The following is a 57,671-nucleotide window of genomic DNA, read 5'->3' on the forward strand; positions in this document are numbered from 1 at the left end:
GGTCTGTCCGGTGATGGTGGAGGTGAGGTTCCGGTGGGAGGACAGGATGCCTTTGGGGCGTCCCGTCGACCCCGAAGTGAACATCACACAGGCGGAGTCGTCCCCCGTCAGCACCGAGTCCGGGCGGTGGCCCGGCCGGGCCGCGATCGCCGTGGCCTCGGAGTCGATCCGTACGGTCGGCCGGGGCCCCGGCACCCGGTGCGCGTAGCCGTCCGTCGTCAGCAGGGCGGCGATCCCCGCGTCGGCGGCGATTGCGGTGAGCCGCAGATCGGGATAGTCGGGGTCGAGGAGGGTGTAGGCGGCGCCGGTTTTGAGTACGGCGAGGATGGCGGTGGCGAGGGGGAGTGAGCGGTCGACGAGGATGCCCGCGAGGTCGCCGCGGTCCAGTCCGGTGGTTTCGCGCAGATGGTGGGCCAGTTGGTTGGCCTCGGTGTCCAGGCGGCCGTAGGTGAGGTGGTCGTCGCCGAAGACCACGGCGACGGCGTCCGGGCGGATCCGGGCCTGTTCCTCGAACCGTTCGGTCAGCGGCCGGTCGTCCACCGGCACCCGTACCCCCGTCCACTCGTACAGCACCCGCCGCCTCTCGCCCTCGTCCATCAGCTCCAGCGCCGACAGCGGCTCGCCGGGCGCGGCGAGCGCGGTGCCCACGAAGCGGACGAAACGGTCCTGGTGTCCGGCGACGGCGGTCGTATCGCAGGACTCCGGCGCGGCGTCGAAGTCGATCCGCAGCCCGTCCTCGGGCCCCAGGTCGTAGACCGCGACCGCCAGCCCGTCCACCGGCCCGTTCCCCAGGTTGTGCTGGGTGGTCGGCACACCGAAGAACCGCATACCGGGCGCGAAGGCCATGATGTTCACCTGAAGCGAGACCGGCGGCCGTCCGGGCGCACCCTCCGGGCCCATCTCCTCGAACCGGGTCCGCTGCCGCCGCAGCCCCTGCCGGGCCTCCCGCACCACCGACCCCAGCAGCCCCGCCAGTGTGCCGTCGGCGGGCACCGGCAGCCGCAGCGGAATGATGTTCGACAGCATCGCCGGGGTGCTGCGGGCCGTCTCACCGGCCCGTGCCGTCACCGGCAGGGCCAGTGCCAGCTCGTCGGCGTCCGTCCCCGAGGCCCGGTGGACGTACGCCGCGACCAGCGCGATCACCGCCATCGTCCAGGGTGCCCGGTGCGCCCTGGCGGTCTCCCGCAACTGCTCCGCGTACGGCGCGGGAAGCGTCACCGTACGCCGTACGAACGGCAGTGAACCGGGCGGTACGGGTGCCGAGCGCCCCCCGCCGATCCGTGCGACCGGCGGCGGGTCGGCCGTCTTCGCCACCCAGTACGCCCGGTCCTCGGCCGCCTGCGGCGAATCCCGGTACGCGGCCTCGTCCGCGAGCAGCTCCGCCAGCGACCCGAACGGCGACGGCCGCCACGGCCCCCCGGCCGCCGCGTCCTCGTACAGCTCCACCAGCCGGGCGTCCAGCAGGGACAGCCCCGCGCCGTCGATGACCAGATGGTGGAAGCCGTGGAAGTAGAACCACAGTTCCTCGCCGGCCTTCACCAGGGCGTGCCGGGTCAGCCAGTCCGCCGCCAGATCGAAGGGGCGGGCGATCTCGGCCGCCATCCAGTCGCGGGCCGCGGCGGCCGGGTCCTCGGCGCCGCTGAGGTCGACCAGCGCCAGTTCCTGATCGCCCGGGTCGGTGTGCAGCGTCTGCCAGGGGCCGTCGCCGTCGGCGCCGATACCGCGGATCCGCATGGCGTCGGTCTCCACCGCGAGCTGCCGGAACGCGGCCCGGACCAGTTCCGGATCGACCCGGCCGCGCAGCTCCCGGTACTCGCCGACGTTGTAGCGGCGGCCGGACGGATCCAGCGTGTGGGCCAGCCAGATATCGCGCTGGGCCGCCGACAGCGGCAGCCTGACGGACGCCTTGGGGGACATACGGTCGCTCCTCGGGGACGGGTCGGCGCGACGGACACGGCGCGACGGGCTCGGCTCGGCGGATGCGGACCGGCTCCGCGTACGGACGGAGCGGTCCGGCGGTTCGGCGTGCGGATACGGTGCGACTGCGAGAACCCCGTCGGCTGCTCCTGCCCGCCGCCGGGAACGCGCTGGGCCCATCCAATCCGCGCCGTCCGCCCCCGGGCGGCAGTTCTCCCGGCACTCCGGGAGCAGTTCAGACGGCGGCAGTTGCCTGCGGCGCGCCCACCGGGGCCCCGCTCAGCAGGGCCCGTACCAGCGCGGGTACCCGGAAGCGGGCCGGGCCCTCCTCATGGGCCGCCCGGACCAGACCCGAAAGCAGCAGCTCCCGCAGCAGCCGGCCGCATGCAGGCAGACTGCCGCCGGTCAGCTCGGTGAGCGCGGGCAGCCCGAAGCCGTCGGCGGCGGAGTCCGGCCCCGGTGCGGCGCACAGCGCGTCGAGTACGGCCCGCGGACCGGCGGGCAGGCGGCCGATCCGGCCGTACAGGGAATCCCGGAGCCGGTCGTCCCGGCCGCCGAGATGGTCGAGGAATGCCGCCGGATCCACCGCCAGCGTGTCGCAGAGCGCCGCCAGATCGGAGACCACCAGCCAGGAGGCGGCGGCCGACAGGGCCCCCGGATGCCCGTCGAGGAGCCGGCAGATCCGCACCGCCCGCTCCCGGTCGGCGGCCGTCACCACGGGAGCCGCCAGCACCCGCCGCACCTGGTCGAGGAACATCCGTACCGCGGGCTCGTGTTCGTCCCCGGCCCCCTGCGGGCCGTCCGCCCCTTCCCGCGCACCGCCGGCGGACGGCACGGGCAGCGGGCAGAGCAGGAAGAGCCGCTCACCGGGCGCCTGCCACGGTTCGTCGGAGGTGACCAGCAGCCGCAGCCCCGGCACCTCGTGCAGCAGCCGGGTCAGCCGGTCCGCGCCCGGGGCCCGTGCCGGGGCGCCGTCCAGGACCAGCAGCACCGGCCCCTCGCCCAGCAGCGCGCTCGCCGACTCCCCGCCCGCGGCCTCCCGGTGCGGTAACCCGGACGCGTACAACCCCGCCACCAGACGCTCCGTCAGCTCCCGCCACGGCCCGCCGGCCGCCGGTACGTACTCGCGGTCCGCGCTCTCGAAGGCGTGCCACAGCACCGGTATCCCCGAACCGTGCAGGGCCGCCGCCGCGGCCAGCGCCACCCGGCTCTTGCCGACCCCGGGCAGACCCACCACATGCACCAGGCGCTCCCCACCGTCCGGCGCCAGCTCTCGCACCAGCGTGACGATCTCCGTATCTCTTCCCACCAGCGGCTTCGGGGCGTCCGGCGGGGCCGGAGGCCCCGCCGGGGCTCTGCCGGCCCGGCCCGGCCGTGCGGCCTCCTCCAGCGCGGCTCTGGCCCGGGGCCCCAGCCGCAGGGCGTCCGCCATCAGCCGCACCGTGTCGGTCCGGGGGCGGGTGGCCCGGCCGTGCTCCAGATCACGGATCGCCCGCACACTGATCGTGGACAGGTCGGCCAGCTCGCGCTGGGTCAGTCCGATACGCAGCCGATGGGCCCGGATCAGGGCTCCGACGGGTGAATCCGTGACGGTCTCTGCGAACTGTGCGGGGTTCATGGGCGCTCCCTGTACGAGGTGGGGAGGGACACGTCCCATCCTCGGCACCCCGCTATCGCGCCACCATCCCGTCGCCGTCCAGCGCGCCAGGGACCGCGGGAGAAGGACCACCGGTCCGCTATCACCGCCGGAGAAAGAGCCCCGGTCCGCTATCACCGCGGCGGGCCGCCCGGCCGGAGCCGTACCCCGGCCCGGCCGAAGGCCCGCACTCCTGGTGACGGTGGGGCGCACGGTCCGGCCGGTGCACAGGGGACCGGGACGGATCCTGCCCCGGGCGCGGGCGGCGACAGCCCCCGTCTCCCGTGATAGCCGGGCGATAGGAGTACGGCCGGTCCCGCGATTCCCCTGCTTCCTAACGTGGTGTCCACGAAGCAGGAAGCGCCCCGCCACCAGCGGGAACGCCCCGACAGAAGGGAACGGGCCATGACTCTCACCCACGCTCTGCGCACCGCGGCCGTCACCGCCGCCCTCGCCGCAGCCGCCCTCCTCGGCACCCAGGCGGCCCTGGCCGGTGAAGGGGCTCAGGCGGGCGCCGTATCCGCCTCGGTACCGGCAGCCGGACCGGTCCCGGCGCCCACGCCGACCCCCACGCCCTCCCACATCAACAACCCCTGGGACTGATGGCCGTGAACGACCCCTGGGACTGAACGCCCGCCACGGACACCACCGCAGGACCACCGCCCCGCACGCCGACGACCTCGGGAAGGGACCGCCGTGAACGACCCCTGGGACTGACGACTACCGGAGCAGCTCCGCCTCAGCCACCCGCCAGCAGCTTCTGCGCCTCCGCGAGTTCCGGCTCCATCCTGCGGTCCCTGAACGACCGCACCGCGCTCCGCAGCAACTCCCGCGAACGGTCCAGGTCACCCGGCCCGCCGTCCGAAGCGAGCAGCTTCGCCAGGTCCAGCCGTACGAGCGCCGCCCCACCGTGATCCATGATCCGCTCCCGGATGCCCAGCGCCAGGTCCAGACAGTCCCGCGCCACCGCGCGCTGACCCATCCTGGCGTGCGCCAGCCCCAGATCCCGCAGGAGATGGCCCTCCCCGATCACGTCCCCGCTGTCCCGGCACAGCTCCAGGACTTCGCTGAACGTCGCCACCGCAGGCCCCAGTTCACCCTGCTGCTGCCGGAGCTGACCGGCCCGCCGCAACGCCCGCGCCTGACCTCCCGTGTAGCCCACCAGCCGGTAGATGCCCAGCGCCTCGTCGAGCCTGCTCTGCGCGGTCGCGCTCTGCCCCCGCAGCATCCAGATCTGCGCGCTCTGCGTCAGTACGATGGCCCGCCCCACCACATCGCCCGACGCGTCGAAATCGCGCAGCGCCCGGTCGTACAGCTCCAGGGCCTCGTACTCATGTCCGAGGAATCGTTCCACCAGGGCCAGATCGCGGTGGCAGAGACCGAGCCCCTGCCGGTCCTCCATCTCGGTGAACAACCCGAGTGCCGTCGTCAGCGCGGTCCGTGACTCGTCGTACTGGCTGCGGCTGAGATAGAGCGAACCGAGCGACGCCAGTACGGCCGCACTGCCCCGCTGGTTGCCCGCCGACCGCGCGGTCCGCAGCGCCAGCTGGTGCGTACGCTCCCAGTGGTCCAGATAGCCGCGGGTCTCGAAGAGCGTGACCAGGGTCGTCGTCAGATCCCAGCACACCTCGTCGAGCTGCTCGGCCGCCGCGTGCTCCACCGCCTGCACCAGATTGGCGTGCTCGCTGTCCAGCCACTCCATCGGGTCGGCGAGCAGCTCGTCCACATGCGCGGCGGGCGGCAGCCAGCGCGGCGCCGATCCGTGCAGCACGGTGAAGTCACCGCCGTAGACCCGGCGGTGGGCCTCCTCGGCCAGCGCCATCCAGCAGCCGAGCATCCGGTCCAGCGCCGCCGACCGGGTCGCCGGATCGTCGTGCGCGGCGAGCTGCTCCCGGGCGAACACCCGGATGATCTCGTGGAAGCGGTAGCGGAATCCGCCCGTCGACTCCATCCCGACCACATCCAGCATCTGCACGTCGACGAGCGGTTCCAGCAGATCCGAAGGGTAGGGGCGGCGGTCGTCGAGCAGCGCCCCGGCGAGCCACCCGGGCAGGCTCGGCCCCTGGGCCAGGCTCAGCAGCCGCAGCAGCTGCCGGTCCCCGGACCCCAGCCCGTCGTGCGTCAGCGACAGGCTCGCCCGCATCGTCATCTCGCCGTGCGTCAGTTCGTCCAGCTTGTGCCGCTCGTTCGCGAGCCGGTGCACCATCGACGCCAGCGTCCAGTGCGGGCGGGCCGCGAGCCGGGCGGCCACGATCCGCAGCGCCAGCGGCAGCCCGCCGACGGTCCGGATCAGCGCCTGCGCCGCGACCGCCTCGTCCGCCACCCGCTCCGCGCCGATCACCCGGACCAGCAGCTCCAGCGCCTCGGCGGTCTCCAGCACATCCAGTTCCACCCGGTGCGCCCCCGGCAGCCCCGTCATCCGCACCCGGCTGGTGACCAGCACCGCACAGCTGCCGGCGCCCGGCAGCAGCGCCCTGACCTGGCCCTCGGACGCGGCATCGTCCAGCACCACCAGGATTCGCCGGGATCCGAGCAGCGTCCGGTACATCTCGGCGCGTTCGTCGGGGGATTCGGGGATGACGGGACCGGGAATGCCCAGGGCGCGCAGGAACCGGCCCAGCACCTCCCCGGCGGTCGCCGGGGCGCCGCTCGTACCGCGCAGATCGCAGTAGAGCTGTCCGTCCGCGAAATGCGTCTCGCCCACCCGGTGCGCGATATGGGTGGCCAGCGTCGACTTTCCCGTACCCGGTTTGCCGACGATCACGACGAGGCCCACGGCCCGCCGCTCCCGAGGGCCGAGCAGGGTCCGTTCGATATCCGCGATCCGGGCGCCGTGACCGGTGAAGTCCGCGGTGTCGGAGGGAAGCTGGCGCGGTACCTCGGCCGCGGGTCCCGGGGCCCCGGCGGGTTCGGCCCCGGGCGGGCGGGGCTCTGCCTCCTCCGGCCGGGGACCGCCGTCCGCCTCCGCCGGCCTCCGGGCGGCCGGGCGGTCCGCCGTCCCCGGCGGGAGCTGCGGGGATCCCGCGCCGTCCGCTGCTTCCGCCGTCCCGGGACCAGCGGCCCCCGGCTGCCGGTCCTGCCCGTCCGACCGGGGGCCGGCCAGCCGTGGCGGCGGCACCTCCCCGGCGAGGATCGCCGAGTTCAGGCTCCGCAGTTCACCGCCGGGCTCCAGACCCAGCTCCTCCACCAGCAGTTCCCGGCCGAGCCGGTAGACGTCCAGCGCCTCGGCCTGCCGCCCCGACCGGTACAGCGCCAGCATCAGCTTCCCGCGCAGCTGCTCCCGCAGCGGATGCTCGTGCACCAGCAGCTGGATCTCTCCCACCAGCTGGTGGTGCCGTCCCAGCTCCAGCTCCAGGTCGATCCGGTGCTCGGCCGCCGTCAGCCGCTCCTCGTCCAGCTGTCTGGCCTTGCTGCGCAGCTTCTCGCCGGCCATACCGCTCAGACAGCTTCCCTGCCACAGCCCGCCCGCCGCCCGCAGCAGCTCCACCGCTTCGGCCGCGCCCCCGGTCTGCTTTCCGACCAGCCGGGCATCGCCGATCCACCGGGCGAACAGCGCCGCGTCGACCGAGCCCTCCTCCGTCGACAGGACATAGCCGGGCGGGCGGGTCGTGATGGCCGCGGCCACCGACCGCCCCGCGAACAGCTTCCGCAGCCGTGACACACAGATCTGCACCTGGGTCCTGGCCGTGTCCGGCGGCTCGTCCTCCCAGATCAGATCCACCAGATAGTCGGTGCTGACGACACGGTTCGCCTCCAGCAGCAGCGCGGCGAGGATCACCTCCTGGCGACCGGGCGGAATCCGCACCTGCCCGTCCGGGCCCTGCACATGGAGCGGTCCCAGGATGCGGAAGACCACGCTGTCAGGGGTCCGGCGAGCCTCGCCGGGCGATAAGTCCACAGTCTCTCCCAGCAAGGAACACGCCCGACCAACAGATTCCGTGCCGAAAAGACGCGCAAGACGTGTGCGGACAGTTTTCCCGATCATCTCCACTGTTGTAAACGGTGTCCAGATCCCATGGTGGCGATAGGGGCGCGATAGGCGGGGGTTGTACCGCCGGGGCACGGTGGTTGCAGCTTCCGCCCGTCCGCGGGGCGGTCGTAGGAAAGGACGTGCCATGAACAGTCGCCATCCGAGGAAGCTGCTGCCGAGCCGCCTCATCACCGACTCCGGGGTCGACCATGTGCGGCTGGCCTACCACTATCTCGACAGCGGCGACGTCGACGGCTACCTCTCCCTGCTCGACGAGGACGCCCGCCCGGAGGCACCGGCGCTGGGCTGCCGCCACGACATCGACCGCATCGTGGCCTCCGGCGACTGCGTGGTCGCGATCGGCCGGGTCAGCCCCCAGCAGGTCGACTTCGTCGATGTGTTCACCCTCTCCGACGAGGGCATGCTCCGCAGCCGCCGCCGGTACGCCGCCCCCGGGGCCGCCGCACGCTGACCTGCCGCCGAGGGCCCGGGGACGGCCGCCCCTGCAAGGGTTCTCAGGAGGCGTTCAGGGCGACCGCGGGGTGCAGCCTCGACGCCCGTACCGCCGGATAGAGACCCGCCAGAACACCGATGAACAGCGTCGCCGCGAAGCCCGCCGCCACCGACCACACCGGCACCACGGCGGTCCAGTTCTGCACGGACGCGAAACCGAACGTGGCCGCCGTGCCGAGGGCCGCGCCCGCCGCACCGCCGAACGCCGACAGCAGCAGGGACTCGGTGAGGAACTGCAACCGGATCGCGTTCCTGGTGGCGCCGATCGCCCGGCGCAGCCCGATCTCCCGCCGACGCTCCAGGACCGAGACGACCATGGTGTTGGCCACACCGACCCCGCCGACCAGCAGCGCCACCGCGCCCAGACCGAGCATCAGCGTGGTCAGACCCCGGTCGGTGGCGGCCTTCGCCGCAAGGGCGTCCGAGGGTCGGGAGACCTTGACGGCCCCCGGGTCACCGGGGCTGACCGTTCGGGCCAGCACCGCCCGCACCTCGTCCACCGTCGCATCGGGGGAGCGTTCGAAGACCGTGGTGGGCCGCCCGTCGAAGCGGAAGTACTTCTCGGCAGCAGGGAAACCCACCAGCGCCACCCGGTCCAGGGTCGGCACCAGCTCCACCGGCCGGAGGATGCCGACCACGACGACGTCCACGTCGTCCATCACGATCCGCTCGCCCGGCGCGGTCACCCCGAGCCGGTCGGCGGCGACCGAACCGAGCACGGTCACGGGCAGCCGCTCGCCCGCCCGGTCCAGCCAGACCCCCTCGCCGATCCGGGCGTTGAGGGCGGTCAGCAGGTCCGTCCGGGCCGCCTGGGCGGTGACCCCGGGCGTCCGCTCCTCCGGTACGACGTCGCTGCGCCGGACCCGGACGTCGAGATCGCCCGTCGCCGTCGCATGCTGTACGGGGCCGATCCGCTCGACCATCGCCACCGCCGACTTCGGGAGCCGCGCGGGTGTGCCCCGGACGTCCTCGCCCGCTTCCACGGTCAGCAGATTGGTGCCCAGCCGGTCCAGCCGGGCCATCAGATCCGCCTTGCTGGAGTGGGAGAGCCCGACCACCGCGACCATGGTGGCGATCCCGATCGCGATCCCCAGGGCCGACAGCACCACCCGGGCGCGGCGGGCCCGCAGCCCGACGGCCCCCAGGCCGAGGACGTCACGGAGCGGCAGCCGGGAGGGCCGGAGCCGGGGCCGCCCGCGGTCCGGAACGCTCATCGCGGGACCGCCTTCCGGGTGCGGACGTGTTCCCCGGTACGGACGTTTTCCCCGGTGCGGACGTTTTCCCCGGTGCGGACGTCGGACACGACGGCACCGTCCCGGAACCGGACCCGGCGCGGCAGCGAGTCCGCGATCTCCTGGTCGTGCGTGATCACACAGATCGTGGTGCCCGCCGCGTTCAGCTCGTGCAGCAGCTCCATGACGATCTGCCCGGAGGCGGAGTCCAGGGCACCGGTGGGCTCGTCCGCGAGCAGCAGCTGCGGCCCGCCGACCAGCGCCCGGGCGATGGCGACGCGCTGCTTCTCCCCGCCGGACAGCTCCGGGGGCCGGTGCCCCAGGCGGTGGCCGAGGCCGACCCGTTCCAGGGTCTCCCGGGCCCGGTCGCGCCGCCGGGCCCGCGGGATGCCCGCGTACAGCAGGCCGTCCGCGACGTTGTCGACGGCATCGCGGCCCGCCGCCAGCTGGAAATGCTGGAACACGAAGCCGATATGGCGGGCGCGCAGAGCGGACAGCTGGGCGTCGGACAGGGCGCCCACGTCGTATCCGGCGACCCTGACCGTGCCCGCCGTGGGCGCGTCGAGGGTGCCGACGATGTTCAGCACCGTCGACTTGCCGGAGCCCGAAGGCCCGACGATCGCGACGAGTTCGCCCTCATGCACGGTGAGATCCACGCCGCGCAGGGCCTGCACCCCGCCCGCGTACTCCTTGACGACGCCCCGCAGCTCCACCACGGGTGCCGCGGCCACGGGCTGCGGGCCCGACGGAACGGCGCTCATTCCGCGGCCACCCCGACCTTCAGCCCTTCCTCGATATGCGGGCCGCCGACCTCGATCCGGCCGTCCGCCGTCATTCCGGTTTCCACCCGCACCATCCGGGTCGTCCCGCCCTCCACGAGCTGGAGGCCGTAGCCGCCGTCCGTACCGCGCAGGGCGACGATCGCCTCCACGGGAACGGTCAGGACGTTCTCCCGGCTCTCGCTGACGAACTTCACACTCGCGCTCCGTGTCGCGTCCTCGCGGGAGAGCCCGGAGGCGCCGCCGTCCAGGGTGATCTCCACCGTGGTGCCGTTCTCCGGTGTGCCGTCACCGGTCTCCTCCGGGCGGACCGTCCCCGCCACCTTGCCCCGCCGGACGGTACCGCCGGGCAGGGTGACCTCCACCCTGGTGCCCGCAGCGGCCAGCGTTGCATCGGCGGGTTCGAGCTGCGCCCGGACCACGGGCCTGGTGGAGGCCACCGTGAGAACGGGCGTATCCGGTCCCACCTGGTCGGCGAGGGCCGCGTCGGCCCGGACGACGGTCACCTCGCCGGGCTGGAAGACGAGATCCCCCTTGCCGACCCGGCCGGTCGGCGTCCGGTTGAGCGATTTCTGCCACTCCCTGACCGCCGCCGCCGTCGCCTCGTCGTACCGGGGGTCGACCGAGATCCCGCCGCCGCGGCCGAGCGCGACCAGATTCCGTTCCAGCTGGAGGACGTCGCTGCCCCGGTCGCCCGGCTTCATCTCCCGGAACGCCGGGACCGGGCCGTACAGCAGACTGACCGGTTTGTCGTCCAGCTCGTACAGGGCCTCGCCGCGGGTGACCCGGGCGCCCTCCCGAGCCGCGACCGTCACCGTGCCCGGCACCGCGGACTTCACCGGACGGCGCTGGGCGAAGTCGATCTTTCCGTCGACGGTCGTGGACAGGGTGAGATCGGCCCGGGTGATCACGGTCGTGGCCGGCGGCTTCCTCCCCCCGCCGCGGTCGGCGCCGGGATCGCCGCCGTACACCAGGAAGCCCGCTCCCAGCGCCGCGGCCGCCACTGCACCGGCGGTGAGGACTGCGGTACGACGCCTCATCTACTGCATCCCGTCCAGGCCTTCGAGCAGCTTGCCCTTGCACGCCTCACGGGCCCGCTCGTAGGCCGGCGACTCGACGTCGAGCTGCGGGTTCACCGGGTCGGGGTCACCGCCGGGCATCACCCCGCCGCCGGACATGACCGGATTGGTGAACTTGCTGACGCCGTTGTCGCGCATACAGACGGCGTGCGCCAGCATCGACTCGTAGTCCTTCTGCTTGTCGCGCTTCGGCTCCAGATTCATGGCGGCCAGCAGCTCGGGGCCGCAGACACCGTTCCGGCCGCCCTTGGTGTCCGAGCCGTCCCCCTGCGGATCCCTGACCTTGTTGATCTTCGACCAGTCGAGATAGCCGCTCAGCTTCGGATCGGGGAAGTCCGGGGAACCGCCCTTGGTCCGCATACAGCGGACGTACACCATCTGAGCGTCGTAGAAGGCGCCCTTGCCCTCGGCGGCGGGCGGCGCGCTGCTCGGCTTCCCGGCGGGTGCCGCGTCCGGAGCCGGCGCTTCGGGTACGGAAGCGACCTGGTCGGAACCGTGGTCGCGGACTCCTTCGCCGCCGCCGCAGGCGGCCACGAGGGCGAGCAGGGGAGCGGCGGCGAGCGCGGCGAACCGGAGCCGGGCGGTTCCGCTTGAGGTGGTACGGATCGTCATACGGGCCACCGTCGGCCGCCCGTATGGTGGCCGGTCCATCGCCGCATGATGAACACGTAACAATGCGCGCGAACCCCTGCCGGACCCTCTCCGCCGGGCCTGAACAGGGAAAACCGTCGCGCATAATCGGCTCCATGCCCCATGTACTGCTGATCGAGGACGACGTTTCCGTACGCGACGGCATGGAGCTGGTGCTCCGCCGCCACGGCTACGACGTCTGCACGGCCGCCACCGGGGAGGCCGCCCTCGCCCTGCTGGCCGACCCGGCGGGCCCGGCCGCCGAACTCGCCGTACTGGACCTGATGCTGCCCGGAATGGACGGTTTCGAGGTGTGCCGCCGGCTGCGGGCCGGCGGCTCCACCCTGCCGGTGATCATGCTCACGGCGCGTGGCGACGACAGCGACATCGTGCACGGTCTGGAGGCGGGCGCCGACGACTACGTGGTCAAACCGGTGACCGCCGCCGTCCTGGAGGCCAGGATCCGCGCCGCGCTGCGCCGGGCCGAACCGTCCCGGTCGGCCCAGGGCGAGGACCATGCCGGTCTCACCATCGACCGGGCCGGGCTGACCATCGGCAAACGCGGGACCGCCATCGCCCTGCCGCCCACCGAACTGCGGCTCCTCCTCGAACTCTCCGCGTCCCCGGGCCGGGTCTTCAGCCGCGAACAGCTGCTGGAATCCGTCTGGGACCACGACTTCCTCGGCGACTCACGGCTGGTGGACGCCGCGGTCGGCAGACTCCGCGCCAAAATCGAGGACCTCCCCGCCCGGCCGCGCTACATCCAGACGGTACGCGGCTTCGGCTACCGCTTCGGGCCGGTGTGACCGTGCTCCGTCCCACCCTGCGGGCCCTGCGCGGCCTCGGCGGACTCCGTACTCGTCTTGTCGTGGCCTTCGTCCTGATCGCCCTGGTCAGCGGGGTCACCGCCACCGCGCTCGCGTACCGCGAATCCCGCAGCGCCGTGCTGGAGCGGAAACAGGACGCGGTCCAGACGGAGTTCAGGAACCGTGTCGAGCAGGCCGTCGCGGACTTCGACGTCCCCGCCGACGAGGTCTCCCTCAGCGCGTTCGCGGGGCGGATCGCCGACGGGCTCGGCGACGACACCCTGGTCGTGGCCCGGTACCGGACCCTGACGGCCGCGTCCGACCGGTCCGCCGACCGCACCCGGATCACCCCCGACCTGCTCAAGCGGGTGCAGAACCACAACGGCATGAGCCTCCAGCGCGTGGAGTGGCGCGGCAGCCCCTATCTTGCCGTCGGCACCCCCGTCACCCTCGACGCCACCGACCCCGGCACCCCGGAGGCGCCGTCCGGTCTCGAGGTCTTCGCCGTCACCTCCCTTCAGGCGGAGCTGGACGCCACGACGGGCGTCGCCGACGCGGTACGCGACGGGATCCTGCCCGTCGTCCTGCTCGCCGCCGTCCTCGGCCTGCTGGCCGCCGGAACCGTGCTCCGTCCGGTACGCGAACTCGGCCGGGCCACCCGGCGGCACGCGGCCGGCGACTACACCTCCCGGGTCCGGGTGCGCGGCCGGGACGAGCTGGCCGATCTGGCGAGGGACTTCAACAAGGCCGCGAGCGCCCTGGAAGCGTCCATCGACGAACTCCGGGCCCAGGACGAACGGGCGAAACGATTCGTCGCCGATGTGTCGCACGAACTGCGCACCCCGCTCGCCGCGATGACGATGGTCGCCACCGTCCTCGACGAGGACGCGTCCTCCCTGCCGCCGGACACCGCCCACGCCGCCCGTACGGTCAGTGCCGAGACCGGCAGGCTCGCCCGGCTCGTCGACGATCTGATGGAGATGTCCCGCTTCGACTCCGGCGCGGCACGGCTCAACCTCGCCGGGACCGATCTCGCGGACGCCGTCCGTGCCACGCTCTCCCTGCGGAACTGGACCGACCGGGTGGAGACCGTGCTGCCGTCCGGGATCACGGCCCGGATCGACCGGCGGCGCGTCGATGTGATCGTCGCCAATCTCGTCGGCAACGCGCTCCGGCACGGAGCCCCGCCCGTGACCGTCACCCTGAGCGCCGGTCCCGCGGGCGGCACGGTCACCGTCGAAGTCGCCGACCGCGGCCCCGGCCTGCCGGCCGAAGCCCTCGGCCACGTCTTCGACCGCTTCTACAAGGCGGACGCGGCACGCACCCGCTCCGAGGGCAGCGGACTGGGCACCGCCATCGCCCTGGAGAACGCCCGGCTGCACGGCGGCACCGTCGAAGCGGCCAACCGGCCCGGGGGCGGAGCGGTGTTCACCCTGCGGCTGCCCCGCCACCCCGCCCCCGAGGAGAACCCGTGAAACCGCCGCGCCGGACCCTGGCGCTGACGGCGGCGGCCCTGACGGCGGCCCTGCTCACGGGCTGCGGAGTCCGCCCGACCGGCGTTCTCGACGGCGGGGAGTCCGTCGGCGGGCTCACCACCGGCCACCGCCTCTACTTCGTCAACCAGAAGGGGCGGCTGGTGGCGGTCCCGCGCCCCGCGACCAGGAACGAAAGCGTCGAAGACCCCAACGGTGTCATCAAGGGCCTGCTGGTGGGACCGAACAACGTGGAAGCCGAGGCCGGGCTCACCACGCAGGTGGGGGCCGACGACTACACCCTCCGCATCGGGGCCAAGCTCAGCAACGGCCAGGTGTACGTGAACGTCCCCCAGGACGCGCTGTCACCCAACTCCTCGGTCGAAGACCGGAACCTGCTGGGACAGCTGGTGTGCAGCATCGCCCGCTCGCGCGCCGTCCTCAGCGGCGGGAAGGTGCGCACCGACGCCGTCCGGGTCACCGTGCAGACGGGCGACGGCCGGTCGAAGAAGTACGGCTGCGCGGAGCTGATGGGCTGAGGACCGGCGCCGTCCGCCCTCCTGTACGGCCCGGAGCGCGGAAACACGGGAGCCGCCGGCCCGTCCGGACCGGCGGCTCCCGCGCTCCGTCTGCCTACTGGGCGCCGAAACGCTCCCGCCAGGCCTCCAGGTCGTCATCGGTGATCTTGGCGAAGAGCACCGGGGGAACGGTGAACGCGGTCCCCGCGGGCACCGCGGACAGCGCCCGCGCCTCCTCGGCGCTCACCCACGTCGCATCGTCCCCGGCCAGCTCGAACGCCTCGCGCATGGCCCGCGCGGACGACGGGATGAAGGGCTCGGACACCACCGCGTACAGATGGATCAGGTTCATCGCGGTCCGCAGCGTCAGCGCCGCGGCCTCCGGATCGGCCTTGATCTCCAGCCAGGGGGCCTTCTCCTCCAGATAGGAGTTGCCCGCGCTCCACAGCGCCCGCAGCGCCTGCGTCGCCTTGCGGAACTGGCGCGCCTCCAGCTGCCCCTCGTACTCGGCGAGCAGCCGGGCGATCTCCGCGCCCAGCGCCTGCTCGGCCGCGCCCGCCGCCTTCCCCTCGGGGACGGCGTCGCCGAAACGCTTGCGGGAGAACGACAGCACCCGGTTGACGAAGTTGCCGAGGGTGTCCGCCAGATCCTTGTTGACCGAGGAGGCGAACAGCTCCCAGGTGAACGAGGTGTCGTCCGATTCGGGGGCGTGCGCCAGCAGGAAGTAGCGCCAGTAGTCGGCGGGCAGCAGCTCCAGCGCGGCGTCGGTGAACACACCCCGCCGCTGCGACGTGGAGAACTTGCCGCCGTAGTAGTTCAGCCAGTTGAAGGCCTTGACGTGGTCGACCCGCTTCCACGGCTCGCGGGTGCCGATCTGGCTGGCCGGGAACATCACCGTGTGGAACGGGACGTTGTCCTTGGCCATGAACTGCGTGTACTGGACGTCGGAAGCCTCGTACCACCACGACTTCCAGTCGCGGGTCTCCGGCTCCAGATCCGCCCACTCCTTCGTCGCCCCGATGTACTCGATGGGGGCGTCGAACCAGACGTAGAAGACCTTGCCCTCGGCGGCCAGCTCGGGCCAGGTGTCCGCGGGGACCGGAACACCCCAGTCCAGATCGCGGGTGATCGACCGGTCGTGCAGGCCCTCGGTCAGCCATTTGCGGGCGATGGAGGAGGCCAGATGCGGCCAGTCGCCGCTGCACTCGTCGATCCAGGCTTCGACCTCGCCGTCCAGCTTCGACTGGAGGAGGAAGAGGTGCTTGGTCTCCCGGACCTCCAGCTCGCCGCTGCCGCTGATCGCGGAGCGGGGCTCGATGAGGTCGGTCGGGTCGAGGACCCGGGTGCAGTTCTCGCACTGGTCGCCGCGGGCCTTGTCGTAACCGCAGTACGGGCAGGTGCCGACGATGTAGCGGTCCGGGAGGAACCGGTCGTCGGCGATGGAGAAGACCTGCCGGATCGCGCGCTCCTCGATGAAGCCGTTCTCGTGGAGCCTGCGGGCAAAGTGCTGGGTGATCTCGCGGTTCTGCTCGGAGGAGCTGCGGCCGAAGTAGTCGAACCGGAGCCCGAAGCCGTCGTAGATCGCCTTCTGCGCGTCGTGCTGCTGCGCACAGAACTCGGCCACCGGCAGCCCGGCATCCTTGGCGGCCAGCTCGGCCGGGGTGCCGTGCTCGTCCGTGGCGCAGATATAGAGCGCCTCGTGCCCCCGCTGCCGCAGATAACGGGCGTATACATCCGCCGGGAGCATGGACCCGACCATGTTCCCCAGGTGCTTGATCCCGTTGATATAGGGAAGCGCGCTGGTGATCAAGTGCCGAGTCATCGTTGGATGCTCCCAGTGTCTACCGCCGCGGGCCCGGTGGCCGCACGGGCAATGGAGTCGATTTCGAGGCCCGTCACCGCACACCGGTCGCACACGGAGCGTGACGGTATGGTCCTGCAGGCCGATTGCATCCTATCCAATGCGTACCCCCTGGCCCGACCGTGTTTTCGCGCCTCGGCCGGGGCGCCCCGAGCCTGGTCGCCGGGCCGGTGACCGCTCTCTCAGCCCGCACCCGGCTCCGGCGCCGCGGGCGCGTCGCCCAGGTCCGCGAGCTTCCGCTCCAGTACGGTCCGTTCCCGCCCGTTCCCGCAGAGTGCCACCGCCCGCTCCAGCTCCCCCCGCGCCTCCGCGAGCCGCCCCAGCCGGGTCAGCAACTCGCCCCGGACCGCGGGCAGCAGCCGGGAATGTGCCAGCGCGCCTCCCGCCACCAGCCCGTCCACGACGGCCAGCGCCTCGGCGGGGCCCCGTGCCATGGAGAGGGCGACCGCCCGGTTGAGGTCCACCACCGGTGAGGGCGCCAGACTGCCCAGGGCCTCGTACAGCAGGACGATCCGCTCCCAGTCGGTCGCCTCGACCGACGGGGCCACTGCATGGCATTCGGCGATCGCCGCCTGGAGCCCGTAGAAGCCCAGGCCCCGGCCCGACCGGGCGGCCCGGGCCAGTGCCGCGCGGCCGCGGCGGACGGCGGAGCGGTCCCAGCGGCCCCGGTCCTGCCGTTCGAGCAGCACCGGATCGCCGTCCGGTCCCACCCGGGCCGGGAAGCGTGCCGCGGTCAGTTCCAGCAGCGCGAGCAGCCCGTGGACCTCCGGCTCGTCCGGCACCAGCCGGCTCAGCACCCGGGCGAGCCGCTGCGCCTCACTCGCCAGGTCGAGCCGGAGCACCGCGTCGCCCGCACCGGCCGACGACCCCTCGGTGAAGATCAGATAGAGGACGTTCAGCACCGGGCCGAGCCGTTCCCGGCGCTCCCCGGCCGGCGGCACCGCGAACGGCACCCCCGAGGCCCGGAGCGTTTTCTTCGCCCGGGTGATCCGGGCCTGCACGGTGGCCGTCGGCACCAGGAAGACCCGGGCGATCTCGTCGCTGGTCAGCCCGCCCACCACCCGCAGTGTGAGGGCGACCCCCGCCTCCCGTGACAGCACGGGATGGCAGGAGACGAACATCAGCGCGAGCACATCGTCGTCGACCCGGTCCGGGTCCCAGAGCACGCCGTCGCCGTCCGGCAGCGGACCGGGCGGGCCGGCGCCGGTGACCGTGCCGCCCTCACCGAGCTCGTGCGCGAGGGCGGCGTACCGTTCGTCGAGCGCCCGCCGGCGGCGGAAGGCGTCGATCGCCCGCCGCCGCCCCACGGTCAGCAGCCACCCCGCCGGATGCCGCGGCACTCCGTCCCGCGGCCAGGTCACCAGCGCCTCGGCCAGTGCCTCCTGCGCGAGGTCCTCGGCCAGTGCGAAATCACCGGTCCAGCGCGCGAGCGCGCCGACGATTCGCGCCGATTCGATCCGCCAGACCGCGGCGACGGCGTCCCGGCCGGTGGGGTCGGCCATGGTGGTGCGCTCCGTTCAGCGGTGGGTCCTCAGAGCTGTCCGGTGGCCTCGCGCCACGTCCGCTCCTTGCGGATCCACTCGTTGTCCTGCGGGAACTCGTCGATGGAGGTGATCCGGCGGATCTCGGTCCTGAATCCCGCGCCGGTCACCGGTGAGCGCTTGGCCCACTCGACCGCCTCCTCCTTCGACGCCACATTGAGGATGTAGAAGCCGCCGAACAGCTCCTTCGTCTCCCCGTAGGGGCCGTCGGTGACCAGGGGAGGTTCGGTGGAGTAGTCGACCACGACGCCGTCCTCCGCGGAGTCGAGCCCCTCGGCGGCCACCAGCACCCCGGCGCGGATCATCTCGTCGTTGTACCGGCCGACGGTCGCCATGACCTCGTCGAAGTCGGCGTTCACCATCGTCGCCAAGGCCTCGTCGTCGGCCCGCATGATCAGCATGTACTTCATGGTCCCGCTCCCTGCGTCGTCGGGTCCGTGGTCCGGACCCGCTCATCCGTAGGTCGAACGGGGGCCGCCCCGGATCGACACGAGCGCCGCTCCACTTTTCCGGCCGACTGTAACCCCGGTACGGCACCCGGCCGGGCGCCGCGCCGGAGGGCGCCGCACCCGGCCGGGCCGGAACACGGCCCGCGGCCGCGGTACGGATCAGGGGGTGTGGAAAACGACCTCCGGGTTGGCGGCGGTCGGTCCGTTCAGCACCGGACGGGGCGCTCCCTTGAGGTGCCGGTCGAAGAAGGCCGCCGCGTAGGTGCGGTTGATCCGGGACATCCGGTCACCCGGCAGCGTGCCCGGCGCGCGGGGCGCCCCCAGCGCGTCGGTGAGGACCGGCAGATCGCTGAAGTCGCCGTGTTCGCTGCCCCGTACGGTCAGCCAGCGCTTCCAGCCGGACAGCTGCCGCCAGCCCTCGTCCCAGGATGTGTCACCGCTGCCGGGTGCGCTGTATCCGGCGCCCAGCAGCATGAACGGCCGCCCGTCCAGCCCGCCGGCCGGAATCGGGACGAAGAAGCTGCCGTCCATATTGATGCCCGCGTCCACGCGGGCGTCGGTCGCCATGGTGTGCGCGGCCGACGCGCCGCCGATGGAGTGACCCGCCATTCCGATCTTCCGGGCGTCGATCGTCCCGGAGTGCTTCCACACGGAACGCGGCCCGGTGAGCCGGTCGAGGAGGTACGAGACGTCCTTCGCCCGCTCCCTGGTGACATCCGCGTACGTGATCTCCCCGGTCTCGGATTTGACGCATGCCACGCACGGAAGCACGCCCCGGCCGGGGAACGCGCTGGCCGCGGACTCGTAGGCGTGGTCCACGGACGCCACCACATAGCCGCGGGAGGCCAGGTCCTCCGCGAGATGCGTCTGTGACGACCGGGGCGCTCCGAAGCCGGGCGAGAGCACGACCAGCGGGAACTTCCCGTGCACCGGCCGGGCCTCCTGCCGCGCCCAGGACCGGGCGGCCGCCAGTGCCCCCTCGCTGCCGGGCGGAATCGCCTCCGGCCCCAGGTGCCCGGCCAGGGCCCGCGCCTCGTCGGGCGTCACATACGGCCGGGCGCCGCCGCCCGTCCCGGCGGCGGCCGGATAGTGCAGGGTCGCCAGGGTCTGCCGGGCCCCCGCCTCCGGCAGCCACGGGTCGGGCCGCCCGGACTCCGTCAGATGCAGCGTCGACACGCCGACGGCGTGCGGACCGGCCGGCCGGGGCAGTTCCACCCTCCGGTCGGCCGCCTCTCGCGCCACCGGGGCGGATGCGGTCACGGGCGCCGCCGCGGCGGTCTGTACGAGGGGGAGTGTCACGGCCAGGGCGAGCAGTGCGGCCACGGGGCCGCGTCGGTTCGAGATCATGCTTGGGACGGTAGGCCGGTGACCCCCTCTTGATCATCGTCTCCGGGGCCGGACCCCGTACCCCGCGGGTCCCATTCCCGCCGCGCATCCCATCCGACCTGCGAGCGACCGGATTCGGCCGCCCGGATGACAACGCGAACCACCGGGAACCCGTCTGCGGCCGTCCGGCGACCCCCGCTGGGGCTCCGAATGCGACAACTCGCGCGAATCGTGCAGGCATTGACGTCGCATCACCTCCTCCCGGGGCACGGACCGCGGGCAGGGAGGCAACCCGGAGCGGACCCCACCCGGTTCCCCCTCTGCGGGAGCAGCCCTTCCGTACGAGATCCGACGAGCGCCCGGGCACGCGAGCGCCCGGACCGTCCTGTCCCCACCCCGGAAAGCAGCAAGAGCCGCCATGAACCCGACACCCGATTCCCCGCGTAGCCGCCGCGCCGCCTTCTTCCTCGGCGCCGCGGCCCTGCTCTCCGCCTGCTCGGCGGAGGAGAAGAGCCGCTCCGGCGACCGGAATCCGCCCGGCCCCGGAGCTGCGGCACCGGACGCCCCGCCGTCGCCCGCGGTTGCGGCCGTGGACCGGCGCCCGGCGGAGATACCCGGCCTCGGCCCCCGTACCGGAGCGACCATCGGCGCCCGTACCCGCCAGGCCCTCGTGGTCATCGGCGAATCCGCCGATTCGAACGTCTGCCGCGCCGTCCTCTACGAACGCCACCCCACCCTCGGCTGGCGCCCCGCCTCCGCCGTCTGGCCCGCCCGCAACGGCCACCGCGGCTGGAGCGGCCACCATGTGCAGGGCGATCTGCGCAGCCCCATCGGCACGTTCACGCTCACCGACGCAGGGGGGCGGCTGGCCGACCCCGGCACCGAACTCCCGTACCACCGCGACCCGATCTACACCCTCGGCGGGCGGAACTTCGAGGGCGAGCCCAAGGCCGGTGCCTTCGACTACGTCGTCGCCGTCGACTACAACCGCTACCCGGGCCGCACCCCCTCGGACTGGGGACGCCCCCTCGGCACCCGCCGGGGCGGCGGCATCTGGGTCCACATCGGCCACGGCGGCGGCACCGAGGGCTGCGTCGGTCTGCCGCGCGACCGGATGAAGGAGCTGCTGCGCGCCCTGCGCCGCGCCGCCCGGCCGGTGATCGTGATGGGCCCCGCCGACGCCCTGGCCCGCTGAGCCGCGGGCCTGCGCCCGGCCGGGGTCCGCCGAACGCCGCACCCGCGCCGTCAGCGCCGGACCAGCAGATGCCTCGGACCGCGCAGCACGGGGCTCCGCCGGTACGGCGGTGGGTCGACGACCGGGTGGGCGTCCTCCCCGAGGCGGGCCAGCAGCGCGGTCAGCGCGATCCTGGCCTCCACCCGGGCCAGTGGCGCCCCGAAGCAGCTGTGGACACCGCTGCCGAAGCCCAGGTGCTGATTGTCCCGGCGGGCCGGGTCGAACCGGTCGGGCTCGGCGAACCGCAGCGGATCGCGGTTGGCCGCGGCCAGGACCAGGATCAGCGGCGCTCCCCGGGGCACGGTCACCCCCGCCACCTCGATATCGGTCAGCGGACTGCGCTGGGGGAGGAGTTGCACCGGCGGCTCGTACCGCAGCAGTTCCTCCACCGCCGACGGCATCAGCCCGGGGTCGTTCCGCAACCGGGCCGCCGCCTCGGGATGCCGCATCAGCGTCAGCGCCCCGTTGGTGATGAGATTGACGGTCGTTTCGTGCCCGGCGATCAGCAGCAGTACGGCGGTGGACTTCAGCTCCTCGTGGCTGAACGCCCCCTCCGGACCGGGATCGCCGACCAGCGCGGACAGCAGATCGTCCGACGGGTGGTCGCGCCGGGACGCGGCGAGATCGCCCAGGTAGCCCGCCATCTCGCGGGAGGCTTCCCGGCCGCGGCGCCGTTTGGCCGCGGGATCCTCGTCCGGGGCGAAGTCCAGGCTCGCGATCATGATGTCGGTCCACTGCCGGAGCTGCCCCATGTCCCCGGACGGGATGCCCAGCAGCCGCCCGATCACCGTGACGGGCAGCGGATAGGCGAAGTCGTCGACGAGATCGACCTCTTCCCGGCCGTCGAAGCCGTCGATCAGCTCCTGGGCGATCCGGGCGATATCGCCCTGGAGCGCGTCGATCCGGCCGGGCGAGTGGGGCGGCCCGAACGGACGCATCGCGATCCCGCGGAGCCGTTCGTGCTCGGGGTCGTCGAGTCCGATGAAAGCGGGAACCATACCGGCCGCTTCCTCCCTCAGCAGCTCCTCGTCCGCGTCGGCGCGGCTGAGCGCATTGGAGCTGATCCGCGGATCGTGGAGCAGCTGCACGACTTCGTCGTAGGTGCCCACGAGGTACGAGCCGTCCTCCTGGCGCGCCGTACCGTGCTCACGGAGTTCGGTGTAGAGCGGATAGGGGTCCGCGCGCGCGGAGTAGTCGGTGATACGCCGGAACAGGGTTTCGCTCGACATGGCAGGCTCCTCGTTCAGTCCGCCCGGACCACGGTGATATGCCGGTCCGGATGGTGCCCGGTGAGGGCGACCGTCGGGCCGTGGGACAGCAGACGCGGATCGGGTACGTCGGAGGGCACGGGCACCGGTTCCCCGCGCCGGTCGGCGGCGTCCGGCGGAGGCGGAAAGGGCGCCGCGGTCTCGATCATGCGCAGATAGTGCTCCAGCCATTTGGCCCGGTTGACGGCGACCGCCGCCGTGACCCGTCCCCGGTATCCGTAGACCGCGACCATCCGGCCCTCCTCGGGCGACCCCTGGGCGATCACGACCCGGTCGGAGTACGTCGGCACCCCGACCGATTTGATGTTCAGACCGAACTGGGCCGACCAGAAAGCGGGCACCGTCAGATGGGGCCGGCGCCGCGGCCCCGGGCTGACCATGTTGTGCGCCGCCACCTCCGCCTGGGCGACGGCGTTGCCCCAGTGCTCCAGCGACAGCATCTGGTATCCGAACAGCGGATGCGGGAACCGTGCCACATCACCGGCGACGAACACGTCGTCCGTGACGATGCCGTACATATCGAAGGCCCGGCAGCCCGCGTCGCAGGCCACACCCCTCGGGCCGGCCGCCAGACCGGAGCCGTCGAGCCACTCGGTGTTCCGTACCGCGCCCAGACAGACCACGGCGACGTCCGCCGTGATCCGGGAGCCGTCGGACAGCCGGGCACCGCTGAGCCTGCCGCGGTCTCCCTCCAGCGCGGTGACGGTCACCCCGCAGCGGAGGTCGACGCCGTGGGCCCGCTGCACCTCGGCGGCGAAGGTCCCCAGCACCCCGCCCAGGGCGCCGACCAAGGGGGCGGGACCCCGCTCCACGACGGTGACGGCGAGACCGCGCTCCCGGCAGGCGGAGGCGATCTCGGATCCGGTGAACCCGGCCCCGATCACCAGCACCCGGCGGGGCCCGGCGTCCAGCCGCGCCACGAGCCCCGCGGCGTCCTGCGCGGTCCGCAGGGTCAGCACCCCGTCGAGCGCCGCCTCCTCGGGGACCGGCCAGGGGCGGGCGCGGGTCCCGGTCGCGATCAGCAGCCGGTCGTAGGGCAGCCGGGCGCCGTCGGCGAGCAGCACCTGCCGGTGCAGGGGATCCACTCCTGCGGCCCGGACCCCGAGCCGCCACTCCGCGTCGACCGGCCGGCGTGCGGGCAGCCCCGCGTCATGGGCCGCGGCCTCACCGAGGAGCACCTGTTTGGAGAGCGGAGGACGGTCGTACGGGAACTCCGCCTCCTCCCCGACGAGCGTGAGCTGCCCGTCGAAACCGGTGTCCCGCAGCGCCTCGGCGGCCCGCAGTCCGGCGAGGGAGGCGCCGACGACGACCACGCGCCGTACGGAGCCGTCGATCCGGGGCAGCGGGCGCTCAGTCGACATCCGCACCCGCCGCGGGCCCGGCGGCGATCGCCTGCACCGGACAGGCTGCGACCGCCCGCCCGACCCGTTCCCGCTGGTCGTCGGGGACCCGGGGGCGGTAGCCGAGCGCCTCGTCACCGCGGAGGAAGAAGACCTCCGGGGCGAGGAAGGCGCACTGGGCGTACCCCTGGCACCGGTTCAGATCCACCACGATCCGCATTCCGCCTCCGACCCGCCGCTCGCACCGCACCGTCTTCCGTCCTACGCGCTGCCGGGGCGGCCCGCAGCCGGAGCGGGACGTGCGGGTGACACCGGGACGGAACCGGGGCCGGGACGGATTCCCCGCCCCGGCCCCCGACGGCTCAGCCCAGCAGCTTCGCCAGCTGGGCGTTCACCACCTCCTCCGGCACTTCAACCGTGCCCTTGCCGGGCTTTGTGCCCGTCGTCGGCGCGGCCGTGAACCAGCCAACCCGGCTGCCCTTGCGGACCACCACCACCTGCACCGGAGCCGTCGCCCCGGCGGTACCGGCCATCGCGGTGAACGCCATGGCCTGGTCGGTGCCCGGCGGTGCCAGTGCCCTGGTCACCGCGGCGACCTCCCGTGTCGTCCCCTTCACCGTGAAGGTGAACCCGGCCGCGCAGGCCTCTGCGGCCGCGCTCACCTCCTCCAGGGCCGCGACGGCGCCGCCGTCGCCGTCGTAGGAGGCGACCGTCAGCAGCGTCGTGATGCCTTTCCCGGCGGCTCGCCGGGACTCGGTCGCCCGGGGCTTCCCGGCTGCGGTGCCCGCGACGGCGTACGCCAGGGCCGCGCACTTCCGCGGCTCCGGTCGCACGTCCGCGGGCGCGATCCGCTCGGCCGACGCCGGTTCGCCGACGGTGTACCCGGCGACCTTCACGTCGCCGATGGCGAGTGCGGACGGCGCACCGGCTGCCTCGGGACTGGGCTGAGCGGCCACCCTGAAATCACCGTCCCCGCCGCCTCCGCTGCCCGTACAGCCGGTCAGGAGTGCGACGGCCAGCAGGACACCTGCCCCGGCCCGTATCCCCGGCCGCATCAGCCGATGGCCTTCGTCAGGGTCCAGCCGCTGCCGATCACCGTCTTGGGCGGGCCGGAACCGGTCGCGGTGGTCGAGTAGAAACGGACTACGCCGGTGGAGTCGACCGCCCACATATCGGGCGTTCCGTTGCCGCTGGCGTCGGGGGTGCCCATCAGCAGCCGGATGTTCGCGCCGGTCCAGCCCGTGCCGTACTCGGCGTCCATCCCGGTCTGGGAGGCAGTGGCACTGCCCAGTGAGGCCAGGTCCGTACCGGTCGCGCCGCCGGTGGCGGCCTTGCCGCGGCGCAGTTGCAGCTTGCCGCTGTCGAAGGACCGGTACACCAGATCCGCCGGACCGTCGCCGTTGACGTCGCCGACGTTCACCAGATCGCGGTTGGTCCAGCCCGTGGCGCTGAGCTGGGTGGCCTTCTCGAACCGGGCGCCCGAGTAACCGGTGAACACCCACAGCGCGTCGCCTGCCGTGACGAACAACTCCGGCTGCTTGTCGCCGGAGATGCTGCCGACCGCCAGGATCTGGCTGAACGTCGACGGGGCGGGGGCGTTCGACGGCAGCTGGAGGGGTATGCGCTCGTTGATGTCGACGCTGCCGTAGCCGTCACCGGGATACAGGTACAGCTTTCCGTCGGGCATCCGGGCGACCAGGTCCGTCACCCCGTCGGCGGGTGCGAAGTCGCCGTTGTGAGTGATGAGAGCGGGCTCTCCGGTGCTGCTCATCCAGTACGTGGCGTACTCGGGCGTCCTCTCCAGTGGGGTGCCGGCGTCATGGGCGGCGGCCAGTGACGAGTGCAGCTCGCCCTCCCGGTTGTGCACGCCCGGCCGGTCGGACGGGTAGAGCCGCAGGTCGCCGTCCCCGTCGATGGCGTAGAGGTCCGGCTGGACATCGCCGGTGACATCGCCTGGTGCGTCGGACTTGTCCCTGGGCGTGACGTAGAAGAGGTACTTCGCAGGGGTGACCGAGACGTTGTTCGCCTGGTCGACCGCCTTGACGTACAGGACGTTGGGGCCTGCCGTGGGAGGCAGCCGGGCCGGTTCGAAGCCGACCTCGACTCCGGTGACCGGGTCCCTGCCGAGGGCATCGCCTACGTCGACCCTCAGATCGTAGGTCTCGCTGTTGAAGGAGTACCGGTACTCCTTGACTTTGTCATCGGTCGCCGCCGGCCGGAAGCGGAACTTGCCCGGGGTGCCGTAGGGGTTTCTGCTCCAGACCGTGCCCGCGTCATCCGCCGGAAAGTCACCGGTCGGGGAGTCCACCTTGGGCGAACCGGGTGCCCGGGAGTCGAAGACGAAGGTGCACGGCGCCGTACCGGGCGGCCCGTAGGTCGAGTAGGAACCCATATCGTCCTTGGCCCGTACGGCCCAGTGGTAGGTCCTGCCGTTGACGAGATGGGAGTTGTTCGCCAGGACCGTGACGCTCTGACTCCCGTCGGCGTGGACCGGGACCTCGGTGTCCACGAATTTGGTGCTGCTGCCGCTCTGCCAGATCTCGAAGTCGAGATGAGACAGGTTCTTGTCGGCATCGGAACTCTTCGCGGAGAACACCAGGTCGCTCTTGCCGACATGAGGGTGGGGTTCCTTGACCGAGCAGCCGCCGCCCGGGCTCATCCGCAGGTTCACCGGCTCGGTCGGCTTCCGGTTGTAGATCATGTGCAGGGTCGGGGAGGAGGTTCCCTCGGCGTTGAACTTCTTCCAGTGGTAGGAACCGTCGGTGGTCCTCGCCTCGCTGGCCGCCCGCAACTCGATGGTCAGCGACTTCTTGCCGTCGTCGACCACGTTCTGAGCCGTCGGCTCGGCGTTGAACTCCACGTCCTTGTCGGGGCAGGAGGAGCTCCGCCAGCCGTGGGCGAACGTCTTGGAACCGATACGAGGGCCCTCGCTCGGCTTGTTCCGCCAGGTGGTGTCCGCGGAGATCTCGCCCGCCTGGAAGACATGCATCTCCTTCGCCTGGCAGGACCAGGAGTAGGTGTTGCGCAGCCTGAGACGGGCCTCCTTGACGTCCGCGCCCTGGAGGTTGCTCTCCCAGCCCAGCCGGAAGAAGGACCGGGACGCGCCCATCGTGTCGGACTCCCAGCCCACCCGCGCCTCCGTCGTGCCGGAGTTGAAGTTCCGGCCGTCCCAGAAGCTCGAATCGGGAAAGGTGGAGTAGTTCGTGGTCCAGGCCTTGTTCTTCCCGTTCGCGGACGGGTCGACGAAGACGGGCCATACGGTGTCCTTCGCGGTGAGCATCGCCCGGTCGGGCACCATGCGCAGCACACCGCTGGAGGTACCGGCGCCCTGGAAGGAACCGGTCAGAACCGCTGTCTTGCCACCGGACTGCGGCCCCGCCAGACCCTGCAGCGCGAAGGCGCCCCGGGCGTCTTCCGGCGGTGCAGCGGGAGACCCGGCCTCGACGGTGCTCCGGCCGCCCGAGTCCCACATGAAAGGCGTCGGGGAGACCGCGATGTCCTCCCCGGCCCTGTTCTTCCCCACCACCACCTGGGTACGGGGATGATGGTGGAACGTCAGATCCGGTGAGCTGTAGCGATACGAGAGGGCCGCCAGTCCCGGATGCGCCGCGGCCTTCGCACTGTGCACGACCAGGACGTGGGAGTATCCCGAGTCCCGGGCGGTGAGCATCAGGTCCACTCCGTCGAAGACCCCGCGGTAGAGCGCCGTTGCCCCGCTCACCTCCGGTTCGGGGAGCTTCCCGGGCCAGCCGACGGTCATCCGGTGGCCCCCCGAGGTGAGGGTGACCAGGTCGGTGTACCCGTCCTTCGGCGTGGGGGAACCGGTGTGGAAGACCACCGAGTCGGCCGCCGCCTTGGGCCGCCAGCCGCCCTTCGTACGCTCCAGCGCGGTGTCGACGGGTTTCCACACTCCGTCCACCCGGGCCCGGACCGGCGCCGCGTGGGAGGTCAGTTCGAAGGTGCGGTCCGGCCGCGCATAGGTCGTGGAGTTGGTGGTGCGCAGGGTGGCGACCTCGACCTTGCGGCCGGTCCTCACAGCCTCGCGCTGCGCGAGGTTCTCATCGAGGGGCGCGGCAGCCCGCGCCGGTACCGGTGGTCTCTTCTGCGGTTCGGACGAGTCCCCGTCGGGGACGAGCAGAACGGCGCCCAGGGCCGCGGCTACCAGGGCCGCGACCCCCGCCGTGGTGCGCCGGGGCAGGGCCCGGATGAAACGACGACGATCCACGGTGCTTGGATTCCCCTCCCTGGGCGTGACCGGAACCGGCCCGGTGCGGGGTGCGACGGGCGGTCCGGGTCGCGCGGGTCCGTATGTCTGTGTGAAGCCGTGTCACCGAGGGACCGTCCGGCACACAGCGCGCCGGAGGTGCCGCAGTGGCTCCCGGGCTCCGTTTCCGGTGAGACCCGAGCCGATTTCCGCCTGTATTGAATCCATGGTTCGCGGTCTCCGGCGACGTGGGTACGGCGATTCCTTTCGGCGCACCGGAGTTCCTTGACTGGCGAATGCAATACGGGACGGTCATGGCCGGTTCGGGAGCGGCAGCAGCATGGCCTATCACTCGGTGATCGGCCACATCGCCGGTGTCGGGTCTCGTAATTATGAAGAAATCCCGAAGCGATAGGGGAGTGCGGGGCGCATACATGCGACGGACCGCGGTCCGGTCGACTCGGTCCGGTCCATGACGACGGGGCCGCGAATATCGCGAACGGTGGCCTGCAACCTGGCGTTTCGGTGACCGTTTCACCCCTCTTGGGTGGTTGTTTCATCACTCGTAGTGATTGCAGGCTTCATATCGTGAATCACATTGAATTCTGCTGGTGTTGTCTGTGGCTCCGGATGCCCTCCTTCCGGTGTGACACATGTCGCATCGCGTTTGGTGATGCCGTTTGACGGTCCGTGAATTCGTCGCCGACGATTCCGCTCGACCAATTTCCCCTGGGCTCGGGTAGTTTCGCGGACCGTGCTTGTCCGCGGCGCGCCCCGGCTCTCGAACAACCATCTGGAGGGCTGCGGCCGTCGTGTGGAGATCCCTTTCATGGAGCGGTCGGGGGAGTCTCCCCGACTCGAAAGTGCAAAGACGCCGGCGCCTGAAACGGCGCGTCGGTGTCATCGGAATCCTGTCGGTGGCTCTGACCGTGGGCATGCTGCCGGGGGCGAACGCCGTTCCCCCGCCCACCCCGCGGTCGGGCGTCGACCTGCCCGAGGTGCCCGACCAGGTGCCCGTACCCGGTGAGGACGGCGGTGCCTTCGCCGATCTGACCACCGGTGCGGTCCCGATCGTCGACGACTACGAGGCGGAGAAGACCGCCGCCCCGCCGGCGGCTGCGGCGAGTCAGCCGGTCGCCGCGCTCGCCCCGGGGCAGACCGTCCCCGTGGGCACTACTCCGCTGGAGGTCGGCGCACCTCCGGCGGCGACTCCGGCCGAGGCGGCCGCCCTCCAGGGCAACTGGCAGGTGTCGATCGCCGACCAGACCACCCTGGCCGACCGGAACATCGAAGGCGTCGTCTTCACGGTCACCCCACCCGCCACGGCCACCGGGAAAGCGGTCGTGGGACTCGACTACACCCGATTCGCCGAACTGTACGGCGCCAACTGGGCCGACCGGCTCCAGTTGACCCTGTTTCCGTCCTGCTTCCTCACCACCCCCGACATCGAACCCTGTTCGGAACCGGTGGAGGTCGAGACCGAGAACACCGTCACCCCGGCGGCGACCGATGCCCCCGGGGACGGCAAGCTCGACGGCACCCGCCGGATCAAAACCACCCTGGACGTCGCGAGCCTGACCGATCCGGCGACTCCGCCCGCAGCGGCGAGGTCCGCTGCCGAGGCCGACCGGGCATCGTCGCGGAGAGCTTCCGGCGGCGCTGTGCACGCCGTCTACAGGGCCCCCGCCGAGGCACAGGGTGAGGCGCCCTTCGCCCGGCCCGCGTCCACCCGCTCGGCCTTCGCTCAGCAGGCCGCGGCCGCAGGCGCCGGTGTCCTCCTCGCCACCGCCGAGGGCGGCGGCGAGAAGGGCGACTTCTCCGCCACCCCGCTGCCCGGCGCCGGGGAGTGGACGGCCGGCACCAGCTCCGGAGGCTTCTCCTACAACTACAAGCTCCACGCCCCTTCCGTACCCGGCGGCCCTTCCCCGAACCTGGCCTTCGGCTACAGCTCCCAGGCCGTGGACGGCTCCACCTCGGTCACCAACAACCAGCCTTCGTGGATCGGCGACGGCTGGGACTACAACCCCGGTTCCATCACCCGCACCTACCGGTCCTGCCGCGAGGACACGGACGGCGGCAACAACACCCGTCGGAAGACCACCGACCTGTGCTGGGGCTCGTACAACGCGATCCTCACCCTCGGCGGCACCACCACCGAGCTCGTCCTCGACGATGCCGACAAGCTCAATCCGCACACCGCCGAGTGGGAAACTGCCAACGGCGACGGATCCCGGGTGCAACTGCTGAAGGACCCGGAGATCGCCAAGGACGGCGTCGCGCCCAGTGGTGACGACGACGGCGAGTACTGGAAGGTCACCACCCGGGACGGCACCCAGTACTTCTTCGGCCGTCACAAGCTGCCCGGCTGGACGGCGGGCAAGGAGACCACCGGCGCCGCCTTCGTCACCCCGGTCGCCGGCAATCAGCCCGATGAACCCTGCTACAACGCGACCTTCGCCAATTCCTTCTGCAGCCAGGCGTGGCGCTGGAACCTCGACTACGTCGTGGACACCAAGGGCAACGCCATGTCCCTCTGGTGGAACCAGGAGAACAACTACTACGCCAGAAACCTCAAGTTCAAACAGCCCGTGAAGTACGACCGCGGCGGCTGGCTGAAGCGGATCGACTACGGGCAGCACAAGGACCGCGTCTTCACCCAGGGCCCGATCGCCCGGGTGACCTTCGACGAGGCCGAACGCTGCTTCCGCGAGGAGGAGCTGACCTGCGATCCGGCGAACTTCACCTCCGGTGACTTCGACAAGAGCCGGATCTGGTACGACACCCCGGCCGACCTCTACTGCTCGGGTGCCGCCGGCAAGGAGTGCTTTGTCCCGCTGCCGACATTCTGGTCCCGCAAGCGGCTCGACTCGGTGACCACCTGGGCCCAGCGCACACCTGGTTCCACCGCGCTGTCCAAAGTCGACACCTGGGACCTCGACCAATCCCTGCCGGCCGAGAAGACCGACGAAGGCACCGCCCTCTGGCTGGACAAGATCACCCGCTACGGGCACGGCACGGACGGGAAGACCGCAAAGACCAACCCGGTCGAGTTCGTCGCCAACACCTCCCCGATGCCCAACCGGGTCAAGGGGGACAACGACTCCAGCCCGATGTACGACCGGCTGCGAGTCTCCAAGATCATCAATGAGTACGGCGGCGAGACTCATATCGCCTACCGGCAGCCGACCGGTGTCTGTCAGACCGGTGAGCGGCCGGGCGTGAACTTCCCCGCGCCCGAGGCGAATACCGGCCTCTGCTATCCGGTGTTCTGGGACCCCGATCCCCTGAACAACATGAAGAAGAAGGCCTGGTTCAACAAGTACGTCGTCGACCGGGTCACGGAGCTGTCGGGCATCCTCGGCACGCCCCCGGTTGCGACGGACTACCAGTACCTGGGCGGCGGCGCCTGGGCCCTCAACCAGGCCGAATTCTCCAAGAAGAAGGCCCGCACCTACGACCAGTGGCGCGGCTTCGAAACCGTCCGCACCATCAGCGGCGCCGACTCCCCGGACGCCTACCAGGGCAGTGAACGCTCCCAGACGGAGGCGCGCTTCTTCCGCGGCATGGACGGCGAGAAGCTGCCGAACGGGCAGACGCGCTCCGTCGTCATGAAGGACAGCAAGGGCCAGGACATCGCCCGCGACTCCTTCCCCTATCAGGGCCGGATCGCCGAAGCCCTCACCTACACCGAGGCGGGCGGCACGGTCGTGACCCGGGAGGTGGACACACCCCGGCACAAGGTGCTTGCCACCCGGGTGCGCGGTACCGGCCTCCCCGACCTCCACGCGTATCGCGTCCTGGAGGAGTCCAGTACGACGATCACCGCCTCGTCCGGGACCCGTACGGACACCAGTCCGCACACCGACGAAGATCCCCGCACCGAGCGGATCACCCGCACCACCACGGAGTACGAGAACACCTACGACCTCCCCGTCCAGGTGGAGTTCCACGGTGACACCGGCCGCCCCGGTGACGAGACCTGCTCCAGGCTGAGCTACGTCCACAGCACCGGGGCCCATCTCATCGGTCTCAGCAAGGAGGCGAAGACCACCACCGGGCTCTGCTCGGCGACGGGAGCCTCGGTGAAGACCGTGTCCGGCTCCCGGGTGACCTATGACGGCGTCGCCTTCGGCGGCGTCCCCGTCGACGGACTGGTCACCTCCGCCTGGCAGCCGACCCCGGACGGCGGTGGCTGGGAGACCACCCCCAGTTCCAAACTGACCTACGACTCCTACGGGCGGACCACGGCCACCACGGACGCCACGGGCAGCACCGAGACCACTACGTACACTCCTTCGGACGGCCAAGTACACATCGTCACAACGGAGAACGCGCTCGGCCACAAGTCGATCAGCGAAGTGGACCCCGGACGCGGTTCGGCCCTCAAGGAGACCGATACCAACACCCGTACCACCCGCTTCGAATACGACGCCCTGGGCCGGACGGTCAAGGCATACGCCCCCTCCCAGACCGGTAGCGAGGCGTCCGCGCTCTTCGAATACCACACCCCGCCGGGCAAGCCGCCCTTCGTGGTGTCCCGTGCCCTGACCGAGGAGGGCGGCTACGCGGAATCCGTCGTCTTCTACGACGGACTGGGCCGCGAACGGCAGAAGCAGGAACCCGCGGTCGGCAAGGGCCGTCTGGTCACCGACATCCTGTACAGCGCCAACGGCAGCATCCGCCGGACCAACAACGGCTACTACGCCACGGGCGAACCCCAGCGGCAGATGTACGAACCGGAGGACGCCTCCGACACCAAGATCCCGAACGCCACCCTGTACAAGTACGACGGACTGGGCCGGATCCTGGCGGAGACGCCGCACGAGGCGGGCGTGACCAGGCCGGAGAAGGCGAACCGGAACGAGTTCGGGCTCGACTACTCCATCTCCATCCCGCCCGCGGGCGCCGCCGCCCAGCGGGAGTGGAGCGACGCTCTCGGCCGCACCGTCCGGATGGACACCTTCACCGACCATGCCCGCACCGCCTGGCGCTCCACGGCGTACACCTTCGACAGCCGCGGAGACATGACCGCGGCCAAGGACCCCAAGGGCAACACCTGGTCCTGGAAGTTCGACGCTCTGGGCCGTCAGACCGAGGCCACCGACCCGGACGCCGGGACCAGCCTCACCGAGTACGACGTCGCGGGCCGGCCGATCCGGGCCCGGGACGGCCGGCAGAACTGGGTGCAGACGAAGTACGACGCCCTGTCGCGTCCGACGGAGGTCCTGCTCGAAAACGGCACCGGGCCCGCCACGCCGGTCCAGAAGACCGAGTACGACCAGATCCCCGGAGCCGTCGGACTGCCCTCCCGCTCCACCCGGTACACCGACAACAAGCCCTACACCGAGGAGGTCACCGGATACACCTCCGACTACCAGCCCACCGGCACGAAGCTGACCCTGCCGGCGGACATCGCGAGCAGACACGGTCTCCAGCAGACCTACAGCTACGGCTACGAGTACTCCGACCGCACGGGCCGGATGGACGCCGTCAGCCTGCCCGGCGTGGGCGCCCTGACCCCGGAGAAAGTCGTCACCCGGTACAACGAGGACGGGCTGCCGATCTCCACCTCCGGCAAGGAGTGGTACACCTCCGGAACGGTGTACAGCCCCTACGGCCAGGTGATGCGGACCGTCAGCGGTGAGAACCCGCACCGGGTGTGGAACACCAACTTCTACAACGAGAGCACCGGCGCGCTCGAACGGAGCGTCGTCGACCGGCAGTCCATCAGCGACACGACGACCGTCACGGGTCACCGGGTCAACGACCGGCAGTACGGCTACGACCTGTCGGGCAACATCACCTCCGTCCGGGACGCGTTCGGCAACGGCACCACCGAACAACAGTGCTTCAGCTACGACATCCTCGGCCAGCTCACCGAAGCCTGGACCGCGCCGGGCACCTGCACGGCGCCCGGCAAACAGAGCGCCGCGCCGGAGTACCCCGACGGCACCAAGAACGTGTCGGCGGCGAACGACGGCTACTGGCAGTCGTACCGCTACGACGAACTCGGCCAGCGCGACTCCCTGGTCAAGCACGACCCGGGACTCGACGGGACGAAGGATGTCACCACCCGCTACACCTACGGAAAGCCGGGCGGGGGCCAGCCCCACACCCTGACGAAGCTCCAGACGACGTCCAGGACCGCGGGCGGGGCGGAGATCACCAAGGAGGCCACCAGGACCTACGACGCGGGCGGCAACACCCTCACCCGTGCGGACGGAGCGGGATCGGAACAGGCCATCGCCTGGACCTGGGACGGCAAGGCGGAGAAGGTCACCGGCTTCGGCGAGAACGGCTCCGGCGCCTGGACCAGCACCGCGGGCCGCTGCCTGGACCTGGCGGGCGGCCGCACCGCGCCGAACACCGCGCTCCAGACGTACTCCTGCAACGAGACCAAGGCGCAGCGCTTCCGGATCGACCCGGCGTCGAAGACGACCCCGGACACCGGCACGCTGAAGGTCCTCGGCAAATGCGCGGTCCCGCAGAACAACGGAATCGCCGACGGCACCCCTGTCGTCATCGCGGACTGCACCGGCACCGCCGGACAGCAGTGGAAGACCGTGGCCGCCGGGAAGAAGCTCCAGCACGTCGATTCCGGAAAGTGCCTGACCGTACCGGGCACCGGAGCCCCGATCGGCACGGATCTCCAGCTCGCGGCCTGCGGCACGGCCGCTCAGGAGAACCAGTCCTGGACCCCGGCCGACGAGACCACCTACATCTACGGCCCCGGCGGCGACCGGCTGATGTCGGTGTCCTCCGGCACCACGAGCCTGTACCTGGGCGAGGCGAAGGTCACCACGTCCGGCGGGATCGAGTCCTCCGTCGAGCGTTACTACGCGCAGCCGGGCGCGCCGACCGTGATGCGGTATGTCAGCGCCGGGAACAGCGAATTGTCGGCCCAGATCACGGACCACAACGGAACGGCCGTCGCGAGCGTTGAGCTGGCGCCGGGCAACGCGGTCAAGTTCTCCAAGAAGGACCCGTTCGGGGCCGACCGCTCCGAACACCACGAATGGCGCTCCCAGCGGGACTACGTCGGTGGTGACGACGACGCCTCCACGGGCCTCGTCCATCTCGGCGCCCGCGAGTACGAGCCGGCGACCGGCCGTTTCCTCTCCCCGGACCCGCTGATCGACATCGCGGACCCGGTCCAGATGAACGGCTATGTCTACGGCGACAACAACCCCGTCACCTTCGCCGACCCGAGTGGTCTGATATCCGTGGCCCAGGGCGGCGGAAGCGGCGGCTACGACGGTGACCAGTACGGCGGACCGTCCTGGTCCGAGTACCAGGAAGCCCAGCGGATCATGGGCACGTCGCTGATGGACATCATCCTCTCCTCCGGCTGGGGCGTACTGAAGGAGTTCCTGGGCTGGAACGACGCCGTGGCCTGCGCGACCCGGGGCGACCTGTGGTCCTGCGCCAATCTGGCGCTGAGCGCGGTGGGCGGTCTCTTCGGCGTGGCCGCCAAGTTCAAGAAGATCGTGAGCGCGGTCAAGGCCATGATCTCGGCGGTCTCCGCCTGGAAGAAGGCCCAGGAAAGGGCCCGGAAGATCATCGAGGCGGCCAAGAAGGCGATGGAGGCCGCGAAGAAGGCGAAGGAGGCGAAGGCGCGGGCCAAGAAGGCCGCGCAGCTGGAGAAGCAGAGGGCCAGGGAAGCGGCCGTGAGAGCCGCCAAGAAGGACGCGCAGAAGACCGGTAACGCCGTCCAGAAGGCGAAAAAGGTCGAGGCCAAGAAGGCGGAGAAACCGGTGAGGTCGCCGGTCCAGCTGGCCAAGGCCCCGCCGAAGCGGTCCGGCGGCGGCAAGGGTGGTTCGGACGACGGAAACGGTGGAACCTGCCCCAACCCGGGCAACAGCTTCACCCCCGGCACACTCGTCCTGATGGCCGACGGCTCCACCAAGCCGATCGAAGAGGTCCGCACCGGCGACCGGGTCGTCGCGACGGACCCGGAGACGGGCGAGACCGCGGTCGAGAGGGTGACGGCGGAGATCACGGGCCGCGGTGAGAAGAACCTGGTCGACATCGTGATCGACACGGACGGCAGGAAGGGCTCGGCCACGGCCGAGATCACCGCGACGGACGGCCATCCGTTCTGGGTGCCGGAGTTGCGCGAGTGGATCGACGCGACGGACCTCTCGGCGGGCGACTGGCTCCGGACGGGCGCCGGCACGCTGGTCCAGATCGCGGCGGTCGAACGGTGGACGGCCCAGTCGACGGTCCACAACCTGACGGTTGAGGACCTGCATACGTATTACGTTGTCGCCGGTGCCGCGCCGGTCCTTGTACATAACTGTGGATACAAGTGGGCGCCGCCGGATGCTCCTACCGATGTCCTGGATTCTGAGGAGGCATGGAACCCGAGCCAGGGAATCCCCGTAATCGGGCGCCTTCCGGACACCAGCGTCGGCGGATCATGGCAAGGGCATAAAAAGCTGGAGGTCAACGGCAAGTGGTCGATGGCGAAGAACGACGCGTGGATTCAGACCATCATTGACCAAAAGGGCTCCGTCTATGTGGGATCCCCGACCATGGGTACGTACTGGAACGTCAAACGCCAGGAGCCGACCGTGTTCGCACGTGAGATTCAGCAGCTGCGTCAGGCCGGATACCGTTGGGAGGGAGATTACCTCGTTCCGTCCCGTGCATAGGATGATACTCACGAAGGGGGAGTTTTCATTGACAAGGCCGTCCGTTCTGATGGGGAAGAAATTCAACGGGTATCTGCGTGTCGGGATCCCGAGCGAGCAGGACGCTGTCGTCGATTTGGTGGTTGCCCATTTCATGGGCGCAACCGAGGCGTCCAGGGAGGAGGTCATGGAAGAGGTCACACCCTCAGCTGCGGCCGTCCTCTGTGTTTATGCCGAGCGCATGGCTGCTGTATCGGTAAGAGAGTCTTCCAGTGGTCCGCTGGAGCGCGGCATCGTGGCGATCGGCATGGCTTTGAGTCGACTTGAGGACCCCCGGGACAGTCTTTATCCTCTTGCCGCTTTGAACCATGCTTCCTCGGTGATCGGAAGCAGCTTGGGGCGGGTGATCGACAGTGTGACCGAGATTCTTCCCCGTAGCTCGAAAGCGGAGATCCGGGACTTTATGGAGCGGGATGAGCGTGACAAATCCCTCTCCAGTATGGGGCTTTGTGCTATGGGGGAGGGCGCTGCCTTCCGTTATGGGTCCGGCCCTACTGATCCGTCGTAACCTCCCTTCCCGGCTGATTCGGGATTGATCGCGCTTCGCATGAGGGGCCTCACTGGGAAACTGGTGGGGCCTCCGTGCGTACGGGGAGAACGAATCGGTCGCCGTCTCTATGCGAGAGTGGATTATTCGCATCATACGACTAAATCCGACATCTGTTTGGATCTGATAGGTATCAGGAAATTAACTCCATGAGAAGAATCGCCACGCCGCACCGCTCCTGTTGCGAGGAGGTGGACCATGCCGGATGTCGAGTACCCCGAGGACCGCTGGGTCCAGATCAACCTCACCACCGCGTACCCCCTCCCGCCCGCGCTCTACGGCGAAATCGCCGACCTGGCACAGGAGTTGCTCGACGGGCCCGCGGGCGAGTTCTTCTTCATGCACAAACCGCCCGGGCTCCGCCTCAGGTTCCAGGCGCGGCGGCTCGACGACGTATCCGGACTCCGGGAGCAACTGCTCGCATGCACAGGCCGGTTCGGATCCACCGTCGCCACCGTGTACGAGCCCGAGGCGTACCTCTTCGGCGGGGACGCCTCCATGCCCTATGTCCACCGGCTGTTCACCGCCGACGCCCTCGCCTGGCTGGACTGCCACCGGCAGGGCGCCACCCGGCAGCCGCTCGCGACCTGGCGGATCTCGCTGCTCCTGCTCCGCGAACTCCTCGACGGGCTCTCCATCGTGGGCTGGGAGGACCGCGGGGTCTGGGACGCCGTACGGACCGAGACCGGGCGGGCCCTGGAGCCCGGCCCCGGGGACAGCGGGCGGCTCCGGGCCGAACAGGGGATCCGGGAGTGGTGGGGGCGGCCCCGGGAGAGCGCCTTCGCCGCGCTGCCCGAGGAGTGGCGGCCCCGGATCGCCGCCCACGGCGAAGCCGTCCGCAGCGCCGCCGACGCCTGGCGGACCGGCTACTTCGAGGCCGGACAGGCGGTACGCGGACCCCGGCGCGCCGCCGCCTACGCCGTGATCTTCCACTGGAACCGCGCCGCGCTGCCCGCCGCCCGCCAGTGTCTGCTGACCGAGGCCCTCGCCTCCGACGGGGTGGTGTGACATGCCGGACCACAACAGCCCGCCGCTGCTCGGCAGCACCGCCCTCGTCCGGATCGCCGGGGTGCCGTGCGCCCTGTGGACCGCCGCGGGCAACCCCCGCCTCTCCGACCGGCTCGCCGACCACGCCGACGACGCCGACCGCAGGGCCGCGCGCGCCCGGCGGCTCGCCGTCGCCCTCGGCGAGATCGTGCCCGACCCCCGGCTGGCCGACGCCGAACGCCATGCCCTGCTCGCCCTGCGCAGGCGGCTGCACTCCGGCGCGGCACCCCGGCCGGGGGAGTGCGGGATGCTGACCCGGCTGCCCGCCGTGCCCTGGCCGCTGGCCCGCGAAGCCGGGGAGCTGCTCAGAGACGCCCGCGCCGCCGCCGCGGCCCGGTCCGCTCTCGAACGGGAAGTCGCCGGTGAGCGCGAGCGGGTGGGCGCGCTGGCCTGGCGGCTGCTGGACGAGAGCCCCGTGCTGCGCGCGTTCGTCGACACCGCGAGCCCCGGGCTGACCGCGGACATCGCCCGGATCCTCGCCGAAGGCGAAGGCTGGACCGGCAAGAGGCTGCGGAAGCGGTCCGGCTATCTGTGGCGGGCCGTCGCCCGGTCCGCAGTGAAGACGACACCCCGGGGCTGGGCCTGCCATATCGCCGCCGTACCCGTGGTGGACGGCCCCGCCGGCAGCAACGGACCGCCCGCCGCCCCCTCCGCCCGGCTCGCCGGAGACCACGGACCGGGCGCCACCCCCCTGCCGTTCGGCGCGTCCGCCCGGCTGCTGCCGCCCGGAGCGGCCGTCGGCGCGCTCGCCGCCACCGCCGCCGAGAACGTCCATCTGCTGCGGACCCGGCTCACCGCCGCCGACCCGTGGCAGACCGACCCGGCCACCCCCTTCGCGCCCGCCGCGCTCCATGTGACCGACCCCGAGGGGCGGCTCCGCTGCTACGGTGTCGACCCCGCCGACCCCGCCCGGACCCGGCAGGTCGCCGTCCGCCGCACCCCCGTACTCGACACCATCCTCGGCCTGCTCGCGGCGGGCCCCCGCACCCTCCCCGACCTCGAACGGGCCGTCGCCGGGCCCGCCGGAGCCCCCGCGCTCCACCGCCTCCTCGACCATCTCGTACGGCTCGGAGTGCTCCAGCCCTGCGCCGCGCCGCGCCGCCGCACCGGATCCTGGGTCCCCGCCCGCGACCTGCGCCGCCCCGGCACCCTGCCGCACCCCGCCCGCACGGGCCGGACGGACGACTGGTTCGTCGACTCCTACCGCACCCTGGACGCCACCGTCCCGGAAGCCGCCGCCGACCGGGTCCGGCACGCCCTGGGCGTCGCCGCCCGGGTGGACCGGCTCCGCCGCGCCGATCTGGCCGCCGCACCCGGCCACGGCGCCGCCGCCCGCGCGGCGGCCGACGCCATCGGCGAGGAGCCGCGCCCGCTCGGCGCCCTCCTCGCGGACCTGCTCGGCTCCGACGGATCACCCCCGGCCGCCCTCACCACCCTGTACCGCTACACCGGCTGGCACCCCGCCCACGACCCCGCCTCCGGCTACGCCCGCCTGCTGGCCCACCTCGACCGCCACCGCGACGACACCACGGTCGACATCGGCCACACCCTCCTCGACACCCTCGGCGCCCCGCCCGCCGCCGACTCCCTGCCGCCCTGGCCGCTGGACTGTCTGCTGCGCCCGCTGCCCGGCCCCGCCGGACCGGTCGCCGTCCTCGAAACCGCGTCCGCCGCCCATATCCTCGACGCCCGGTTCGCGGAGGCCCTGCACACCCTGCACGGCCCCCTCGAAACCACCGGCGGCTACCGCGCCTTCCTGGCCGCGGTGGAGCGCCGCAGCGGCACCCGCTTCGTCGAACTGCTGCTGCCCCCTGCGGGCGAGCGAGCCGCCAACGCCGTCCGACGGCCCGTCACCACCCGCTGGTGGACCGGCGACCCGAACCACGCCGCCTACTGCCCGCCCGGCGGCCCCCCGCAGCGCTACCTCCCCCTCGACCGCATCACCCTGCGCCGAACGCCCGGCGCCGGCCTCGTCGCCGAAGCGGACGGCGTCCGCCTCCTGCCCGTACACCACGCCACCCGCGTCCCCCTGCCCCCGTACGATCTGCTCGCCGGCCTGCTGCTCCGCGCGGGCCACCCCGCCGCCTCGACCGCCCTGCGGCTCGACGGATTCGCCGCCGCCTGCCCCGGCACACCCGAGACCGTCCGCACCCCGCGGCTCACCGCCGGCGGTGACCTCGTCATCGCCCCCGCGACCTGGCGGATCCCCCGGGACCGGTTCCGGCCCGCCCGGGACGGGGACTTCACCCGGGCCCGCGCCCTGGCCGCTCTGGCCCGCGCCGAGCAACTCCCGCGCTGCGTCCTGCTGCGGCCCTCCACCGGAGGCAAACCACTGCCCGTCGACCTGACGTCGCCCATCGCGCTCACCCTCGTCGAGCGGCTCTGCGCGACCGTACCGGGCGACGACCTGCTCTTCGAGGAGATGCTGCCCGAGCCCGACCGGCTCCCCCTGCGCGACGCGGCCCACCACGGCGCCGCCGTCGCCGGACAGCTCCTCCTCACCCTCGCCCCCACCAGGGACCCCGATGAGCTGGCCGCGCTCGCCGCCGCCGCGCTCACCCCAGGCGTTCCCGGTCCCCGCACTCCCTGTGCGACGGCCACCGGGACGGTCACCACCCCCTAGAAGAAAACGAAGGAGAACCCCATGCCCATCGCCGAGATCGCCGAGATCACCGACATCGACACCCTGATCGACGAGCTGGAGGAGCGCGTCACCACGGCCGACTCCGGCGCCGAGAACCTGGCCAGCACCGTGGGCATCTGCACGTTCCTCGCCTGCACCGCCATCCTCGGCATCTGTGCCTGATCCGATCCGGACCGACCGAGTCGCCCGGCCGCTATGACCGGGCGGCTCACCGCGCCCCCCTTTGTTTTCGGAGCACCCATGCCGCGCCCCCCGACCCCTCCGGACCTCCGGCAGCCCCTCGGGCGGGCCGTCGGACTCCTCCACGGTTTCACCGCGGGCTCCGCCGTCGCCTGCGACCCCGGAATCCCCGTCCTCGCCGCACTCGTCGCCACCGGCGACACCGGGACCGACACCGGGGCCGGATCCGGAAGCGCGGCATCGGCCGCGCGCCGCGCCGTGGCCACCTGGGTCACGACCATCGGCCGCGGCCCCAACCACCATGCGCTGTACGACTCCGGACTCGCCGGAACCCTCGTCGGACTGCACCACGCGGCCGCCCTCCACCCCCCGCTGCTGCGCCTCGCGGACCGGCTCCGCGGCCATCTCCTCGCCACCGCGGGACAGCGCCCCTGGCGTACCGAGCAGGTCGCCCTCCCGGACTACGACCTCATCAGCGGCCCTTCGGGAACCCTGCTCGCCCTGTATGCCGCCCCCGCCCCCGCCGATCCGGCGCCGCTCGTCGACCACCTCGTGGGGCTCTGCGACTCCGCCGCTCTGCCCCGGCTCCGTACCGGCCCCTACGAGAACGACCCCGACCTGCACTGGCTGCACGGCCGGATCAACACCGGTACGGGCCACGGCGTCGCCGGGCTGACCATGGCCCTGACCGCCGCCGTCCGCCGGACCGGCCCCGAACCGCACCTCGTCCGCGCCCTGCGCCGTACCGTCGACTGGCTGGTCCGGCAGTCCTTCACCGACGACCGCTCCGTCCGGAGCTGGGCCGCGGCCGGACACGACGGCACCCCGCCCGCCCCCGGCCCCTGCCCCCGGCAGGCCTGGTGCTACGGCAACCCCGGTGTCGCCTGGGCCCTGTGGGACGCCGCCGACGCCCTCGGCGACGAGCGGACCGCCGCCTGGGCGGCGACTGCCTTCACCACCCTCGCCGACGCCTACGACCCGGACTACCACCTCTACGGCGAGCTGCCCGCCGACCGCCTCGGGATCTGCCATGGCGCGGCCGGTGTCCTCGCCGTCGCCGATGCCTTCGCCCGGCACGCCCACCTCCCCGCGGCCGCCGCTCTGCGCACGGAGCTGCTGCGCCATCTGGAGGCACGGCTGCCCGAACTCGACGAGCCGAGCTGGCACCCCGGACTCCTCGGCGGTACGACGGGGGTTCTGGCCGCCCTGCTGACGGCGGGCCACGGGGCGTCGCGGTCCTGGCTGACCTGCCTCGGACTGCGGTAGGCCGGCCCTCCGCACCGTGCGTCCGGGCTCAGCGGCCCACCGGATCCCCGTCGGCGCCGTCGCCGGGGGCGGTCAGGGCGAGCAGACCGCCCTCGTCCAGCGGGCCGGGGACGGTCAGGGTGCGGACGAGCGCGCCCGCGGCCGCGTCGATCAGATGGATCTCCCCGTGGCCGCCCCGGGTGACGGCGATCAGGTCGTGGCCCGGTGAAGCGGCCACGGCCCGCCGCTGCACCCCGTCCCAGGGGGCCGAACCCGGGCGCGGGGCACCGGACATCGGGGGCAGCGGGACGCGGGCGGTGATGCGGCCGGTGTCCGGTCGGAGCACGATCAGTTCGTCGCCGTCCGGATGGATCCGGGCGAACGCGAGATACCGGGCGGCGACGGCGAAGCGGAACACCAGACCCGGGCCGAGCGGGATCCGGCCGGTACGGTCCGAATCCAACCCGTACCACCAGGCGCAGTTGGTCCACTCGGGCCACCGCTCGGGGTCACCGGGCCCGCCCCGGACCGTCGACCACAGGGTCCGCCGCACCGGGTCCAGCCGCAGATAGTAGCCGCGGCCCGCACCGCCCCAGGGCAGCGGGGCCTCCGGAACCAGGGCGTCGCCCGTCCGGCGCGCCCGGTGCACGCCCTGCCCGGTGGCCGCGAACAGCAGGCCCGAGAGCGGGTCGTACGCATCGCCGTGCCCGTCGTCCGGCAGCGGCAGACCGTACCGCGGTGCCATGGGCGGGCACGACGGGGGCGCCGTCTCCAGCGCGGCCCAGGGATACACCGCCAGCGCCCCCGGTTCGCGCTGCCGCAGCACCACCCAGGTGTCGCCGGGGTCCGCGCCGTCGGGCGGGGGCACCAGAACGACCCCCGGTTCGCCGGTCCTGGTCCGTACCCGCACCGCGCGCGGCCCGCCGTCCGCGCCGAGGTCGACGGCGGTCAGCAGGTCGCTCCAGGGTTCCTCGTTGCGGCCGAGACCGGTGGTCACCGCGATCCGCAGCCCGGCGGGATCGGCGGCCAGATGTTCCGCCGGTACGGCCACGGGCGCGGTCGCCGTGACGAGCGGGCCGCCGCGGTCCGGGCGATGGGGGTCGAGGACGACCAGTTCGCCCGCCCGGTCGTCGACGAAGGCGGTACGGCCTCCGGGCAGCGCGAGGAATCCGGCGTGCTCGGCGGGGTGGCGGCCGGGCAGGAACGCCGTCTCCCGGCCGTCGGACGGGTCGAACACCCGTAGACCACCGGCCACATGGTCGGCGACGAGGAGACGGGGCGATGCGGACGGGGCGGACGACACGGGCGACACAAGCGACTCCTGAGGGCGGGGAACCGAGCATTACTGAAAATGATTATCATGTGGCTCGTATCGTGCGTCGCGGAAGGCGGCGTGCGCAAGTGGTTCCGGACGGCCGGATCGACGCGGCCGGACGGATCCGAAAACGGATATAGGGGAGGAATTATGAAAATGCGAACGAGGGTCTGCGTGGTGCGCAGGCTGGTCGCCGCCGCCCTGGCGGGCACCCTGCTGGCGGGATGCGGCACGGCCGCGAACGACGGCGACGCGGCGGGGGAGAAGGGCGAGGCGACGGACATACGGGTGGCGCCCATCGCCCCCGCGCGGACCGTCACCGACGGCAAGGGGGTACGCATCACCACCGCGAAGCCGCCCGAACGCATCGTCTGCCTGGTCGCGCTCTGCGACGACATGCTCGTCGAACTGGGCCTCGCGCCCGTCGCCACCAACTCCGCGCTCCTCGCCCACCCCCGCTTCCTCGGGAAGGCGCGGGCGGAGCGGATCCCGCAGATCCCGGGCGGCTTCCTCAGCCCGGAGACCGAAGCCGTGCTCTCCCACCGGCCCGATCTGGTGATCGGCCTCGCCGACACCCACGGCAGGCTTGCGCCCGCGCTCCAGGGCGCCACCGTCTTCTGGCCCGTCCAGCCCGGCGACTGGCGGGACAGCATCCGCCATCTGCGCGAGCTGGCCGCGCTCACCGGCCGTACCGAACAGGGCGAACAGGCCGAGCGGCGGTTCCGGGAGAAGCTCGCCCGCGCGGAGAACAACCCCAGCGAGCGGACCAGCCTGATCGTCTTCGGCAGCGACGAGAACTTCGGCGTCGCCACCCCCGGAACCGACGTCACCGCCGGACTCTTCCCCAAACTGTCGCACTACCCGTGGCAGAGCCGCGGCGCGCAGGGCAGTTACAGCCTGGAGGAGATCCTCGCCCGCGAAGTCGACGTCCTGTTCGTCGAAACCCTCTCCTTCGGCGGGGCGCAGGACGGCACCCTGTCGCGGAAACTGGCCAAGAACCCGCTCTGGTCCCGGATCCCGGCCGTCCGGGAAGGACGGGTGTACGAGGTCGACGCCGAGGTCTGGGCCAAGGGCCGCGGCACCCGGTCGCTGGGCATCGTGATCGACGAGGCCACGGCGAAGCTGCGGTGAGCGGGCGGACCGTCCTCGCGGCGGGCGCGCTGACGGCGGCGGTGTGCGGCGGGCTCGCCCTCGGCACCCCGCCGGTGCCCCCGGCGGAGTTCGCCGACGCGTTCGTGGTCACCGAACTCCGGCTGCCCCGGCTGGTGCTGGCCCTGATCGCCGGCGCCTGCCTGGGCGCCGCCGGGCTCGTGCTCCAGGAGGCGCTGCGCAATCCGCTGGCCGTCCCGGAACTCCTCGGCGTCTCCTCCGGGGCGGCCCTCGCGGTCGCCGGGCCGCTCGTCCTCGCCGTCTCCGTACCCCTCGCGGTGCAACCCTTCCTCGCGATCGGCGGCGCTGCGGCGGGCGGGGCGCTCACCCTGCTCGCCGCGGGGGCCGCCCGCGGCCCCTCCGCCGTCCTGCTCTGCGGAGCGGCCGTCGCCGCCGGGCTCCAGTCGGCGCTGCTGGTCCTGATGGTCCTCGCCGACCAGCTCGACCTCCAGCTGATCCACCGCTATCTCCTCGGCAGCCTCTCGGCCCGTACCTGGGACGATGTCACCGAGCTGACGCCGTGGCTGGTGGCGGCCGTACCGGCGCTGGTGCTGTGCGCGCCGGTGCTGTCGGTGCTGAGGCTCGGCGACGACGACGCCCGGGCCCTCGGGGTGCGGGTGAACCGTGCCCGGACGGCCGCGCTCGCCGTCGCGGTCGTGCTGATCGCCCCCGTGGTCGCGGTCTGCGGCCCGGTGGCCTGGGTCGGTTTCCTCGCCCCGCAGCTGGCGCGCAGGCTGGCGCCCGGGAAGGACGCCGTGGGGTGGCTGCCCTGGTCCGCGGTCTGGGGTGCGCTCATCGTGGCCTGGGCGGATCTGCCCGCCCGGCTCGCCCTCGCGCCCGTCGAGACACCGGTGGGCGCGTGGACCGCGCTGCTGGGGGTCCCCGCGGGCGTACTCCTGCTCAAAAGGCCTCCGGTGACAGGCCGTTCGAAGGGGCCGCGCACCGGCCCCCGGGGGCCCGAGGTGTCCGCCGGCAGGCACGGCCCCCACGGAATGCCCCCGAGCCGCCGCGGAGGTGCCGAATGAGACGTCTGCTGCTGCTCCTCGTGCTGGTGGTGGCCGCCGGATGCGCCGGAATGACCGCCGGGCGGGCCCTCGGACCCGCCGGGGTCTGGGAGGTGCTCATGGGCGGCGGCTCCCCCCTCGACCGGCATATCGTCCTCGAACTGCGGCTGCCGCGCACCCTGGTGGCGCTCACCGCGGGTGCTTGTCTCGGGGTCGCGGGCATCGTGCTCCAGTCCGCGCTGGCCAATCCGCTCGCCGGACCCGAGGTGACCGGCGTCGCCCCGGGCGCGGTCCTCGGGGCGGTCGTCGCCTCGGGCGCCGGGCTCGCCGGCTGGCAGTCGCCCGGGGCCGTGGTGGTCGCGGCCGTCATCGGCGGCTTCGCGGGAGCGGGGCTGCTGTGGCTGCTCACCGGCCGGGAACGCGCCGACCCCTTCGGCGCCGTCGTCTACGGGGTCCTGGTCTCGGCCGTCCTGTCCGGGGCGACCGCCATGGTCCTCCTGGCCGCCCCCGGCGAACTGGGCAGCGTCGTCCAGTGGCTGGTCGGCTCCACCGAGGGCCGGGTCCACGACCACTGGAACCTGCTGTGGCCCTGGGCGCTGTGCTGGCTGCTCGCCGCCTGGGCCCTGGCCGCGCCGCTGACCCTGCTGCGCTGCGGCGACGACGAGGCCGCCGCCCGCGGACTGGCCACCGGACGTCTCCGGCTCGCCGCCCTCGCCTGCGCCGTCGCCCTGACCGCCGGGGCGGTGGCCACCGTCGGCGCCCTCGGCTTCGTCGGACTGCTCGTACCGCACCTCGCGTTCGCGCTGTACGGAGCCGACCTGCGCACCGCCCTGCCGGGCGCGGCGCTCACCGGGGCGGCGGTGGTCGGCGGAGCGGACGCCGCGGCCCAGGCGCTGTCCCGGCTGCTGACCGGCGTCCTGGACGCCGACCGGCTGAGCGTCCCGACCGGGGCGCTGACCACCTGCGCGGGCGCGGCACTGCTGCTGATCGTGGCCCGCCGTATCCGTGAGGAGGAGACACCGGCATGACGGAAACCGGGCGGAAACGGGGGCCGGGCGGGATGACCGCGGCGAACCGCGAAGACGGGAAGGCGCCGGATTCGCCGGAGGTCCGGGCCGCCGCGGACGGCGGTCCGGTGGTGGTCCGGGCGGAGGGTGTCCACTTCGGCTACCCCGGACGGGAGGTCCTCCGCGGGGTCGAACTGTCCGTACGCGATGGCGAGTCCGTCGCCCTGATCGGCCTGAACGGCTGCGGAAAGAGCACCCTGCTCCGGCTCTGCGCCGGGCTGCTGCGCCCGTCGCGGGGCCGGATCCGGCTCGACGGCGACGACGTCGCCCGGCTGGCCCGCCGGGACGCGGCCCGCAAGGCCGCCCTGCTCCACCAGTCCGCCCCGCCCGCAGCCGGGATGACGGTACGTCAACTGGTGTGCCAGGGGCGGTACGCCGCCCGGGGACCGCTCGGCATGCTGCGCGGCGGCGACGACGCGGTCAGCGCGCGGGCGATGGCCGACGTCGGGGTCGCGGAATGGGCGGACCGGCCGGTCGCCTCCCTCTCCGGAGGGGAGCGCCAGCGGGTCCGGCTGGCGATGGCGCTGGCCCAGGACACCCGGGTCCTCCTGCTCGACGAACCCACCACCTTCCTGGACCTGCGCCATCAGCTCGATGTGCTGGCGACGGTGGACCGGCTGCGCCGCGAACGCGGCCTGACGGTGCTGATGGTCCTGCACGACCTGGGCCAGGCGGCCCGGTTCGCCGACCGGATCGTCGCTCTGAAGGACGGTGTGGTGGCCGCGGACGGTCCGCCCCGGGAGGTCGTCACACCCCAACTGCTCGCCGGGGTGCTGGGGGTGGCCGGGCGGGTCGGCGCCGATCCCGAAGGCGGCTGGCCCGTCTGTTACCCGGATCACCCCGTGCCGATCACCGAAGGCATTGCGGAATGAAAATCATATTCATTAAGGTGGGGGTGTGTTCGCGACCGCGGGCACATCCGCAGGACGAAAGGAATCCACGCCGTGGACCAGCACAAGGTGTTCGCCCCGATCGCCGACCCCGCCCAGCTCGCGCACCTGTCGGCGAGCCACTGCAACGCGCTCGTCGAGAACCCGTTCGACGATGCGGCTGCTGCGGACGTCGAGGCCGACGCCGGCGAGTGACGCTCGCCGCATGACCGCATGACCGCATGACCGCATGACCGGACGGCTGCCGGGCGTCGCCTCCCCGAGTGCGCCCGGCGCCGTCCGCCCTCCCCGTCCGGGGAATCGCAGGGCACTCCCCGGGCCCGGCGGCCCGGCGGGACCCCCGCCGCGTTGCCGGACCACGCACGTACGACCACGCCCAGCCGCAGGGCCGGGGGGCCGCCCGGCGGCAGACCTCTCCGGTCACAGCACCGGCCGGGCCCGGAGACCGCCCGGACCGGACCCGGCCGGGGGGCTCCGGAGGGAAGTCCCGGCGGTTCCCGGCCCCGGGGGCCGAGGACCGATCCACAGAATCAGCGCCAAGTCGCCCAGCACATGGCCGAGCCGAGGAGCCCGATCGTGAACACCCCCCGCCTCAAACCCGGGACCGCCCTGGTCGCCGTGCCCGGCAGGGGGCTGGCCCTGCGCACCCCCGACGGCACCTTCCTCCGGGTCGACACCGCGGACGTCCCCGAGGAGGATCTCCTGCGCCTGTTCGGCGGCGGGCCCCTCGCGACGCCCGAGCCGCCGCCCGCTGCCGGGCCGGTCCCGCTACCGGACGCCGCCCCGGCGACCCGTACCGCACCGACCGCCACGGAGCCGGAGCACACACCCGCTTCTGACCGGCTGCTCGCCGCCTTCGAGGACGCCGGATACGCGACCCGGGACCCGGCCCCCGCGGGCGACCGCCCGCTCACCGGAACCACCCTCCTCCTCCTGGGCGATCCGGTGCTGACCCGGCCCGTGGCCCGGCTCGTCCGCGCGGCCGGTGCCGAACCGGTGCCCACCGCCGCGGACGACCTCCCCACCCGCGCCGTCGCCGGAGCCCGTACCGCCGTCGTCTGGTGCCTCGACCGACCGGTACCCCCGGGGCTGTGGGACCGTGCCGACCGGCTCTCCCGCGACGGCGTGCTCTGGGCGCGCTGCCACCGCGAGGGCGCCGAAGCCTGGCTGGAACCCCCCGCCTCCGGACCGTACGGAACCACCTCCGCGGACATCCGGCTGCGCCGGCTCGCCGCCACCCCCGCCCACCGCGAACTCGCCGCCTACTGGGCCGGATCGCGGACCCCCGACAACGGACCCCGGCACACCGAGGCCTCCGCCGCCTGCACGGCCGCCCTGCTCGTCCACGACCTCGTGACCCGGCTCCGGCTCGGCCCCGACCGGACACCTCCGGTACTGCGCCGGATCGACCTGCGCGATCTGACCACGACCGCGCACCCCGTCCTCCCGGTCCCGGAGTGCGCCCCGCTCCCGGCCGGCCGGAACACCCCGTGACCCGGACCGTCCGGGTGCCCTCCGGCGGGGTGTTCCTCGCCACCGACGTCCACCTCCCGCCCCCCGGCCCCGCCGAACGCCCCTGCCCGGCCGTCCTCATCCGCACCCCCTACGGCCGCCGCGCCCACCGGCACGAAGCCCGCGCCTGGACCGCGCTCGGCTTCGCCGCCGTCGTCCAGGACGTCCGCGGACGGTACGGATCCGGCGGCGACTGGCGGCCCTACACCCACGAGGGCGCCGACGGCGCCGCGACCCTGCGGTGGATCCGCGGGCGCCGCTGGAGCAACGGACGCGTCGTCGCCGCCGGATCCTCCTACGCCGCCTACTGCGCCCTGGTCACCGCGGCCGGCGGCGGCTTCGGTGCGCCGCCCGACGGGGTCGTCGCCGCCGTACCCGCGCTCGGCACCGGAGAGACCGCCCGGGAACCCTCCGGCGCCGAACGCCTCCTCGGCCGGGCCGGCTGGTGGGCCGCGCACGGCGACCGCGCCGACTCCGACCCCGCCGCCCTCGACCGGCTGCTGTCGAAGGACCCCGGCCTCCTCGCGCATCTCCCCGTCGGGGACCTCCCAGCCCGCCTCGGGCGCGCCCTGCCCTCCTGGCCGGGCATCTGGCAGGCCCGCCGCACCGACCGCATCGTCCGGGACGCGCCCGCCGCGCGCACCCCCCTGCTCGCGATCGGCGGCACCCACGACCCCTTCGCCGCCGACACCGTCGCCCTCTGGCGCGCCTGGGGCGGCCCCGCCGGACTGCTCCTCGGCCCCTGGGGCCACCGGCTCGTCCGCGACCCCGGCCCCGGCGCCCGTCCCGAACACCGCGTCGACATCGGCGGACTCACCGCCGCCTGGGCCCGCGCCGTCTGCGAGGGCCGCCCGCCCGCGGGCCGAAGCGGCGCCGTAGCACTCGCCGGAACACCCCACTGGTTCCCGGCGGCCGCCCTCGTCGAGCCCACGGCCGCCCGCCGCTTCCCCCTGACCGCCGGACCGTTGCACACCACCCTGCTGTACGGCGCCGATTTCCGCGCCGACCCCGCCCGCCCCGTACGCTCCGACGAACTGCGCGCCGACCCGCCACGGACCCCGGACGAACCCGTGGACCGGGCGCTCTTCGTCACCGCGCCCCTGACCCGCGACACCGACCTCCTCGGCCCGGCCGCCGCCGAACTCCACGCCGCCGCCGACACCCCGGCCGCCGACTGGTTCGTCCGCCTCGTCGCCCTCGACCCGCGGGGCCGCGCCGAACCCCTCGCCCTCGGCACCGCCCGTACCGCCTGCCCGCCCGGCACCTGGTCCACCGTCACCGTGCCCCTCGGGCCCCTCGCCCGCCGACTGCCCGCGGGCACCCGGATCCGGATCGAAGCCGCCGGACACCACTTCCCCGCCCATGCCCGCAACCCCCACACCGGGGAGGACCCCGTCACCGCCGTCCGGCTCCTGCCCTCGCAGCGGACCCTGCGCCCCGGCGCCAGTGCCCTGCTGCTGCCCGTCGCCGAACTGCGCGGCTCCGACGCCGTACCGGACCTCTCCCAGGAGATACGCATATGACCAGCGCGACCGCCCCCGCACCGCTGCCGATCGGCCATCTCACCGACCCCGTCTGCGGAATCGTCCGCGACGTCCGGCCCGTACCGCACCCCGCCGGGGCCCCGCCCCGCTACACCGCCATGACGGCGGAGGTGTCCGACGCCCGCCGCTTCGGTGCCTGGCCCGCCGACCGGGTCTCCCTCGGCACCACCTTCGGCGACCCCGAGGGCGCCCGGATCGCGGCCGTCGCCGAGGCCGTGGAACGCTACTGCGGCAACCGGCTCCCGCCCCCCGGCCACCCCCGGGCGCCGCGCCGGGCCACCGCCGCCGGACTCACCGCCGAAGGGCACCGGGTGTACGGGACCGGCGAGGTGCCCGCCTACGCCGACTGGCAGTACGCCCGCCCCGGCTTCCCCTACCGGCCCCTCACCCCCGACACCCCCGCCCTCTGGACACGCGCCGACGAGAACGGGGAACCGTGCTGGGTGCCCGTCGCCCTCTCCCACCTCAACTGGCGGCAGGGCCCGCTGCGCGACCTGCCCCGCACCCACCACCTCAACTACGCGGGCATCGCCACCGGCCGGGGCCTCGACGACGCCGCCGAACGCGGCCTCCTCGAAACCGTCGAACGCGATGCCCTGGAACTCTGGTGGCATCTCGAAGGACCCACCCGCGGTATCGACCTCGACTCCGTACCCGGACTCGCCGCCGACCTCGCCGGCTGCGCCCTGGAGATCAGCGCCGTCGAACTGCCGTCCGAGTTCGCGCCCTGCGCCGCCGCACTCGTCCACGACCCCGCCCGGGGCCTGTACGCGGCCGGGTTCGCCTGCCGCTACGATCCGGCGGAAGCCGTCCGCAAGGCCGTACTCGAAGCCGTGCACACCTGGGTGTTCACCCAGGGGGCCACCGACCCCGACGGCTGGGTCTTCCGCGCCGTCGACGCCGGACTGCTCGCCCGCGGCCTCTACTTCGACCACCGCGCCGACCGGCGCTATCTCGACGACTGCGGCGACGATTTCGCCGCGGTACGGGACCTCGGCGCACAGGTGCAGGTGTGGCTCGACCCGCGCACCGCGCCCCTCGCCCGCCGGTTCACCCGGCCCGCCCTCGGCACCGTCCCCGTCACCGATATCCCCGCCGGCGACCCGGGCCGGCTCCGCGCCGCGCTGGCGGAGCGCGGACACCGCGTCCTCACCGTCGACCTGACCACGGAGGACGTCGCCCGCACCGAACTGCGGGTCGCCCGCACCCTGGTCACCGGGCTGATCCCGAACGCCCCCGCCGCCTTCGCCTACTTCGGCAGCCCCCGGTTCGCCACGGCCGCCGTCGAACGCGGCTGGCGCGCCGAACCGCCCACCCGCGCCTCCCACTTCACGCTCGTTCCGCCGCCCCACATGTGAGGAACACCCCGATGCAGGCTGTACTGACGGCCGGCCTTCCGGCTGCACGGGCCCGGCCGACCGCGCCCGGCGCGGGTTCTTCGGGGGCGCCCCGGACGATGGTGCCGACCGTGACCGCCGCCCTCGCCCTGGCCCGTTCGACCCGGGTGCCCGGCCCCGATCTGCCGTACTGGCCCGTCGCGCCGCACCGGCGGGACCGGGGGCTGCCCGTGCCCGCGGCACTGGACCCGCTGCTGCGGAACTCCGTCGCGGGCGGCCGGTTCCGGCCCGCCCCCTCCGCCGGGGCGCTGCACCCCGTCTCCGTACGGCTGCTCGCCGGACCCGGCGCCGGACTGCCCACCGGACAGTACGCCTACGAACCCGGCACCCACCGGCTCCATCCCCTCGGACCCCCGTCGGCGCCCGTGGCCCGCGGCGCCTTCGCCGTACTGGAGATCGCCCCCGAGCGGACCGTCTCCCACTACCGGCACCGGGCCTGGCCGCTGACGCTGCTGGACACCGGGCACACCGTGGCCGCCCTGGTGGCCGCCGGAGCCGGGGCCTACTGCCTCGACCTCGCGGCCGGAGCCGTACCCCCGCCCCCGCGGGGCCGTACCCACGGCATACCGCTGGCCGTCGTCCGGCTCACCCCCGACGGCGAACTCGGCGGCGGGCCCGCGGCCCTCACGGACCGGGAGACGGCGGCCCCCCACCCCGATATCGCCGGGGCGCGCGGAGTCCTGCGGCTGCTCGCGGCCGCGGGAGACCGGCACGGCACCTGGTACACCGCACGGAGGTCCGCGCACCCGGGCACCGTCCGGGCCCGGCGCAGCGCCGAACCCGCCGCCCTCGCCACCGGCCGGCCGCCCTCCCCGGAGCAGCTGCTGCGGGTACTGGCCGCCGCCCGGGGCGCGGCACCCGACGGGCCCGCGTGGTGGCTGGCCGTGGGCGGCGACCACCCCGCACTCCTGACCGGAGCCGGGGCCCGGAGCCGGGCCGGAACGGGAAGCGGTCTGCGAACGGAGGCCGTGGGACCCGTCCTCGACACCCTCGCCCACTGGGCCGCGGGCCAGGGCTGGATCGCCCGCACCGGAGCCGTCCTCCTCGCCGTCGGCTGCCCGTCGACCGCCGACCCCGCCCGGATCCGCCGCGACCATCTCCGCGCCGGATACGGCATCGGACACGCCCAGCTCGCGGCCACCGCTGCCGGACTGCCCGCCCGGCCCGTCGGCTCCTGGCAGAACGCCGACCTCGGCGCCGCACTCGGCGCACCCCCGGGCCACCGGTGGATCGTGCACGGCCTGGCGTTCACCGCCCCCTGACGTGAGAGGAGACCGATCCCGCATGATGCTCCACCCCGAACTGCTGCGCGCCGCCCGCCCCGCGCGCCGCCCCCTCGCCCTGGCCACCGCGCTCCTCGCCGCCGTCGCCGCCACCCACACCGCCCAGGCCGTCCTGCTCGCCCTCGCCCTCGCCGCCGTCGCCCGCGGCGACACCGGACCCCTGCCCGCCCTGCTCGCGGCCGTCGGCGGGGCCGCACTCCTGCGCGCACTGCTCACCCCCTGGCAGCGCCGGACCGCCGTCACCGCCGGAGCCTCCGTACGGACCGGACTGCGGGACCTGCTGCTGACCCGGCTCGGCGGCACCGGACCGGTCCGCGGCACCGGGGAACGCGCCGGTGCCCTGCGAGCCGTCCTCGTCGACGGCGTCGAGGGCGCCGACGCCTACCTGTCCCGCTACCTGCCCCAGCTCGCCGTCACCTGCGCCCTGCCGCCCCTGCTGCTGGCCGCCGTCGCCGCCGTCGAACCGCGGGCGGTGGCCGTACTCGCGCCCGCCCTCGTCCTCGCCCTGCTGGCCCCCCGCTGGTGGGACCAGCTGCTGGCCCGCCGCGGACAGCAGCACTGGGGGGCCTACGAGGCCCTCGCCGCCGACTATCTGGAGGCCCTCCAGGGCATGGCACCGCTCCGTGCCGCCGGGGCCACCGGCCGCACCCGCGCCCGCCTCGCCGCCCACTCCGACCGGCTCCACCGGGCCACCGTCGCCAAACTCCGGGTCTCCCTCGTCGACACCGGCATCACCGACCTCGCCGTCCAGGGCGGCACCGTCGCCGCCGTCCTGGTCGCCTGCTGGTCGGCCGGCTCCGGCACCGCGGCCCCCGCCGAGACGTATCTGCTGCTGATGCTGGTCTCCGAATGCTTCCGGCCGGTACGCGACCTGGCCCGCGAATGGCACTCCGGATACCTCGGGATGTCCGCAGCCGACGGCATCGCCCGGCTCAGGACCGCCACCGGAGGCGTACCCGACACCGGCACCCGCGACCGGCCCTGGACCACCGCGCCCGCGCTCCGCTTCGACGCCGTCCGCTTCACCCACCCGGGGGCCGCCGCACCCGCACTCGACGGCGTCTCCTTCACCGCGCCCGCCGGACGGACCACCGCGATCGTCGGACCCTCAGGGGCCGGCAAGACCACCCTCCTCGGCCTGCTGCTGCGCCACGCCGACCCGGACGGCGGCCGGGTACTCGCCGACGGCGAACCCCTCACCGCTTACAGCCTCGCCGCGCTGCGCCGCGGGATCGCCGTCGTCTCCCAGGAGACGTACCTCTTCCCCGCCTCGGTCGCGGAGAACCTGCGCCTGGCCCGCCCCGGCGCCGGCGACGCCGAACTCCGCACCGCCACCCGGGCGGCGGGCATCCACGACGAGATCCTCGCCCTGCCGCACGGCTACGCGACCCCCGTCGGCGAACGGGGCGCCGCCCTCTCCGGAGGCCAGCGGCAGCGCATCGCCCTGGCCCGCGCCCTGCTCGCCGACGCCCCCGTCCTCGTCCTCGACGAGGCGACCAGCGCCGTCGGTGAACACGCCGAGGCCGGAATCGTCCGCGCCCTGGCGACCGCCGCACAGGGACGCACCTGCATCGTCGTCGCCCACCGGCTGGCATCGGTCCGGCATGCGGACCGGATCGTCGTCCTCGACGGGGGCCGGGTCGACGCCGTCGGCGACCACGGGACGCTGCTCGCGGCGGACGGCCTCTACGCACGCCTGGCGGGCGCCGCGACCGCGCACGCCGGGGAACCGGCCGGAAGGAGCGCACGATGACCCGGACCACCACCGAGACACCCGAACGCGGCGCGCTGCGGGCCCTGCTGCCCGTCCTCCTCGCCCACCGGGCCACCACCGTCCGCACCTTCGCCGCCGCGCTCCTCTCGCAGTCCGCGCTCGTCGCCCTGGTCGCCCTCGCCGCCCACACCGTGGGCGCCGCCGTCACCGAAGGCACCGCGCCGGACGCCGGGACGCTCCTGGCCCTGGCCGGTCTCGTCGTCCTGCGGGCGGTCGTCACCTGGTGGGAGATGGACCTCTCCCACGATCTCGCCTACCGCGTCCTCGCCGAACTGCGGATCCGGGTCTTCGACGGGCTCGCCCGCAGCGCGCCCGCCCGGGTCGAAGGCCGGGAGAGCGGAGATCTCGCCTCGGCCGCGCTCTCGGACGTGGAGGCACTGGAGTTCTTCTACGCCCACGCCGTGGCCCAGCTCGCCGCCTCCGCAGCGGTGTTCGGAACGGGAGCCGTCGTCCTCGGGGGAGTCGAACCGGGACTGCTGCCACCCGTCCTGCTCGCCGCCGGACTGCTGGTCCTGCTGCCGCTGCTGGACGGACGCTCCCGGGCCCGCCGCGCCGCCCGGACCCGGCAGGCGGCCGCCCGGCTCTCCGCCCGTACCGTCGAAACCGTCGACGGGCTGCCCGAACTCCTCGCCTTCGGCGCCCTGGACCGCAGCCGGGAACGGCTCCGGGCCGACGGCCGCGAACTGGGCGCCGCCCAGCGCGCCGAACAGACCTGGGAGGCCGGATCGGCGGCGGCCCGCGATCTGCTGGTGACCGGTGCCGTCGTGGGCGTCGTCGCCGTCGCCGGACACCAGATCGGCGGCGCCTGGGCCCCGGCGGCCCTCGCCCTCGCCCTCGGCGTCCTCGCGCCCGTCGCCGACGCGACGGCAGCCGCCGGACAGTCGAGCGGACTGCGGGCCGCGGCCGCCCGGGTCCGGGCCGCTGTCCATGCCCCGGCGCTCGCCCCGCCGCCCGCCCGGCCCCGCCCGATCCCGGACGGACCGCTGGCGGTACGGTTCCGGTCCGTCCGCGCCGACTACGGCGGCGATCCCGTCCTCACCGGACTCGATCTGGACGTGCCCGCCGGGACCCGGCTCGCGCTCACCGGCGTCTCCGGCGCCGGGAAGTCGACCTGCGCCCACCTCCTGGCCCGCTTCTGGGATCCGGCGCACGGCGGCGTCGAACTCGTCGGCACCGACGGCACGGCCGTCGACCTGCGCGATATCGAGGACGCCGGACTGCGGCGCACGGTCGCCGTCGTCGGCCAGGACACCCCCCTCTTCCACGGCACGCTCGCGGACAATCTGCGGCTGGCCGCGCCCGCCGCCGGGGACGGCGAGGTCCGCGCTATCGCCCGCGCCACCGGCGTCGACCGGATCGCCGCCGCTCTCCCCGACGGCTACGAGAGCCTCGTCGGTGAACGGGGCACCAGCCTCTCCGGCGGCCAGCGGGCCCGCATCGCCCTGGCCCGCGCCCTGCTGACCGGCCCGAGGGTGCTCGTCCTGGACGAGACCACGGCCCGGCTCGACGGGGTCGGCGACGCGGAGGTCCTCGACGCCCTGCCGCGCTGCACCGTGCTGCTGATCGCCCACCGCCCGGCGACGATCCGCCGGGCGGACCGGATCGCCGTCCTCGACGGCGGCCGGATCGTCCAGCAGGGCACCTGGGAGGAGCTGACGGCGGCCCCGGGCCCGTTCACCAGGATCACGGCCCGGGACTGAACCGGCCTGTGCAGGACCCGGCCCGCGAGCCGGTGCGGGCCCCGGATCCGCGCCGCCGCTCAGCCGCCCGGCCCCCGGGGCGGCCCCGCGGGGGCGTCCGGCCAGACCAGCAGGACCGGGCAGGGCGCGTGGTCGACGACGAAACGGGTCGCCGGGGCCAGACTGTGCGGGCCCGGACGGGAGCGGTCGCCGTCGCGGGCGCAGACCAGCAGATCGGCTTCGGCAGCCGCGGCCGTCACCGTCCGCTCCGGACGGCCGGTGACGGACCGCCGTTCACAGGGGCGGCCCAGCCGGGCCTCCGCCGCGTCCAGCAGCTCCCGGGAGAGGTCCGCCGCGAGCCGCTCGATCCGCGCGGCCGGGTCGAGACCGGCCGGTGCGGCCCGCCCGAGAAGGCCCGCACCGGCCGCCCGCGCCGTCTCCGCCGTCTCGGGGTCGGTGATATGCAGCAGGACGGTGCGCCCGTCCGCGGGAAGCTGCCCGCGCGCCGCGTCGGCGCACGCGGGCCAGGTCCCCTCCCTCAGCCAGACGACGACGGCCATACGGCGGATCAGCCTCCGATCACGGACAGGGACGCCCACAGCGCCACCACCGACAGTACGAGCGCGGCGGGCACCGTGAGCAGCCCCAGGCGGGTGAACTCACCGAGCCCGATCTCGCCGCCCGCACCGTGCGCATGGACCACCCGCCGCCACAACAGGGTGGCCAGCGAACCGGCGTAGGTGAGGTTGGGGCCGATGTTGACGCCGATCAGCAGTGCCAGGACGGCGCCCGGACCGGACCCCTCCACCAGCGGCAGCAGAACCAGCACGGCCGGCAGGTTGTTCACGAGGTTCGCCAGTACGGCGGCGAGCGCGGCGATCCCGAGCAGCGCCGCCAGGCCCGTACCGGAGGGCACGAGTTGCCCG

At 73.2% G+C, this 57,671-nt stretch carries 41 protein-coding genes and 1 pseudogene (1 of these 42 running past the window's edge); 23 read left to right on the forward strand and 19 right to left on the reverse strand.

What is annotated here, in order from left to right:
- Positions 1–1,917: condensation domain-containing protein (locus ACIQ9E_RS26850; RefSeq protein ID WP_403711272.1), on the reverse strand; the 1,917-nt coding region annotated here is incomplete at its 3' end.
- Between the two features lie 235 nt (positions 1,918–2,152).
- Positions 2,153–3,535: an AAA family ATPase gene (locus ACIQ9E_RS26855; RefSeq protein WP_403711274.1), complete on the reverse strand. Its 1,383-nt coding sequence runs from the start codon at positions 3,533–3,535 to the stop codon at positions 2,153–2,155.
- A gap of 423 nt (positions 3,536–3,958) precedes the next feature.
- On the opposite strand from ACIQ9E_RS26855, the gene ACIQ9E_RS26860 reads away from it, so the two are divergent.
- Positions 3,959–4,156, forward strand: coding sequence for a hypothetical protein (locus tag ACIQ9E_RS26860; protein WP_403711276.1), 198 nt, complete (start codon positions 3,959–3,961; stop codon positions 4,154–4,156).
- A gap of 136 nt (positions 4,157–4,292) precedes the next feature.
- Here ACIQ9E_RS26860 and ACIQ9E_RS26865 read toward each other — a convergent pair whose 3' ends face one another.
- Complete coding sequence (locus tag ACIQ9E_RS26865; RefSeq protein ID WP_403711278.1) at positions 4,293–7,451, reverse strand: AfsR/SARP family transcriptional regulator; 3,159 nt, start codon at positions 7,449–7,451, stop codon at positions 4,293–4,295.
- Positions 7,452–7,668: 217 nt separating this feature from the next.
- On the opposite strand from ACIQ9E_RS26865, the gene ACIQ9E_RS26870 reads away from it, so the two are divergent.
- Positions 7,669–7,995 (forward strand): nuclear transport factor 2 family protein, encoded by a 327-nt coding sequence (locus tag ACIQ9E_RS26870; RefSeq protein WP_006350642.1) that lies wholly within the window; start codon positions 7,669–7,671, stop codon positions 7,993–7,995.
- 43 nt (positions 7,996–8,038) lie between these two features.
- On the opposite strand, the gene ACIQ9E_RS26875 is transcribed toward ACIQ9E_RS26870, so the two are convergent.
- The 4 genes from ACIQ9E_RS26875 to ACIQ9E_RS26890 are packed head-to-tail and all read right to left on the reverse strand — an operon-like array spanning position 8,039 to position 11,738.
- A complete protein-coding gene (locus tag ACIQ9E_RS26875) occupies positions 8,039–9,250 on the reverse strand; it encodes an ABC transporter permease (protein WP_403711280.1) in 1,212 nt (403 codons plus the stop codon).
- Positions 9,247–10,029 (reverse strand): ABC transporter ATP-binding protein, encoded by a 783-nt coding sequence (locus ACIQ9E_RS26880; protein WP_403711282.1) that lies wholly within the window; start codon positions 10,027–10,029, stop codon positions 9,247–9,249. Before ACIQ9E_RS26880 ends, ACIQ9E_RS26875 begins: the two co-directional genes overlap by 4 nt.
- Positions 10,026–11,087, reverse strand: coding sequence for an efflux RND transporter periplasmic adaptor subunit (locus ACIQ9E_RS26885; protein WP_403711284.1), 1,062 nt, complete (start codon positions 11,085–11,087; stop codon positions 10,026–10,028). Before ACIQ9E_RS26885 ends, ACIQ9E_RS26880 begins: the two co-directional genes overlap by 4 nt.
- Entirely contained in the window at positions 11,088–11,738 is a 651-nt protein-coding gene (locus ACIQ9E_RS26890; RefSeq protein ID WP_403711286.1) for a hypothetical protein, read from the reverse strand. It lies immediately after the preceding gene.
- 134 nt (positions 11,739–11,872) lie between these two features.
- Between ACIQ9E_RS26890 and ACIQ9E_RS26895 the strand changes: the two genes are divergently transcribed.
- From ACIQ9E_RS26895 to ACIQ9E_RS26905, 3 genes are read left to right on the forward strand one after another with little or no spacing between them, the layout of a single operon-like run.
- Positions 11,873–12,562, forward strand: coding sequence for a response regulator (locus ACIQ9E_RS26895; protein WP_403711288.1), 690 nt, complete (start codon positions 11,873–11,875; stop codon positions 12,560–12,562).
- Positions 12,559–14,037 (forward strand): ATP-binding protein, encoded by a 1,479-nt coding sequence (locus ACIQ9E_RS26900; protein ID WP_403711290.1) that lies wholly within the window; start codon positions 12,559–12,561, stop codon positions 14,035–14,037. Before ACIQ9E_RS26895 ends, ACIQ9E_RS26900 begins: the two co-directional genes overlap by 4 nt.
- Positions 14,034–14,573: a GerMN domain-containing protein gene (locus tag ACIQ9E_RS26905; RefSeq protein ID WP_403711292.1), complete on the forward strand. Its 540-nt coding sequence runs from the start codon at positions 14,034–14,036 to the stop codon at positions 14,571–14,573. The genes ACIQ9E_RS26900 and ACIQ9E_RS26905 overlap by 4 nt, the downstream gene beginning before the upstream one ends.
- A gap of 94 nt (positions 14,574–14,667) precedes the next feature.
- Here ACIQ9E_RS26905 and metG read toward each other — a convergent pair whose 3' ends face one another.
- The 4 genes from metG to ACIQ9E_RS26925 all read right to left on the reverse strand — a co-directional run bounded on the left by metG (position 14,668) and on the right by ACIQ9E_RS26925 (position 19,750).
- The gene (gene metG / locus ACIQ9E_RS26910; RefSeq protein ID WP_403711294.1) at positions 14,668–16,374 is read right to left on the reverse strand and encodes a methionine--tRNA ligase; all 1,707 of its coding nucleotides are present in this window, start codon (positions 16,372–16,374) and stop codon (positions 14,668–14,670) included.
- Between the two features lie 221 nt (positions 16,375–16,595).
- Positions 16,596–17,915, reverse strand: coding sequence for an RNA polymerase sigma factor (locus ACIQ9E_RS26915; RefSeq protein ID WP_403711296.1), 1,320 nt, complete (start codon positions 17,913–17,915; stop codon positions 16,596–16,598).
- Positions 17,916–17,944: 29 nt separating this feature from the next.
- The gene (locus ACIQ9E_RS26920) at positions 17,945–18,364 is read right to left on the reverse strand and encodes a YciI family protein (RefSeq protein WP_403711298.1); all 420 of its coding nucleotides are present in this window, start codon (positions 18,362–18,364) and stop codon (positions 17,945–17,947) included.
- A 198-nt stretch (positions 18,365–18,562) separates the two neighbouring features.
- Positions 18,563–19,750, reverse strand: coding sequence for an alpha/beta hydrolase family protein (locus tag ACIQ9E_RS26925; RefSeq protein ID WP_403711300.1), 1,188 nt, complete (start codon positions 19,748–19,750; stop codon positions 18,563–18,565).
- A 397-nt stretch (positions 19,751–20,147) separates the two neighbouring features.
- On the opposite strand from ACIQ9E_RS26925, the gene ACIQ9E_RS26930 reads away from it, so the two are divergent.
- Positions 20,148–20,924 (forward strand): L,D-transpeptidase family protein, encoded by a 777-nt coding sequence (locus ACIQ9E_RS26930; protein ID WP_403711302.1) that lies wholly within the window; start codon positions 20,148–20,150, stop codon positions 20,922–20,924.
- A 50-nt stretch (positions 20,925–20,974) separates the two neighbouring features.
- On the opposite strand, the gene ACIQ9E_RS26935 is transcribed toward ACIQ9E_RS26930, so the two are convergent.
- From ACIQ9E_RS26935 to ACIQ9E_RS26955, 5 genes are all read right to left on the reverse strand, one after another.
- Positions 20,975–22,192: a cytochrome P450 gene (locus ACIQ9E_RS26935; protein ID WP_403711304.1), complete on the reverse strand. Its 1,218-nt coding sequence runs from the start codon at positions 22,190–22,192 to the stop codon at positions 20,975–20,977.
- A gap of 14 nt (positions 22,193–22,206) precedes the next feature.
- A complete protein-coding gene (locus ACIQ9E_RS26940; protein ID WP_403711306.1) occupies positions 22,207–23,592 on the reverse strand; it encodes an NAD(P)/FAD-dependent oxidoreductase in 1,386 nt (461 codons plus the stop codon).
- Positions 23,582–23,791, reverse strand: coding sequence for a ferredoxin (locus tag ACIQ9E_RS26945; RefSeq protein WP_006350661.1), 210 nt, complete (start codon positions 23,789–23,791; stop codon positions 23,582–23,584). The genes ACIQ9E_RS26940 and ACIQ9E_RS26945 overlap by 11 nt, the downstream gene beginning before the upstream one ends.
- A 142-nt stretch (positions 23,792–23,933) precedes the next feature.
- A complete protein-coding gene (locus tag ACIQ9E_RS26950; protein WP_403711308.1) occupies positions 23,934–24,626 on the reverse strand; it encodes a hypothetical protein in 693 nt (230 codons plus the stop codon).
- Positions 24,626–27,796 carry an FG-GAP repeat domain-containing protein gene (locus tag ACIQ9E_RS26955; RefSeq protein ID WP_403711310.1) on the reverse strand — a complete coding sequence of 1,057 codons (3,171 nt, stop codon included), beginning with the start codon at positions 27,794–27,796 and terminating at the stop codon, positions 24,626–24,628. Before ACIQ9E_RS26955 ends, ACIQ9E_RS26950 begins: the two co-directional genes overlap by 1 nt.
- Positions 27,797–28,692: 896 nt before the next feature.
- Here ACIQ9E_RS26955 and ACIQ9E_RS26960 point away from each other — a divergent pair.
- The 6 genes from ACIQ9E_RS26960 (at position 28,693) to ACIQ9E_RS26985 (ending at position 42,152) form a co-directional block, all read left to right on the forward strand.
- Positions 28,693–36,429: a ricin-type beta-trefoil lectin domain protein gene (locus ACIQ9E_RS26960; RefSeq protein WP_403711312.1), complete on the forward strand. Its 7,737-nt coding sequence runs from the start codon at positions 28,693–28,695 to the stop codon at positions 36,427–36,429.
- 1 nt (position 36,430) lies between these two features.
- A complete protein-coding gene (locus ACIQ9E_RS26965) occupies positions 36,431–36,976 on the forward strand; it encodes a hypothetical protein (protein ID WP_403711314.1) in 546 nt (181 codons plus the stop codon).
- Positions 36,977–37,213: 237 nt separating this feature from the next.
- Positions 37,214–38,023, forward strand: a complete 810-nt coding sequence (locus tag ACIQ9E_RS26970; RefSeq protein WP_403711316.1) for a thiopeptide-type bacteriocin biosynthesis protein — start codon at positions 37,214–37,216, stop codon at positions 38,021–38,023.
- A gap of 1 nt (position 38,024) precedes the next feature.
- Positions 38,025–40,685 (forward strand): lantibiotic dehydratase, encoded by a 2,661-nt coding sequence (locus tag ACIQ9E_RS26975; protein ID WP_403711318.1) that lies wholly within the window; start codon positions 38,025–38,027, stop codon positions 40,683–40,685.
- A gap of 21 nt (positions 40,686–40,706) precedes the next feature.
- Entirely contained in the window at positions 40,707–40,868 is a 162-nt protein-coding gene (locus ACIQ9E_RS26980; RefSeq protein ID WP_403711320.1) for a hypothetical protein, read from the forward strand.
- A gap of 78 nt (positions 40,869–40,946) precedes the next feature.
- Positions 40,947–42,152 (forward strand): lanthionine synthetase LanC family protein, encoded by a 1,206-nt coding sequence (locus ACIQ9E_RS26985; RefSeq protein WP_403711322.1) that lies wholly within the window; start codon positions 40,947–40,949, stop codon positions 42,150–42,152.
- A gap of 28 nt (positions 42,153–42,180) precedes the next feature.
- Here ACIQ9E_RS26985 and ACIQ9E_RS26990 read toward each other — a convergent pair whose 3' ends face one another.
- Positions 42,181–43,434 carry a hypothetical protein gene (locus ACIQ9E_RS26990; protein WP_403711567.1) on the reverse strand — a complete coding sequence of 418 codons (1,254 nt, stop codon included), beginning with the start codon at positions 43,432–43,434 and terminating at the stop codon, positions 42,181–42,183.
- Between the two features lie 168 nt (positions 43,435–43,602).
- Here ACIQ9E_RS26990 and ACIQ9E_RS26995 point away from each other — a divergent pair, with 168 nt between their 5' ends.
- The 11 genes and pseudogenes from ACIQ9E_RS26995 to ACIQ9E_RS27045 all read left to right on the forward strand — a co-directional run bounded on the left by ACIQ9E_RS26995 (position 43,603) and on the right by ACIQ9E_RS27045 (position 56,766).
- The gene (locus ACIQ9E_RS26995) at positions 43,603–44,577 is read left to right on the forward strand and encodes an ABC transporter substrate-binding protein (protein WP_403711324.1); all 975 of its coding nucleotides are present in this window, start codon (positions 43,603–43,605) and stop codon (positions 44,575–44,577) included.
- Entirely contained in the window at positions 44,574–45,620 is a 1,047-nt protein-coding gene (locus tag ACIQ9E_RS27000) for a FecCD family ABC transporter permease (protein ID WP_403711326.1), read from the forward strand. The genes ACIQ9E_RS26995 and ACIQ9E_RS27000 overlap by 4 nt, the downstream gene beginning before the upstream one ends.
- A complete protein-coding gene (locus ACIQ9E_RS27005) occupies positions 45,617–46,627 on the forward strand; it encodes a FecCD family ABC transporter permease (protein WP_403711328.1) in 1,011 nt (336 codons plus the stop codon). The genes ACIQ9E_RS27000 and ACIQ9E_RS27005 overlap by 4 nt, the downstream gene beginning before the upstream one ends.
- Positions 46,628–46,734: 107 nt before the next feature.
- Positions 46,735–47,554: pseudogene (locus tag ACIQ9E_RS27010) on the forward strand (ABC transporter ATP-binding protein).
- Positions 47,555–47,610: 56 nt separating this feature from the next.
- Entirely contained in the window at positions 47,611–47,751 is a 141-nt protein-coding gene (gene amiA, locus ACIQ9E_RS27015) for a streptamidine family RiPP (protein ID WP_006350673.1), read from the forward strand.
- A gap of 381 nt (positions 47,752–48,132) precedes the next feature.
- A complete protein-coding gene (locus ACIQ9E_RS27020; protein ID WP_403711330.1) occupies positions 48,133–49,050 on the forward strand; it encodes a hypothetical protein in 918 nt (305 codons plus the stop codon).
- Complete coding sequence (locus ACIQ9E_RS27025; protein ID WP_403711332.1) at positions 49,047–50,591, forward strand: CocE/NonD family hydrolase; 1,545 nt, start codon at positions 49,047–49,049, stop codon at positions 50,589–50,591. Before ACIQ9E_RS27020 ends, ACIQ9E_RS27025 begins: the two co-directional genes overlap by 4 nt.
- A complete protein-coding gene (locus ACIQ9E_RS27030) occupies positions 50,588–51,970 on the forward strand; it encodes a YcaO-like family protein (RefSeq protein ID WP_403711334.1) in 1,383 nt (460 codons plus the stop codon). Before ACIQ9E_RS27025 ends, ACIQ9E_RS27030 begins: the two co-directional genes overlap by 4 nt.
- 11 nt (positions 51,971–51,981) lie before the next feature.
- Positions 51,982–53,271, forward strand: coding sequence for a nitroreductase (locus tag ACIQ9E_RS27035; RefSeq protein WP_403711336.1), 1,290 nt, complete (start codon positions 51,982–51,984; stop codon positions 53,269–53,271).
- Between the two features lie 22 nt (positions 53,272–53,293).
- Entirely contained in the window at positions 53,294–55,045 is a 1,752-nt protein-coding gene (locus ACIQ9E_RS27040; protein ID WP_403711338.1) for an ABC transporter ATP-binding protein/permease, read from the forward strand.
- Positions 55,042–56,766, forward strand: a complete 1,725-nt coding sequence (locus ACIQ9E_RS27045; protein ID WP_403711340.1) for an ABC transporter ATP-binding protein — start codon at positions 55,042–55,044, stop codon at positions 56,764–56,766. The genes ACIQ9E_RS27040 and ACIQ9E_RS27045 overlap by 4 nt, the downstream gene beginning before the upstream one ends.
- A 59-nt stretch (positions 56,767–56,825) precedes the next feature.
- Here ACIQ9E_RS27045 and ACIQ9E_RS27050 read toward each other — a convergent pair whose 3' ends face one another.
- On the reverse strand, positions 56,826–57,305 hold the full coding sequence (locus ACIQ9E_RS27050) for a universal stress protein (RefSeq protein WP_403711342.1): 480 nt from the start codon (positions 57,303–57,305) through the stop codon (positions 56,826–56,828).
- A gap of 8 nt (positions 57,306–57,313) precedes the next feature.
- Positions 57,314–57,671, reverse strand: the final stretch of a protein-coding gene (locus ACIQ9E_RS27055) for an SLC13 family permease (protein WP_403711344.1). It continues 908 nt past the right edge of the window; 358 of the gene's 1,266 nt are visible here — the last part of the coding sequence; its start codon lies off the right edge, out of view; its stop codon occupies positions 57,314–57,316.

The organism is Streptomyces sp. NPDC094448 (genome assembly GCF_044763775.1).
Taxonomy (GTDB): Bacteria; Actinomycetota; Actinomycetes; order Streptomycetales; family Streptomycetaceae; genus Streptomyces.

Coding starts and splice junctions, on each gene's coding strand:
- ACIQ9E_RS26855 (WP_403711274.1), bottom strand. CDS start 3,535: ATGAACCCCGCACAGTTCGCAGAGACCGTCACGGATTCACCCGTCGGA.
- ACIQ9E_RS26860 (WP_403711276.1), top strand. CDS start 3,959: ATGACTCTCACCCACGCTCTGCGCACCGCGGCCGTCACCGCCGCCCTC.
- ACIQ9E_RS26870 (WP_006350642.1), top strand. CDS start 7,669: ATGAACAGTCGCCATCCGAGGAAGCTGCTGCCGAGCCGCCTCATCACC.
- ACIQ9E_RS26875 (WP_403711280.1), bottom strand. CDS start 9,250: ATGAGCGTTCCGGACCGCGGGCGGCCCCGGCTCCGGCCCTCCCGGCTG.
- ACIQ9E_RS26880 (WP_403711282.1), bottom strand. CDS start 10,029: ATGAGCGCCGTTCCGTCGGGCCCGCAGCCCGTGGCCGCGGCACCCGTG.
- ACIQ9E_RS26885 (WP_403711284.1), bottom strand. CDS start 11,087: ATGAGGCGTCGTACCGCAGTCCTCACCGCCGGTGCAGTGGCGGCCGCG.
- ACIQ9E_RS26890 (WP_403711286.1), bottom strand. CDS start 11,738: ATGACGATCCGTACCACCTCAAGCGGAACCGCCCGGCTCCGGTTCGCC.
- ACIQ9E_RS26895 (WP_403711288.1), top strand. CDS start 11,873: ATGCCCCATGTACTGCTGATCGAGGACGACGTTTCCGTACGCGACGGC.
- metG (WP_403711294.1), bottom strand. CDS start 16,374: ATGACTCGGCACTTGATCACCAGCGCGCTTCCCTATATCAACGGGATC.
- ACIQ9E_RS26915 (WP_403711296.1), bottom strand. CDS start 17,915: ATGGCCGACCCCACCGGCCGGGACGCCGTCGCCGCGGTCTGGCGGATC.
- ACIQ9E_RS26920 (WP_403711298.1), bottom strand. CDS start 18,364: ATGAAGTACATGCTGATCATGCGGGCCGACGACGAGGCCTTGGCGACG.
- ACIQ9E_RS26925 (WP_403711300.1), bottom strand. CDS start 19,750: ATGATCTCGAACCGACGCGGCCCCGTGGCCGCACTGCTCGCCCTGGCC.
- ACIQ9E_RS26930 (WP_403711302.1), top strand. CDS start 20,148: ATGAACCCGACACCCGATTCCCCGCGTAGCCGCCGCGCCGCCTTCTTC.
- ACIQ9E_RS26935 (WP_403711304.1), bottom strand. CDS start 22,192: ATGTCGAGCGAAACCCTGTTCCGGCGTATCACCGACTACTCCGCGCGC.
- ACIQ9E_RS26940 (WP_403711306.1), bottom strand. CDS start 23,592: ATGTCGACTGAGCGCCCGCTGCCCCGGATCGACGGCTCCGTACGGCGC.
- ACIQ9E_RS26945 (WP_006350661.1), bottom strand. CDS start 23,791: ATGCGGATCGTGGTGGATCTGAACCGGTGCCAGGGGTACGCCCAGTGC.
- ACIQ9E_RS26950 (WP_403711308.1), bottom strand. CDS start 24,626: ATGCGGCCGGGGATACGGGCCGGGGCAGGTGTCCTGCTGGCCGTCGCA.
- ACIQ9E_RS26965 (WP_403711314.1), top strand. CDS start 36,431: ATGATACTCACGAAGGGGGAGTTTTCATTGACAAGGCCGTCCGTTCTG.
- ACIQ9E_RS26970 (WP_403711316.1), top strand. CDS start 37,214: ATGCCGGATGTCGAGTACCCCGAGGACCGCTGGGTCCAGATCAACCTC.
- ACIQ9E_RS26975 (WP_403711318.1), top strand. CDS start 38,025: ATGCCGGACCACAACAGCCCGCCGCTGCTCGGCAGCACCGCCCTCGTC.
- ACIQ9E_RS26980 (WP_403711320.1), top strand. CDS start 40,707: ATGCCCATCGCCGAGATCGCCGAGATCACCGACATCGACACCCTGATC.
- ACIQ9E_RS26985 (WP_403711322.1), top strand. CDS start 40,947: ATGCCGCGCCCCCCGACCCCTCCGGACCTCCGGCAGCCCCTCGGGCGG.
- ACIQ9E_RS26995 (WP_403711324.1), top strand. CDS start 43,603: ATGCGAACGAGGGTCTGCGTGGTGCGCAGGCTGGTCGCCGCCGCCCTG.
- ACIQ9E_RS27005 (WP_403711328.1), top strand. CDS start 45,617: ATGAGACGTCTGCTGCTGCTCCTCGTGCTGGTGGTGGCCGCCGGATGC.
- ACIQ9E_RS27030 (WP_403711334.1), top strand. CDS start 50,588: ATGACCAGCGCGACCGCCCCCGCACCGCTGCCGATCGGCCATCTCACC.
- ACIQ9E_RS27035 (WP_403711336.1), top strand. CDS start 51,982: ATGCAGGCTGTACTGACGGCCGGCCTTCCGGCTGCACGGGCCCGGCCG.
- ACIQ9E_RS27040 (WP_403711338.1), top strand. CDS start 53,294: ATGATGCTCCACCCCGAACTGCTGCGCGCCGCCCGCCCCGCGCGCCGC.
- ACIQ9E_RS27045 (WP_403711340.1), top strand. CDS start 55,042: ATGACCCGGACCACCACCGAGACACCCGAACGCGGCGCGCTGCGGGCC.
- ACIQ9E_RS27050 (WP_403711342.1), bottom strand. CDS start 57,305: ATGGCCGTCGTCGTCTGGCTGAGGGAGGGGACCTGGCCCGCGTGCGCC.